This window comes from Citrobacter sp. CK181 (assembly GCF_030333595.1).
GTDB lineage: Bacteria > Pseudomonadota > Gammaproteobacteria > Enterobacterales > Enterobacteriaceae > Citrobacter_B > Citrobacter_B koseri.
Map to the genome: position 1 here is coordinate 1 of NZ_JAOWFN010000015.1, position 57,457 is coordinate 57,457.

Annotated in this window: 56 protein-coding genes, 1 other RNA gene, 1 pseudogene and 1 other annotated feature; of the genes and pseudogenes, 25 read left to right on the top strand and 33 right to left on the bottom strand. The window is 54.1% G+C overall.

From position 1 onward, the window contains the following. Positions 1-195 precede the first annotated feature (195 nt). The 3 genes from clpB to rluD all read right to left on the bottom strand — a co-directional run bounded on the left by clpB (position 196) and on the right by rluD (position 4,607). A complete protein-coding gene (clpB, locus tag OGW17_RS17240) occupies positions 196-2,769 on the bottom strand; it encodes an ATP-dependent chaperone ClpB (protein ID WP_024130844.1) in 2,574 nt (857 codons plus the stop codon). Between the two features lie 129 nt (positions 2,770-2,898). After that, on the bottom strand, positions 2,899-3,630 hold the full coding sequence (yfiH, locus tag OGW17_RS17245) for a purine nucleoside phosphorylase YfiH (RefSeq protein ID WP_071257984.1): 732 nt from the start codon (positions 3,628-3,630) through the stop codon (positions 2,899-2,901). Next, a complete protein-coding gene (rluD, locus tag OGW17_RS17250; RefSeq protein ID WP_047461899.1) occupies positions 3,627-4,607 on the bottom strand; it encodes a 23S rRNA pseudouridine(1911/1915/1917) synthase RluD in 981 nt (326 codons plus the stop codon). The genes yfiH and rluD overlap by 4 nt, the downstream gene beginning before the upstream one ends. Before the next feature lie 131 nt (positions 4,608-4,738). Here rluD and bamD point away from each other — a divergent pair, with 131 nt between their 5' ends. The 4 genes from bamD to pheA all read left to right on the top strand — a co-directional run bounded on the left by bamD (position 4,739) and on the right by pheA (position 7,495). Further along, positions 4,739-5,476: an outer membrane protein assembly factor BamD gene (bamD, locus tag OGW17_RS17255; RefSeq protein WP_012134683.1), complete on the top strand. Its 738-nt coding sequence runs from the start codon at positions 4,739-4,741 to the stop codon at positions 5,474-5,476. A gap of 270 nt (positions 5,477-5,746) precedes the next feature. Next, positions 5,747-6,085 carry a ribosome-associated translation inhibitor RaiA gene (raiA, locus tag OGW17_RS17260; RefSeq protein ID WP_024130845.1) on the top strand — a complete coding sequence of 113 codons (339 nt, stop codon included), beginning with the start codon at positions 5,747-5,749 and terminating at the stop codon, positions 6,083-6,085. Positions 6,086-6,187: 102 nt separating this feature from the next. After that, positions 6,188-6,312 (top strand) — a sequence feature (Phe leader region). Further along, positions 6,189-6,236: a pheA operon leader peptide PheL gene (gene pheL, locus OGW17_RS17265; RefSeq protein ID WP_101706155.1), complete on the top strand. Its 48-nt coding sequence runs from the start codon at positions 6,189-6,191 to the stop codon at positions 6,234-6,236. It overlaps the preceding feature by 48 nt. A gap of 22 nt (positions 6,313-6,334) precedes the next feature. Then, on the top strand, positions 6,335-7,495 hold the full coding sequence (gene pheA, locus OGW17_RS17270) for a bifunctional chorismate mutase/prephenate dehydratase (RefSeq protein ID WP_071257983.1): 1,161 nt from the start codon (positions 6,335-6,337) through the stop codon (positions 7,493-7,495). A gap of 101 nt (positions 7,496-7,596) precedes the next feature. On the opposite strand, the gene tyrA is transcribed toward pheA, so the two are convergent. Further along, positions 7,597-8,718, bottom strand: coding sequence for a bifunctional chorismate mutase/prephenate dehydrogenase (gene tyrA, locus OGW17_RS17275; RefSeq protein ID WP_049011863.1), 1,122 nt, complete (start codon positions 8,716-8,718; stop codon positions 7,597-7,599). Between the two features lie 10 nt (positions 8,719-8,728). Next, complete coding sequence (gene aroF / locus OGW17_RS17280) at positions 8,729-9,799, bottom strand: 3-deoxy-7-phosphoheptulonate synthase AroF (protein WP_047461890.1); 1,071 nt, start codon at positions 9,797-9,799, stop codon at positions 8,729-8,731. Positions 9,800-10,014: 215 nt separating this feature from the next. On the opposite strand from aroF, the gene OGW17_RS17285 reads away from it, so the two are divergent. The 4 genes from OGW17_RS17285 to OGW17_RS17300 all read left to right on the top strand — a co-directional run bounded on the left by OGW17_RS17285 (position 10,015) and on the right by OGW17_RS17300 (position 12,777). Continuing rightward, positions 10,015-10,389, top strand: coding sequence for a DUF2799 domain-containing protein (locus OGW17_RS17285; protein ID WP_047461887.1), 375 nt, complete (start codon positions 10,015-10,017; stop codon positions 10,387-10,389). 157 nt (positions 10,390-10,546) lie between these two features. After that, on the top strand, positions 10,547-11,065 hold the full coding sequence (gene yfiR, locus OGW17_RS17290; protein ID WP_047461885.1) for a regulatory sequestration protein YfiR: 519 nt from the start codon (positions 10,547-10,549) through the stop codon (positions 11,063-11,065). Then, a complete protein-coding gene (gene dgcN, locus OGW17_RS17295) occupies positions 11,058-12,281 on the top strand; it encodes a diguanylate cyclase DgcN/YfiN (protein ID WP_012134690.1) in 1,224 nt (407 codons plus the stop codon). The genes yfiR and dgcN overlap by 8 nt, the downstream gene beginning before the upstream one ends. A gap of 13 nt (positions 12,282-12,294) precedes the next feature. Continuing rightward, positions 12,295-12,777: an OmpA family protein gene (locus OGW17_RS17300; protein ID WP_058667979.1), complete on the top strand. Its 483-nt coding sequence runs from the start codon at positions 12,295-12,297 to the stop codon at positions 12,775-12,777. 2 nt (positions 12,778-12,779) lie between these two features. Here the strand turns inward: OGW17_RS17300 and OGW17_RS17305 are convergent, their stop codons facing one another. From OGW17_RS17305 to ffh, 7 genes are all read right to left on the bottom strand, one after another. Then, positions 12,780-14,138: a PepSY-associated TM helix domain-containing protein gene (locus OGW17_RS17305; RefSeq protein ID WP_071257981.1), complete on the bottom strand. Its 1,359-nt coding sequence runs from the start codon at positions 14,136-14,138 to the stop codon at positions 12,780-12,782. A gap of 63 nt (positions 14,139-14,201) precedes the next feature. Then, the gene (locus OGW17_RS17310) at positions 14,202-14,555 is read right to left on the bottom strand and encodes a DUF2946 domain-containing protein (protein ID WP_071258001.1); all 354 of its coding nucleotides are present in this window, start codon (positions 14,553-14,555) and stop codon (positions 14,202-14,204) included. Positions 14,556-14,745: 190 nt separating this feature from the next. Continuing rightward, positions 14,746-15,093, bottom strand: coding sequence for a 50S ribosomal protein L19 (gene rplS / locus OGW17_RS17315; RefSeq protein ID WP_012134695.1), 348 nt, complete (start codon positions 15,091-15,093; stop codon positions 14,746-14,748). Positions 15,094-15,134: 41 nt separating this feature from the next. Then, positions 15,135-15,902, bottom strand: coding sequence for a tRNA (guanosine(37)-N1)-methyltransferase TrmD (gene trmD / locus OGW17_RS17320; RefSeq protein WP_024130850.1), 768 nt, complete (start codon positions 15,900-15,902; stop codon positions 15,135-15,137). Between the two features lie 44 nt (positions 15,903-15,946). Further along, the gene (rimM, locus tag OGW17_RS17325) at positions 15,947-16,495 is read right to left on the bottom strand and encodes a ribosome maturation factor RimM (protein WP_024130851.1); all 549 of its coding nucleotides are present in this window, start codon (positions 16,493-16,495) and stop codon (positions 15,947-15,949) included. An 18-nt stretch (positions 16,496-16,513) separates the two neighbouring features. After that, positions 16,514-16,762 carry a 30S ribosomal protein S16 gene (rpsP, locus tag OGW17_RS17330; RefSeq protein ID WP_012134698.1) on the bottom strand — a complete coding sequence of 83 codons (249 nt, stop codon included), beginning with the start codon at positions 16,760-16,762 and terminating at the stop codon, positions 16,514-16,516. 249 nt (positions 16,763-17,011) lie between these two features. Continuing rightward, on the bottom strand, positions 17,012-18,373 hold the full coding sequence (gene ffh / locus OGW17_RS17335) for a signal recognition particle protein (RefSeq protein ID WP_012134699.1): 1,362 nt from the start codon (positions 18,371-18,373) through the stop codon (positions 17,012-17,014). Between the two features lie 163 nt (positions 18,374-18,536). Between ffh and OGW17_RS17340 the strand changes: the two genes are divergently transcribed. Further along, positions 18,537-19,328 (top strand): cytochrome C assembly family protein, encoded by a 792-nt coding sequence (locus OGW17_RS17340; RefSeq protein WP_012134700.1) that lies wholly within the window; start codon positions 18,537-18,539, stop codon positions 19,326-19,328. Positions 19,329-19,346: 18 nt separating this feature from the next. Further along, positions 19,347-20,633, top strand: coding sequence for an HlyC/CorC family transporter (locus OGW17_RS17345; protein ID WP_047461874.1), 1,287 nt, complete (start codon positions 19,347-19,349; stop codon positions 20,631-20,633). Positions 20,634-20,685: 52 nt separating this feature from the next. Here OGW17_RS17345 and grpE read toward each other — a convergent pair whose 3' ends face one another. Then, complete coding sequence (gene grpE, locus OGW17_RS17350) at positions 20,686-21,279, bottom strand: nucleotide exchange factor GrpE (RefSeq protein WP_024130852.1); 594 nt, start codon at positions 21,277-21,279, stop codon at positions 20,686-20,688. A 123-nt stretch (positions 21,280-21,402) separates the two neighbouring features. Between grpE and nadK the strand changes: the two genes are divergently transcribed. From nadK to bamE, 3 genes are all read left to right on the top strand, one after another. Continuing rightward, entirely contained in the window at positions 21,403-22,281 is an 879-nt protein-coding gene (gene nadK, locus OGW17_RS17355; RefSeq protein ID WP_024130853.1) for an NAD(+) kinase, read from the top strand. An 85-nt stretch (positions 22,282-22,366) separates the two neighbouring features. Then, positions 22,367-24,028: a DNA repair protein RecN gene (gene recN, locus OGW17_RS17360; protein ID WP_047461871.1), complete on the top strand. Its 1,662-nt coding sequence runs from the start codon at positions 22,367-22,369 to the stop codon at positions 24,026-24,028. A 149-nt stretch (positions 24,029-24,177) separates the two neighbouring features. Then, complete coding sequence (gene bamE / locus OGW17_RS17365; RefSeq protein WP_012134705.1) at positions 24,178-24,522, top strand: outer membrane protein assembly factor BamE; 345 nt, start codon at positions 24,178-24,180, stop codon at positions 24,520-24,522. Positions 24,523-24,635: 113 nt separating this feature from the next. Here bamE and OGW17_RS17370 read toward each other — a convergent pair whose 3' ends face one another. Further along, positions 24,636-24,926 (bottom strand): RnfH family protein, encoded by a 291-nt coding sequence (locus tag OGW17_RS17370; protein WP_012134706.1) that lies wholly within the window; start codon positions 24,924-24,926, stop codon positions 24,636-24,638. Continuing rightward, positions 24,916-25,353: a type II toxin-antitoxin system toxin RatA gene (gene ratA / locus OGW17_RS17375; RefSeq protein WP_024130854.1), complete on the bottom strand. Its 438-nt coding sequence runs from the start codon at positions 25,351-25,353 to the stop codon at positions 24,916-24,918. Before ratA ends, OGW17_RS17370 begins: the two co-directional genes overlap by 11 nt. A gap of 169 nt (positions 25,354-25,522) precedes the next feature. On the opposite strand from ratA, the gene smpB reads away from it, so the two are divergent. Both smpB and ssrA read left to right on the top strand, forming a co-directional pair. Further along, positions 25,523-26,005: an SsrA-binding protein SmpB gene (smpB, locus tag OGW17_RS17380; protein ID WP_012134708.1), complete on the top strand. Its 483-nt coding sequence runs from the start codon at positions 25,523-25,525 to the stop codon at positions 26,003-26,005. 145 nt (positions 26,006-26,150) lie between these two features. Then, positions 26,151-26,513: a transfer-messenger RNA gene (gene ssrA / locus OGW17_RS17385) on the top strand. Positions 26,514-26,604: 91 nt separating this feature from the next. Here ssrA and OGW17_RS17390 read toward each other — a convergent pair. Next, positions 26,605-27,366, bottom strand: coding sequence for a BRO-N domain-containing protein (locus OGW17_RS17390; RefSeq protein WP_049011875.1), 762 nt, complete (start codon positions 27,364-27,366; stop codon positions 26,605-26,607). A gap of 174 nt (positions 27,367-27,540) precedes the next feature. On the opposite strand from OGW17_RS17390, the pseudogene OGW17_RS17395 reads away from it, so the two are divergent. The 6 genes and pseudogenes from OGW17_RS17395 to OGW17_RS17420 form a co-directional block, all read left to right on the top strand. After that, a pseudogene (locus tag OGW17_RS17395) lies at positions 27,541-27,741 on the top strand (DinI family protein); the annotation flags it as partial. Continuing rightward, positions 27,738-27,974, top strand: a complete 237-nt coding sequence (locus tag OGW17_RS17400) for a hypothetical protein (protein WP_071257978.1) — start codon at positions 27,738-27,740, stop codon at positions 27,972-27,974. The pseudogene OGW17_RS17395 and the gene OGW17_RS17400, both read left to right, overlap by 4 nt. A gap of 345 nt (positions 27,975-28,319) precedes the next feature. Continuing rightward, complete coding sequence (locus OGW17_RS17405) at positions 28,320-28,934, top strand: YagU family protein (RefSeq protein WP_071257976.1); 615 nt, start codon at positions 28,320-28,322, stop codon at positions 28,932-28,934. Positions 28,935-29,528: 594 nt separating this feature from the next. Beyond that, positions 29,529-30,143 carry a methylthioribulose 1-phosphate dehydratase gene (locus OGW17_RS17410; protein WP_286452253.1) on the top strand — a complete coding sequence of 205 codons (615 nt, stop codon included), beginning with the start codon at positions 29,529-29,531 and terminating at the stop codon, positions 30,141-30,143. After that, entirely contained in the window at positions 30,140-30,829 is a 690-nt protein-coding gene (gene mtnC, locus OGW17_RS17415; protein WP_071257972.1) for an acireductone synthase, read from the top strand. Before OGW17_RS17410 ends, mtnC begins: the two co-directional genes overlap by 4 nt. Beyond that, positions 30,826-31,368 carry a 1,2-dihydroxy-3-keto-5-methylthiopentene dioxygenase gene (locus tag OGW17_RS17420; RefSeq protein WP_071257970.1) on the top strand — a complete coding sequence of 181 codons (543 nt, stop codon included), beginning with the start codon at positions 30,826-30,828 and terminating at the stop codon, positions 31,366-31,368. Before mtnC ends, OGW17_RS17420 begins: the two co-directional genes overlap by 4 nt. Before the next feature lie 44 nt (positions 31,369-31,412). Here OGW17_RS17420 and mtnA read toward each other — a convergent pair whose 3' ends face one another. After that, positions 31,413-32,441 carry an S-methyl-5-thioribose-1-phosphate isomerase gene (gene mtnA, locus OGW17_RS17425; RefSeq protein ID WP_071257968.1) on the bottom strand — a complete coding sequence of 343 codons (1,029 nt, stop codon included), beginning with the start codon at positions 32,439-32,441 and terminating at the stop codon, positions 31,413-31,415. 105 nt (positions 32,442-32,546) lie between these two features. On the opposite strand from mtnA, the gene mtnK reads away from it, so the two are divergent. Beyond that, the gene (gene mtnK / locus OGW17_RS17430; RefSeq protein ID WP_024130868.1) at positions 32,547-33,746 is read left to right on the top strand and encodes an S-methyl-5-thioribose kinase; all 1,200 of its coding nucleotides are present in this window, start codon (positions 32,547-32,549) and stop codon (positions 33,744-33,746) included. Between the two features lie 90 nt (positions 33,747-33,836). Here mtnK and OGW17_RS17435 read toward each other — a convergent pair whose 3' ends face one another. The 4 genes from OGW17_RS17435 to OGW17_RS17450 all read right to left on the bottom strand — a co-directional run bounded on the left by OGW17_RS17435 (position 33,837) and on the right by OGW17_RS17450 (position 38,911). After that, positions 33,837-35,078, bottom strand: coding sequence for an LVIVD repeat-containing protein (locus OGW17_RS17435; protein WP_071257967.1), 1,242 nt, complete (start codon positions 35,076-35,078; stop codon positions 33,837-33,839). Between the two features lie 253 nt (positions 35,079-35,331). Further along, entirely contained in the window at positions 35,332-36,396 is a 1,065-nt protein-coding gene (locus OGW17_RS17440; protein WP_060815943.1) for a sugar ABC transporter substrate-binding protein, read from the bottom strand. 20 nt (positions 36,397-36,416) lie between these two features. Then, a complete protein-coding gene (locus OGW17_RS17445; RefSeq protein ID WP_047461798.1) occupies positions 36,417-37,412 on the bottom strand; it encodes an ABC transporter permease in 996 nt (331 codons plus the stop codon). After that, positions 37,409-38,911, bottom strand: a complete 1,503-nt coding sequence (locus tag OGW17_RS17450) for a sugar ABC transporter ATP-binding protein (protein WP_024130870.1) — start codon at positions 38,909-38,911, stop codon at positions 37,409-37,411. The genes OGW17_RS17445 and OGW17_RS17450 overlap by 4 nt, the downstream gene beginning before the upstream one ends. A 160-nt stretch (positions 38,912-39,071) precedes the next feature. Here OGW17_RS17450 and OGW17_RS17455 point away from each other — a divergent pair, with 160 nt between their 5' ends. Together OGW17_RS17455 and OGW17_RS17460 are read left to right on the top strand one after the other, a co-directional pair. Beyond that, the gene (locus tag OGW17_RS17455; RefSeq protein WP_258554946.1) at positions 39,072-39,197 is read left to right on the top strand and encodes a hypothetical protein; all 126 of its coding nucleotides are present in this window, start codon (positions 39,072-39,074) and stop codon (positions 39,195-39,197) included. A gap of 220 nt (positions 39,198-39,417) precedes the next feature. Beyond that, positions 39,418-40,959: a methyl-accepting chemotaxis protein gene (locus OGW17_RS17460; RefSeq protein ID WP_071257965.1), complete on the top strand. Its 1,542-nt coding sequence runs from the start codon at positions 39,418-39,420 to the stop codon at positions 40,957-40,959. Between the two features lie 57 nt (positions 40,960-41,016). On the opposite strand, the gene iolB is transcribed toward OGW17_RS17460, so the two are convergent. From iolB to OGW17_RS17510, 10 genes are all read right to left on the bottom strand, one after another. Beyond that, complete coding sequence (iolB, locus tag OGW17_RS17465) at positions 41,017-41,832, bottom strand: 5-deoxy-glucuronate isomerase (protein WP_012134748.1); 816 nt, start codon at positions 41,830-41,832, stop codon at positions 41,017-41,019. A 9-nt stretch (positions 41,833-41,841) separates the two neighbouring features. Then, the gene (iolE, locus tag OGW17_RS17470; protein ID WP_071257963.1) at positions 41,842-42,732 is read right to left on the bottom strand and encodes a myo-inosose-2 dehydratase; all 891 of its coding nucleotides are present in this window, start codon (positions 42,730-42,732) and stop codon (positions 41,842-41,844) included. A gap of 15 nt (positions 42,733-42,747) precedes the next feature. After that, positions 42,748-44,652: a bifunctional 5-dehydro-2-deoxygluconokinase/5-dehydro-2-deoxyphosphogluconate aldolase gene (locus OGW17_RS17475; RefSeq protein ID WP_047461790.1), complete on the bottom strand. Its 1,905-nt coding sequence runs from the start codon at positions 44,650-44,652 to the stop codon at positions 42,748-42,750. Positions 44,653-44,664: 12 nt separating this feature from the next. Further along, a complete protein-coding gene (locus OGW17_RS17480; protein ID WP_047461787.1) occupies positions 44,665-45,798 on the bottom strand; it encodes a Gfo/Idh/MocA family protein in 1,134 nt (377 codons plus the stop codon). A 10-nt stretch (positions 45,799-45,808) separates the two neighbouring features. After that, the gene (locus tag OGW17_RS17485; protein ID WP_012134752.1) at positions 45,809-46,837 is read right to left on the bottom strand and encodes an ABC transporter permease; all 1,029 of its coding nucleotides are present in this window, start codon (positions 46,835-46,837) and stop codon (positions 45,809-45,811) included. A gap of 11 nt (positions 46,838-46,848) precedes the next feature. Next, positions 46,849-48,396 (bottom strand): sugar ABC transporter ATP-binding protein, encoded by a 1,548-nt coding sequence (locus tag OGW17_RS17490; RefSeq protein WP_071257962.1) that lies wholly within the window; start codon positions 48,394-48,396, stop codon positions 46,849-46,851. Positions 48,397-48,450: 54 nt separating this feature from the next. Then, positions 48,451-49,380, bottom strand: coding sequence for a substrate-binding domain-containing protein (locus tag OGW17_RS17495; protein WP_012134754.1), 930 nt, complete (start codon positions 49,378-49,380; stop codon positions 48,451-48,453). A gap of 39 nt (positions 49,381-49,419) precedes the next feature. Further along, a complete protein-coding gene (iolG, locus tag OGW17_RS17500; protein ID WP_012134755.1) occupies positions 49,420-50,406 on the bottom strand; it encodes an inositol 2-dehydrogenase in 987 nt (328 codons plus the stop codon). Positions 50,407-50,721: 315 nt separating this feature from the next. Continuing rightward, complete coding sequence (iolD, locus tag OGW17_RS17505) at positions 50,722-52,647, bottom strand: 3D-(3,5/4)-trihydroxycyclohexane-1,2-dione acylhydrolase (decyclizing) (RefSeq protein ID WP_071257960.1); 1,926 nt, start codon at positions 52,645-52,647, stop codon at positions 50,722-50,724. Between the two features lie 11 nt (positions 52,648-52,658). After that, positions 52,659-54,164 (bottom strand): CoA-acylating methylmalonate-semialdehyde dehydrogenase, encoded by a 1,506-nt coding sequence (locus tag OGW17_RS17510; protein ID WP_071257958.1) that lies wholly within the window; start codon positions 54,162-54,164, stop codon positions 52,659-52,661. A 213-nt stretch (positions 54,165-54,377) separates the two neighbouring features. On the opposite strand from OGW17_RS17510, the gene OGW17_RS17515 reads away from it, so the two are divergent. Beyond that, positions 54,378-55,211 (top strand): MurR/RpiR family transcriptional regulator, encoded by an 834-nt coding sequence (locus OGW17_RS17515; protein ID WP_047463948.1) that lies wholly within the window; start codon positions 54,378-54,380, stop codon positions 55,209-55,211. 126 nt (positions 55,212-55,337) lie between these two features. On the opposite strand, the gene OGW17_RS17520 is transcribed toward OGW17_RS17515, so the two are convergent. After that, positions 55,338-56,024, bottom strand: coding sequence for an RloB family protein (locus OGW17_RS17520; protein ID WP_047461777.1), 687 nt, complete (start codon positions 56,022-56,024; stop codon positions 55,338-55,340). 15 nt (positions 56,025-56,039) lie between these two features. Next, on the bottom strand, positions 56,040-57,341 hold the full coding sequence (locus tag OGW17_RS17525) for an AAA family ATPase (RefSeq protein WP_012134761.1): 1,302 nt from the start codon (positions 57,339-57,341) through the stop codon (positions 56,040-56,042). Positions 57,342-57,457: the final 116 nt, after the last annotated feature.

Below are 57,457 nucleotides of genomic sequence, written 5' to 3' on the forward strand. Positions count from 1 at the left end.
ACCCGGCGGCCTGTGTGCCGTTGTTCCGTGTCAGTGGAGGCGCATTATAGGGAGTTATTCCGGCCTGACAAGGGGAAATTAGAAAAAACTTATCAACCGTTCGTTTTTTGGACGTTTTGCATATCACCCTTTTATTTTTGCCTGGTTTTTAAACAAAAACGAGCCCGAATGGGCCCGTTTTTTATTATTTGTGACTTACTGCACTGCCACAATGCGATCGTCATTCGCCTCCAGACGAATCGCTTTACCCGGAATCAGCTCACCAGACAAGATTTGCTGCGCCAGCGGGTTTTCAATCTGCTGCTGAATTGCACGTTTCAATGGACGCGCCCCGTAAACCGGATCGTAACCATTCGCACTCAGCAATTTCAGCGCATCATCAGAGATATGGATTTCATACCCGCGCTCTTCCAGACGTTTGTACAGACGCTGCAACTGGATCTGTGCAATAGAAGCGATATGTTTTTCACCCAACGGATGGAATACCACGACCTCATCTATACGGTTAATGAATTCCGGGCGGAAGTTGTGGCTGACCACACCAAGCACCAGTTCTTTCATATGGCCGTAATCCAGCTCACCGAAACGCTCCTGGATCAGATCGGAACCGAGGTTTGAGGTCATAATGACAACCGTGTTGCGGAAGTCGACCGTTCTCCCTTGCCCGTCCGTCAGACGGCCATCATCCAACACCTGCAACAGAATGTTGAATACATCAGGATGCGCTTTCTCAACTTCGTCCAGCAGTATGACGGAATAAGGACGACGACGTACCGCTTCCGTCAGATAACCGCCCTCTTCATAACCCACATATCCCGGAGGCGCGCCAACCAGACGAGACACGGAGTGTTTTTCCATGAACTCAGACATGTCGATACGCACCATCGCGTCATCGCTATCAAACATAAAGTTTGCCAGCGCCTTGCACAGTTCAGTTTTACCTACCCCGGTCGGCCCAAGGAACAGGAACGAACCAATTGGACGATTCGGGTCAGCCAGTCCCGCACGGCTACGGCGAATGGCATTCGATACCGCTTCAACGGCCTCATTCTGCCCAATCACGCGGCTGTGTAATTCCTGCTCCATACGCAGCAGTTTTTCACGTTCGCCTTCAAGCATTCTGGCAACCGGAATCCCCGTCCACCGCGCCAGCACTTCAGCAATTTCCGCATCCGTCACTTTATTGCGTAACAGACGCATGGTTTTACCTTCAGATTGAGTCGCCGCTTCCAGCTGTTTTTCCAGCTCGGGGATTTTGCCGTACTGAAGTTCAGACATCCGCGCCAGATCGCCCACACGACGCGCCTGTTCGATGGCGATTTTCGCCTGCTCCAGCTCGGCCTTAATGGTCTGCGTACCGGACAGAGAGGCTTTCTCTGCTTTCCACTCTTCTTCTAATTCAGAGTACTGGCGTTCTTTATCATCCAGTTCCTCGTTGAGCATATCGAGGCGTTTTTTGCTCGCCTCATCAGACTCTTTCATTAACGCCTGCTGTTCCAGCTTGAGCTGAATAATACGGCGGTCGAGCCTGTCCAGTTCTTCCGGCTTGGAGTCAATCTGCATACGGATGCTGGATGCAGCTTCATCGATCAGGTCGATGGCTTTATCCGGCAACTGGCGATCGGAAATGTAGCGGTGAGATAAGGTTGCCGCCGCCACAATCGCCGGGTCAGTAATCTGCACATGGTGGTGCAGCTCATAACGTTCTTTAAGACCACGCAGAATAGCGATGGTATCTTCCACAGACGGTTCCGCAACGAACACTTTCTGGAAACGACGTTCCAGCGCCGCATCTTTTTCGATGTACTGGCGATATTCGTCCAGCGTCGTGGCGCCCACACAGTGCAGTTCCCCACGCGCCAGCGCCGGTTTCAGCATGTTCCCGGCATCCATTGCGCCATCGGCTTTACCCGCGCCGACCATCGTGTGTAATTCATCGATAAACAGGATGACGTTGCCTTCCTGTTTGGCGAGATCGTTCAGCACGCCTTTCAGACGCTCTTCAAACTCACCGCGATACTTCGCCCCGGCCACCAGCGCGCCCATATCCAGCGCCAGTACGCGGCGGCCTTTCAGCCCTTCCGGCACTTCGCCATTAATGATTCGCTGCGCCAGCCCTTCGACAATCGCCGTTTTACCGACCCCCGGTTCACCAATTAATACCGGGTTGTTTTTAGTACGGCGTTGCAGTACCTGAATGGTACGGCGAATTTCTTCATCACGACCAATCACCGGATCGAGCTTGCCCTGCTCCGCGCGCTCGGTCAGGTCGACGGTATATTTTTGCAAGGCCTGACGTTGGTCTTCAGCCCCTTGATCGTTCACGCTTTCACCTCCGCGCATTTGTTCAACTGCCTGAGTGATATTGGCGGTGGTCGCCCCGGCCGATTTCAGTAGGTCGGTCAGCGTGCCGCGAGACTCAAGCGCAGCCAGAACGAACAGTTCCGACGAAATAAAGTTGTCCCCACGTTTTTGCGCCAGCTTGTCGCAAAGATTCAGTACACGCACCAGATCCTGAGACGGCTGTACGTCGCCGCCGGTACCTTCCACCTGCGGTAAACGGCTCAGCGCCTGATCAATACTCGTGCGTAACTGGCCAGCATTAATGCCAGCGGACGTTAATAAAGGACGTACCGATCCCCCTTCCTGATTCAGTAAGGCGCTCATTAAATGAAGAGGTTCGATGAATTGGTTGTCGTGCCCCAGTGCGAGCGACTGGGCATCGGCAAGAGCAAGCTGGAATTTATTAGTAAGACGATCCAGACGCATAACTCCTCCCATAACAGGTCAAAATTGCTACTGGAGATTAAATGAGGTCATCCCTCAATTATTCAAGGTGAATGACCTGAATTATGTGAAAAGAAAATTACACGTACCGGATCGTCTTGATTCTTTAGGTTATATCAGCCAAATAAAACTTGCCATACGACCTGTGATCTTGTCGCGACGATAAGAGAAGAAAGTCTCACTTTCGCTGTAAGTACAGCGATCGCCGCCATAGACGCTTTCAACTCCCACATTCGCCAGACGTTGACGCGCAAGCTGATAAATATCCGCCAGATATTTTTCACCGCGCGCCTGAAATGCGCTGCTCGCCTTCGCATCTTTTGCGATAAACGCTTCACGCACTTCAGCCCCCACTTCAAAAGCAGCAGGGCCAATAGCCGGACCCAGCCAGGCGATAATGTTTTCAGGTTTATCGGCAAAGCAGGCGACCGTCTCTTCCAGCACACCTTCACATAATCCGCGCCAGCCCGCATGAGCCGCCGCCACTTCCGTTCCCGCGCGATTACAAAACAACACGGGCAAACAGTCCGCCGTCATCACCGCGCAAACGGTGCCGGGGGTATTGCTGTACGACGCATCCGCACGTTTGGATGCATAAGGCTCGCCGGTGAGTTTCAGCACGTCCTTGCCATGCACCTGTTCAAGCCAGACGGATTTTGACGGCAAATTGCCCGCAGCAAAGAGTCTCTTGCGATTCTCTTCCACATGTTCCGGGTTATCGCCGCAATGGGCGCCCAGGTTCAGAGAATCGTAAGGCGGTAAGCTGACACCGCCTGTACGTACAGAACTACAGGCTGCAACCCCTTCCGGGATTGGCCACTGCGGAACAATTAGCTTACTCATAACCAGTCTACATCATCCTTATGTTCTTCGAAGTCAGCGCGCATCACGTCAATCAGCTCCACCATATCCTGCGGAATCGGCGCATGCCACTCCATTTCAATACCGGAAATCGGATGGTAAAGACGCAGCATCGTCGCGTGCAGCGCCTGGCGATCAAACTGACGCAACGTGGAGATAAACGCTTCCGATGCCCCCTTCGGTGGACGCGGACGACCGCCATACACCTGATCGCCCACCAGCGGATGCGTGATATGCGCCATGTGCACGCGGATCTGGTGCGTACGTCCGGTTTCCAGACGCAACCGCAGACGCGTATGCACACGGAAATGTTCCATGATGCGGTAGTGAGTCACCGCAGGTTTCCCCATTGGATGCACTGACATATGGGTTCGTTTGGTCGGGTGACGGCTGATCGGTTCATCTACCGTACCGCCCGCCGTCATATGTCCGATCGCGACCGCTTCATACTCACGGGTAATTTCACGCAGCTGCAAAGACTCCACCAGTCGCGTTTGCGCCGGAACCGTTTTCGCCACCACCATCAGACCTGTGGTGTCTTTATCCAGACGATGCACAATACCCGCGCGCGGTACGTCAGCAATCGGCGGGTAGTAATGCAACAGCGCGTTCAGTACCGTACCATCAGGATTACCAGCGCCAGGGTGAACCACTAAATCGCGCGGTTTGTTGATGACAAGGATATCGTCATCTTCGTAGACGATATCCAGCGGGATATCCTGCGGCTCAAAGCGGATCTCTTCGTCGATTTCCGCGTTAATGGAAACCTGTTCGCCACCCAATACTTTTTCTTTCGGTTTATCGCAAAGTTTACCGTTGACCAGCACGCGCCGATCGAGAATCCATTCTTTTATGCGCGAACGTGAATAATCCGGGAACATTTCGGCCAAAGCCTGATCTAAGCGTTGACCGAGTTGGTTTTCGGATACCGTTGCGGTGAGTTGTACTCGTTGTGCCATATACAGCTTCTTCGTTTAACGTTGGGTTTTACGGCTTTGCCGTTTAATATAGTGTGCTATTGTAGCTGGTCTTAACCGGGAGCAGGAACAGAGAATCTCCCGTAAAACATTTTGAGGAAAGTCAAAACGTCATGACGCGCATGAAATATCTGGTGGCAGCAGCCACGTTGAGCCTGTTTTTGGCGGGTTGCTCTGGTTCAAAGGAAGAGGTGCCCGATAATCCGCCTAACGAAATCTACGCGACTGCCCAGCAAAAGCTGCAGGACGGTAACTGGAAACAGGCAATAACGCAATTGGAAGCGTTGGATAACCGTTATCCATTTGGACCGTATTCTCAGCAGGTGCAGTTGGATCTGATCTACGCCTACTACAAAAACGCCGATCTGCCGTTAGCTCAGGCCGCCATCGATCGTTTTATTCGCCTCAATCCGACGCACCCGAATATTGATTATGTCATGTATATGCGCGGTCTGACCAATATGGCGCTGGATGACAGCGCGCTACAAGGTTTCTTCGGCGTCGATCGTAGCGATCGCGATCCGCAGCACGCCCGAGCTGCATTCAATGATTTCTCAAAGCTAGTGCGTAGCTATCCGAACAGCCAGTACACGACCGACGCCACCAAACGTCTGGTCTTCCTGAAAGATCGTCTGGCGAAGTATGAATACTCCGTTGCCGACTACTACACCGCTCGCGGCGCATGGGTTGCCGTGGTAAACCGTGTGGAAGGTATGCTGCGCGACTTCCCGGATACGCAGGCGACGCGCGACGCTCTGCCGCTGATGGAAAACGCTTATCGTCAGATGCAGATGACGACTCAGGCTGACAAAGTGGCGAAAATTATCGCCGCCAATGGTCGCAACACCTGATTGCGTACTGAACGCAAAACGGCAGCCCGAAGGCTGCCGTTTTTTTATCCATTTTACGCTGTTGCTGAAGCGGTTTCAGTACAACGCATCCCGTCAAATATGGCTCCCTTTCGGCTATTCCTCAAGTAAAAAATCCGTTGTTCCTGCGATAACTCACAAAAAGGCTTCCTTGACAAAAAGTGACAAAATAATGTGATTTAAATCACGCTTTTTGACATTGGGAACGGTATGCTGGAATCACCAAGACGGGAAAGACAAGAGGTAAAATTTATGACAATGAACATTACCAGTAAACAAATGGAAATTACTCCGGCAATACGCCAGCATGTCGCAGACCGTCTCGCCAAACTAGAAAAATGGCAAACTCACCTGATTAATCCACATATCATTCTGTCTAAGGAGCCACAGGGTTTCATCGCTGATGCCACCATCAATACCCCGAACGGACATCTGGTCGCCAGCGCAAAACACGAAGATATGTACGCCGCCATTAACGATTTGATCAACAAGCTGGAACGGCAGCTCAATAAAGTGCAGCACAAAGGCGAAGCCCGTCGTGCCACAACTTCAGTAAAAGACGCCAACTTCGTCGAAGCAGAAGAAGAGTAGTCCCTTACATTGAGTGTATCGCCAACGCGCCTTCGGGCGCGTTTTTTGTTGACAGGATTAAAACAGTACGGGTACTTTACTGAAGTCGCTCAAGGAAACTGACATGAAACTTATCCCGTTCTTCTTCGCATTCTTTTTTACCTTCCCCTGAATGGGAGGCGTTTCGTCGTGTGAAAAAGAATGCGAAGACGAACAATAAGGCCTCCCACACGGGAGGCCTTTTTTATTGATAACAAGAAAGGCAACACTATGACATCGGAAAACCCGTTACTGGCGCTGCGAGAGAAAATAAGCGCTCTGGATGTAAAATTACTGGCCTTACTGGCGGAGCGTCGTGAGCTGGCCGTTGAAGTCGGGAAAGCGAAGCTGCTTTCTCATCGCCCGGTGCGTGATATCGATCGCGAGCGCGACCTGCTGGACAGGCTAATCGCGCTTGGCAAAGCCCATCATCTGGACGCGCACTATATTACTCGCCTGTTCCAGCTCATCATTGAAGACTCCGTCCTTACCCAGCAGGCGCTGTTGCAGCAACATCTGAACAAAATTAACCCGCATTCAGCGCGTATTGCCTTTCTTGGACCAAAAGGGTCGTACTCGCACCTCGCTGCGCGTCAGTATGCCGCCCGCCACTTTGAACAGTTTATTGAAAGCGGCTGCGCAAAATTCGCTGATATCTTTAATCAGGTCGAAACCGGGCAAGCGGACTACGCCGTCGTGCCGATTGAGAACACCAGTTCAGGCGCGATCAACGACGTCTACGATCTGTTGCAGCACACCAGCCTCTCTATCGTGGGCGAGATGACCATTACCATCGACCATTGCGTGCTGGTTTCAGGGACGACCGATTTAAACACCATTGAGACGGTCTACAGCCACCCGCAGCCGTTCCAGCAGTGCAGTAAATTCCTTAACCGCTATCCGCACTGGAAGATTGAGTACACTGAAAGCACCTCTGCGGCGATGGAAAAAGTGGCGCAGGCGAACTCTCCACGCGTGGCGGCGCTGGGTAGCGAAGCCGGTGGCGTGCTGCATGGGCTACAGGTGCTGGAACGAATCGAAGCCAACCAGACGCAGAATATTACCCGTTTCGTGGTGCTGGCGCGCAAAGCCGTCAATGTTTCCGACCAGGTCCCGGCGAAAACCACGCTGCTGATCGCCACGGGTCAACAGGCTGGTGCGCTGGTTGAGGCGCTGCTGGTGCTGCGCAATCACAACCTGATCATGACCAAACTGGAGTCCCGTCCGATTCACGGCAACCCGTGGGAAGAGATGTTTTATCTCGATATCCAGGCCAACCTGGAATCACCGGAGATGAAAAAAGCGCTGAAAGAGTTGGGGGAAATTACCCGCTCAATGAAGGTACTGGGCTGCTACCCCAGCGAGAACGTTGTGCCTGTCGATCCGAACTAACTGTTTGATAATGCCGGATGGCGCTACGCTTATCCGGCCTACGATTCATACAATTTTGTAGGCCGGATAAGACGCACCTGCGTCGCCATCAGGCATCTCACTTATTGTCGGCTATCGTTCGCCTGGCGTAACAGCGTACGACTTTCGTTCTGGAAGCGTTTGGCGTAATCACCAAACCAATGCTCAACCTTGCGGAAACTGTCGATAAAGGCCTGCTTATCGCCCTGCTCCAGCAAACCAATCGCATCGCCAAAACGTTTATAGTAGCGTTTGATCAGCGCCAGGTTATTTTCCGACGACATAATAATATCGGCATACAGCTGCGGGTCCTGCGCAAACAGTCGCCCAACCATCGCCAGTTCGAGACGGTAAATCGGTGACGACAGCGCCAGCAGTTGTTCCAGCTGGACATTCTCTTCCGCCAGGTGCAAACCGTAAGCGAACGTCGCAAAGTGACGCAGCGCCTGAATAAACGCCATATTCTGATCGTGCTCAACGGCGCTAATCCGATGCAGCCGCGCGCCCCACACCTGAATTTGCTCAAGGAACCACTGATACGCCTCCGGCTGACGGCCATCGCACCAGACAACCACCTGCTTTGCCAGACTGCCGCTGTCCGGGCCAAACATCGGGTGTAAGCCCAGTACCGGACCATCGTGCGCCGCCATCATCGCCTGTAGCGGTCCGTTTTTAATCGATGCAAGATCGACCAGAATACAGTCCGCAGGCAAACGCGGTAATTTCGCGATCACCTGCTCCGTGATATGAATCGGCACACTTACGATCACCATCCCGGCATCGGCCACGATCTCCTGCGCCCGTCCCCAGTCCTGTTGCTCAAGTATGCGTACCTGGTATCCCGACAGCGTGAGCATTTTTTCAAACAAACGGCCCATCTGACCGCCGCCGCCGACGATAACCACCGGGCGCAGAGAAGGACAAAGCGTCTTAAACCCTTTGTCATTCTCACTGGAGTAAGACTCACGCATCACCCGACGCAAGACGTCTTCAATCAGATCGGGAGGAACGCCAAGCGCTTCCGCCTCCGCACGGCGCGAAGCCAGCATAGACGCTTCACGCTCAGGCACGTAAATCGGCAGCCCAAAGCGGCTTTTCACTTCACCGACTTCGGCCACCAGCTCCAGGCGCTTAGCCAGTAAATCCAGCAGCGCCTTATCCACTTCATCTATTTGATCGCGTAACGCGGTCAACTCAGCAACCATAACCAACCTCTTATGCTACACGCGCCACCAGTTGGCCGTTCAGGTCCTGATGAATTTCACGCAGCAGTGCATCCGTGGCTTCCCAACTGATACACGCATCCGTAACAGACACGCCGTATTTCATTTCACTGCGCGGTTGCTCGGAGGACTGGTTGCCTTCGTGAATATTACTTTCAATCATCAAGCCAATAATGGAACGGTTGCCGTCTTTGATCTGCGCGACCACAGACTCTGCCACGGCAGGCTGGCGACGGTAATCTTTATTCGAGTTACCATGGCTGCAATCTACCATCAGAGACGGGCGGAGTCCTGCCTGTTCCATCTCTTTTTCACACTGCGCGACATCTGCCGGGCTGTAGTTTGGCGCTTTCCCACCGCGCAGAATGACATGGCCATCCGGGTTGCCCTGCGTTTGCAGCAGAGCGACCTGCCCCGCCTGGTTGATACCGACAAAACGGTGTGACTGAGCAGCGGCACGCATGGCGTTAATCGCCGTCGCCAGGCTGCCATCCGTCCCGTTTTTAAAGCCAACGGGCATGGAAAGGCCAGAGGCCATTTCACGGTGGGTTTGGGATTCGGTCGTACGCGCGCCGATTGCCGACCAGCTAAACAGATCGCCCAGGTATTGCGGGCTGTTTGGATCTAACGCTTCCGTCGCCAGCGGCAAGCCCATGTTCACCAGTTCCACCAGAAGTTGACGCGCAATCTTCAGGCCGGTTTCCACATCAAACGAGCCATCCATATGAGGATCGTTAATCAACCCTTTCCAGCCGACAGTGGTACGGGGCTTTTCAAAATAGACGCGCATTACCAGGTAGAGGCTATCGCTGACCTCTGCGGCAAGAGTTTTAAATCGACGAGCGTATTCCAGAGCGGTTTCAGGATCGTGGATAGAACAAGGGCCGCACACCACCAGCAGGCGCGGATCGCGACCGGCGATGATGTCAGAAATCGTTTTACGTGACTGGGCGATTTGCGCCTCTTGCGACAAACTCAGCGGGAACGCCGCTTTGAGTTGTTCCGGGGTCATCAGAACCTGTTCGTCGGTAATGTGTACGTTGTTCAGCGCGTCTTTTTGCATGATGGCGATCCTGTTTAGCTCGTTTGCGATAAATGATCCTCACAGAGGATGGCGTAACGATAACATAATCGGTAAAGATTTCAATCCACATTACGTAAATTTTACTTTACATAAACCATTTATCTCGCAATTAACGCCATTCAAATCGTACATAAAAATTTACACCATTATATTTGCGAATCCACTATGCTTTGAAAAACACAGGAGAACAGGCAATGAAGCGTTTCGCAGGCGCCTTATTTGTTTTATTCATCAGCGGATGTCAGATCGATCCTTACACGCATGCTCCCACCTGGACCGCGACCGACTGGTATAGCGCCGGTATCGAAGATGCGATTTCAGGCGTTGCCGTCAAAGATAACGAAACACTGGCTGACGCCTGGAACGATCCTGACGTGGAGCGAACGCAATATCTTAAGGGCTACGCCGAAGGCCAGCGAAAAACCTGCCAGTTAAACTTTGTCCACGCCAGAGGACTGGCCGGGAAAACATTTCCCGCCAGTTGCGACACGGTTGAAAACGCCCGTCAATTGCATGATGCCTGGCAAAAAGGCGCAGACGAAGGTGTTCGCTCAATGCGGCTAAATTAATTAAGACCTTACCAATAAATAAGTATGGGATTTAACTTAAGGAAATACCATTAATCGGCATGGTGTAATGACTGACAGGCAAAATAATGTTATTTTGCTGCAAACAATCACGGATGTATTTTGATGCTTTTTGACTGACGCTGGTGGGCACCTGTTTATGAGCTTTTCTCACCGACTCATACTCCTGCTAACGCTATTACTGGCAGGATTACCACTGTATGCTCAGGGCATCACAGAAGAAGCGAAATCTGTACGCTCAATCGTTTCCGGTATCGTCAGCTATACACGCTGGCCTGCATTATCTGGCCCTCCACGGCTATGTATTTTCGCCTCGTCTCGTTTTGCCGATGTGCTGAACGACAACAGCGCCAGGTCATTACCTTATCTGCCCGTCATCATCCGCACGGAGCAGGAAGCTCTGACAGCCCGTTGTGATGGCTTTTATTTCGGCAGTGAATCTCCGGCGTATCAGGTAGAATTAACGAATAAATATCCGTCTAAGGCATTGTTATTAATTGCCGAACAAAATACTGAATGCATTATTGGCAGCGCATTTTGTCTGATCATAAACAATGATGAAGTCAGATTTTCCGTAAATCTGGATTCCCTGTCACGCAGTGGCGTAAGAGTGAACCCCGACGTATTGATGCTTGCACGGAATCAAAAGCATGGATAAGGATTTTTTCCCTACAACGCGCCCGACCTTTAAGCGTACATTACGCCGGATCAACATGATCAGCGTACTGGTCACCATGTTGCTGATCTGGCTGCTGCTTTGCGTCGCCTCTGTCCTGACGCTGAAACAATATGCGCAAAAAAATCTGGATCTGACTGCCGCGACAATGACCCATAGTCTTGAGGCCGCATTGGTGTTTTCCGATGGCGTCGCCGCGACAGAAACGCTGGCCGCGCTGGGGCGCCAGGGGCAGTTCTCGGCCGCAGAGGTTCGCGATAAAAACCAGAAGGTGATCGCCTCCTGGTACTATGACGCACAAGCATCGGACGATAAGCTCAATGGCCTGATCAGCCAGTGGCTTTTCCCGCTGCCGGTGACTCAGCCCGTCTGGCACAATGGCAAAATTATCGGCGAGGTCTGCCTGACCGCGCGCGACAGCTTGATTGGTCATTTTATCTGGCTCTCGCTGGCGGTTCTTACCGGGTGTATTTTGCTCGCATCCGGCATTGCGTTAATGCTCACGCGTTATTTGCATAATGGCGTGGTGGACGCGCTGCAAAACATCACCGATGTGGTACATGATGTACGCACGAACCGTAACTTTTCACGTCGCGTTTCTGAGGAACGCATTGAAGAGTTCCATCTTTTTGCCCAGGATTTCAACAGCCTGCTGGATGAGATGGAAGAGTGGCAACTGCGGCTACAGGCTAAAAACGCCCAGCTTTTGCGTACCGCGCTGCACGACCCCCTTACTGGTCTTGCTAATCGTGCCGCCTTTCGTAACAGCATAACCGAGTTGATGAACGACAGCTCCGCCCGTAGCTGTTCGGCGCTGCTATTTCTGGACGGCGATAACTTCAAATTCATTAACGATACATGGGGGCATGCCGCAGGAGATCGCGTTTTGATCGAGGTCGCCCGGCGACTGGCGGAGTTTGGCGGCAATCACCACCAGCCATATCGACTTGGCGGAGATGAATTCGCCATGGTGCTTTACAACGTGCATTCGGAGTACGAAGTTAAACGCATTTGTTCGGCATTATCGCAAGAATTTAATCGCCCTTTTGATCTGCATAACGGGCATCTGGCGAGTATGACGCTGAGTATTGGTTTCGCGCTGACGTGGGAACATGCTTCCGCAGAAAAATTACAAGAGTTGGCCGATCGTAATATGTATCAGGCCAAACATCAGCGTTCTGAACGTTCAATTAAATAACAGGAATAGATATATGCTAAAGCGACTTTTCTCCCCGATCATTCTGATAGCGTTGATTCTGGCGGGTTGCCAGACGCCGCAGGGGAAATTTACACCCGAACAAGTTGCGGCAATGAAATCCTATGGGTTTACTGAATCAGCAGGCGACTGGTCTCTGGGGCTGTCTGACAACATTTTATTTGATAAAAACGACTATAAGTTACGCCCGGAAAGCCAGCAGCAAATCCGCGAGATGGCCTCCAGGCTGGCAGCCACCGGGCTGAAACATGCCCGTATGGATGGCCATACTGACAACTACGGCGAAGACAGTTATAACGAGGCATTGTCGCTCAAGCGCGCCAATGTGGTTGCTGACGCCTGGGCCGAAGGCGCCAACATCCCTCGCAGCAATCTGACGACGCAGGGTTTAGGTAAAAAGCACCCGGTCGCCAGCAATCAGAGCGCGAAAGGTCGTGCTGAAAACCGCCGCGTTGCCGTCGTCATCAGCACGCCGTAATGTTAGTCAACTGGCTGTGCAAGGGCGGCGCAAGACGTGCTGAACCAGCGCAGCCAGTCGATAACGATAAATACCAGCAGGCTGCCTCCCAGCACCGGCATCGCCATCCCCAGGGCGACAGCCAGCACCAGAACCCCGCACCTTCCCGGCCAACCTAACGTAAGCCAACACTGCATCAGCGTTTGTGCCGGGTTGACGCCTGACCTGGCCGGTCGGCGAATCCACCACAGACGGTAGCCAATAATAATCATCAGGCAAAGCCCGATGCCGAAGGCAATCAGCAGTAACTGATTTGGCAGACCAAACAGTATGCCCATATGGAAATCGACGCCCCAGCGCGTCAGCTTTGCCATAAGCGGAAAGTCAGCAAAATGCGTCCGGTCGATAACATGCAGGGTTACGGCGTCTACTGATACCGCATCAACCTGTGTCGGCCAACGGCGATCAATTTCAGTTACCGTCCAGCCATGTTGCGCATCTTTGGCCGGACGAATCTCCAGCTTTTTAGCATCAATTCCCGCCGCCTGCGCCGTATGCAGAACCGCATCAAACTGGCTGACATCCATATGCATAACCGGCATTTCCTGCCCGGCATGATGATCGGCATGTTCATCAGCAGGGTGTTCGTCGCCATAAAGCTGCGTATTCACCTGCGGCGTCAGCCAACCAAAAGCCGCACGCATTTTATCCACGTTGCCTCCGGCCCACTGGGACCAGGTTAAACCGGTTGCCGAGAACAGCAGCATCCCCGCCAGCAGTAACCACCCCAGCATTACGTGTAAACGCCGGTTATTTTGCACCCGATTATTCAGCCGACGTTTTGGTCGGGTGAAATACCAGAGCATAATGCCGCCAGTCGCCGCAACCCACATCCAGGAGGCCGCCAGCTCGCTGTAAATTCGCCCGATATCCCCCAATAACAAAGAGCGGTGAGCATAATCAATCCACTGACGCAGGGGCAAAATGCCACTGGTGCCATAGACCGTCATATCGCCTTTCACCGCCAGCGTCACTGGATCGATGAAAATCGCCCGGTTCTCAGAAGAGGCAAGTCCGGGGTCGGCAAACATCACCCGCGTTGTTGCGCCCTCTTCAAGAGCGGGACGAACGGCATGCAGTCGTAAATGCCCTCCCGTCACCTGTTGGGCAACGGCGATTTGCGCCGCCAGCGGTTGCCGCTCTCCTTGCTCTGTGCCCTGTAGCGCCGGTGCATAGAGCGCCTCTTCCAGTTGCGGCGTCGCAACGTAGAGCGTACCGGTTAAGGCCGCCACAAAGATAAATGGCCCGACAAACAGACCTGTGTAGAAATGAAAACGTCGCAGCAGGGTTATCCATGCCGCGCGCGGAGTGCAGGTTGTCATACTTTTCCTCAGAGAAAGCACACATGTGTCGTGACGCTTATGCGCACAAACGTATTGTTAGATTCAGGAAACAGCAGACCAACGCGGCGGCGCGCGCGTATCGGGATAAAGCCAGGGGAAGAAATGCCAGTGTTTAACAACCGGGCGTGGCGGCGTCAGCTTTTGTCTGAGCAGCATCCCGGACAACAGGATGACCAGCGCCAGCATCAGGCCAGGAACATGGGTCAGGAGGACGCAATACCCGCACGCTTCACCGTGATCGACAGGCATCGGCATTGATGAAGACTGCCCATGATGTCCAACATGTTCAGCCATCATGCTCATGTCATGATGCATACCAGGCATGGCGCTCATGGGATCTTTTTGCAACGAGACGGAGATAAGCGGCGCCACCACGATCAGCAGGATCGCAAACATCGCGAGCCATGTCGCGTTGCGTTGATACGCAGGCTGACGAAATGTACCGATAACCACTGCCCCTCCCGTAACGAACGGGCATTGTAAATGATTTATGAACTAATGGTTAACGTTGTGAGCTTCACGAAGATAAAAAAAGGGCCAGCCAACTGGCCAGCCCTTTCTTACAGGATGTCGCCTGAGCGATATCTTAGTTAAGACGCTCTTTAATACGAGCAGCCTTACCAGTACGCTCACGCAGGTAGTACAGTTTAGCTTTACGAACGGCACCACGACGTTTAACAGCAATGCTGTCAACTACCGGAGAGTGAGTCTGGAAGACACGCTCAACGCCTTCGCCGTTGGAAATTTTACGAACAGTGAATGCAGAGTGCAGACCGCGGTTACGAATAGCGATAACCACGCCCTCGAATGCCTGCAGACGTTTTTTGGAACCTTCAACAACCCATACTTTCACTTCCACGGTATCACCCGGACGGAAGGAAGGTACGTCCTGCTTCATCTGCTCTTGTTCAAGTTGCTTAATAATGTTGCTCATAATTTAATCTCTTATCCTGGGTAAACTGATATTTGGGGGTCTCAGACCAGCCCATCATGTTTATGTTGCTGTTGTGCGTGTTCCGTTTTGAACTCCGCCAGCAACCTTGCTTGCTCTTCAGTCAGAGCCAGGTTTTCCAGAAGTTCAGGTCTTCTAAGCCAGGTTCGGCCCAGCGACTGTTTCAAACGCCAGCGACGTATCTCAGCATGGTTTCCTGACAGCAATACTGCCGGTACTTCCATCCCTTCCAACACTTCAGGTCGAGTATAGTGTGGACAGTCCAGTAATCCGTCGGCAAAGGAATCTTCGATTGCCGATGCCTCATGACCCAGAACCCCCGGAATGAACCGGGAAACGGAGTCAATCAGCGTCATTGCTGGTAACTCACCCCCACTGAGTACGTAATCGCCGATTGACCATTCTTCGTCAATTTCGGTTTGAATCACGCGCTCATCTATTCCTTCGTAGCGACCGCACACCAGAATCAGTTTCTGATTCGTTGCCAGTTCGCTGACGCCCGCTTGATCAAGCTTGCGTCCCTGAGGTGACAGATAGATCACCTTAGCGCCTTCACCCGCCGCGCTTTTTGCTGCATGAATAGCGTCCCGCAAGGGTTGCACCATCATTAACATCCCCGGTCCGCCGCCGTAAGGACGATCGTCCACGGTACGGTGCCGGTCATGCGTGAAGTCACGAGGACTCCAGCTCTGGATGCTCAGCAGGCCATTTTTTACTGCCCGGCCAGTTACCCCGTAATCGGTAATTGCGCGGAACATTTCAGGAAACAGGCTAACGATACCTATAAACACAAGCCAATCCCCATAACGCCGACTTTTACCGTTTATCCGGTGGTTTAAAAACCAGGATCCCAATCTACTTCGATAGTACGAGTAGCGAGATCGACTTTCTTGATAACCTGCCCATCGAGGAACGGCACAAGACGTTCCTTGATACCAAACGCATCTTTCAGGTTTGCCTTGATGACGATGACGTCATTCGAACCGGTTTCCATCATATCGACGACTTTACCGAGATCGTAGCCTTCAGTGGTCACTACCTGGCAGCCCATAAGGTCTTTCCAGTAGTAGGAACCATCTTCCAGCGCTGGCAACTGCGAGGAATCCACGACAATTTCGCAATTGGTCAGTAGATTCGCCGAATCACGATCGTCAACGCCTTTCAGCTTGATGATCAGATCCTGATTGTGGTGCTTCCAGCTTTCCAGCTGTACTTGCTGCCACTGACCCGCCTTCTGGATAAACCAGGGCTGATAGTCAAAAATGCTTTCGGCGTCTTCGGTGGAAGAAAACACTCTGAGCCACCCACGAATACCGTAAGACGACCCCATTTTCCCCAAAACGATGGGTTCAACGGGCGCTTGCGCAGTGAGTTGCTTGCTCATCATGACCACCGTGACAGATTAAGCTGCTTTGTTTGCTGCTTTGATCAGCGCTGCAACGCGATCAGAAATAGTCGCGCCCTGGCCAACCCAGTGAGCGATGCGATCCAGATCCAGGCGGGTGCCTTCTTCTTTTTCGCTGGCGATCGGGTTGAAGAAGCCAACGCGCTCAATGAAGCGACCGTTGCGTGCATTACGGCTGTCGGTAACAACAACCTGGTAGAACGGACGCTTTTTAGCGCCGTGACGAGCTAAACGAATAGTAACCATAACATCCTCTTGTGTGAATAAAACACCCAGGCCCCATCGAGGAACGGAGCCCGGGTGTCATATTAAAAGCCCGAAAATTTTACTGATTTCTGGGGAAAATGCAATCAGCAGTTGATAACTCTGCTATAAAAGGCCGTCGGCGGTGCAGACAGTTCGGTGCCGGCGTGCGCGCAGTCACCGGAGCGTACACGCAGTACGTGAGGATGGCGAGCACACCCCGGTGCCGAAATGGCAAACAAGCCAGGCTGATTAACGACCAGGGAAGCCAGGCGGCATCATCCCTTTCATGCCACGCATCATCTTCGCCATCCCGCCTTTCTTCATTTTCTTCATCATGCGCTGCATGTCGTCGAACTGTTTCAGAAGACGGTTAACGTCCTGTACCTGCATGCCACAACCGGCTGCGATACGGCGTTTACGGGAACCTTTGATGATTTCTGGCTTCGCGCGCTCTTTCAGCGTCATCGAGTTGATGATCGCCTCCATCCGCACCAGCACCTTGTCATCCATCTGCGATTTCACGTTGTCAGGAATCTGGCCCATGCCCGGCAGCTTGCCCATCAGACTCGCCATACCGCCCATGTTTTTCATCTGGTTGAGCTGTTCGAGGAAATCGTTCAGATCAAAGCCGTCGCCTTTTTTCAGTTTGCTGGCTAATTTCTCAGCCTGCGCGCGGTCAACTTTGCTTTCAATATCTTCGATCAGCGACAGCACGTCGCCCATGCCGAGAATACGGGACGCGATACGATCCGGGTGGAACGGCTCCAGCGCTTCGGTTTTCTCGCCAACGCCGAGGAATTTAATCGGCTTGCCGGTGATATGACGAATAGAGAGCGCGGCACCGCCACGGGCGTCACCGTCGACTTTCGTCAGCACCACGCCGGTCAACGGCAGCGCTTCGTTAAACGCTTTCGCGGTATTCGCGGCATCCTGACCGGTCATCGCATCGACGACAAACAGGGTCTCTACCGGATTAATAGAAGCGTGGACCTGTTTGATTTCGTCCATCATCGCTTCATCGACGTGCAGGCGACCGGCGGTATCCACCAGCAGCACGTCGTAGAATTTGAGTTTCGCTTCTTTCAGCGCGGCATTGACGATATCAACCGGCTTCTGACCGACGTCAGACGGGAAGAAATCGACGTCAACCTGCTGCGCCAGGGTTTCCAGCTGTTTGATCGCCGCCGGGCGATAAACGTCGGCAGAGACGACCAGCACTTTCTTCTTGTGCTTCTCGCGCAGAAATTTACCCAGCTTACCGACGCTGGTGGTTTTACCGGCGCCCTGCAAGCCCGCCATCAGCACGACGGCTGGCGGCTGCGCGGCCAGATTCAGGGTCTGGTTCTCTTCGCCCATCGCCGCAACCAGTTCGTTGCGCACAATCTTGACGAACTCCTGCCCCGGCGTCAGGCTCTTGTTAACTTCATGACCAACCGCTTTCTCTTTTACGCGATTGATAAACTCTCGCACTACAGGAAGCGCAACGTCAGCCTCCAGCAGCGCCATGCGCACTTCGCGCAGCGTCTCTTTAACGTTGTCTTCAGTAAGGCGTCCACGGCCACTGATATTGCGCAGCGTGCGCGACAAACGATCGGTTAAATTATCAAACATTGTCTCTCGCCTGGGGTGGAAACGGTTGGTCGCTAGCGCGACACATATACAGAATTTTGTCGCAGTATAACATGAAGCCGCCTTTGTTGTTATGCAACGGTTGGAGCAGCGGTCACGTAACGCTATACTGCTTCTCTCTCACTGGCCAACTGTCGACACTCCTATGCCCGTTTTTGCTTTACTCGCTCTTGTCGCCTATTCCATCAGCCTCGCGCTGATCGTTCCTGCTTTGCTGCAAAAAAACAGCGGCTGGCGGCGTATGGCTATCCTTTCTGCGGTCATCGCGCTGGTGTGCCATGCTTTTGCGCTGGAAGCCCGAATCCTGCCCGGCGGCGAAAGCGGTCAAAACCTGAGCCTGCTGAACGTCGGTTCGCTGGTCAGCCTGATGATTTGTACCGTCATGACAATTGTCGCTTCACGTAATCGCGGCTGGCTGCTGCTGCCTGTTGTCTACGCCTTTGCGTTGATTAACCTGGCCTTCGCCACGTTCATGCCGAACGAGTACATCACCCACCTCGAAGCCACGCCAGGTATGATGATACACATCGGCCTGTCGCTGTTCGCTTACGCCACATTGATCATTGCCGCGTTGTATGCGTTGCAGCTGGCATGGATCGACTATCAGCTCAAAAACAAAAAGCTGGCGTTCAATAATGAAATGCCCCCGCTGATGAGCATTGAGCGCAAAATGTTTCACATCACGCAGATTGGCGTGGTGCTGCTGACGCTCACGCTGTGTACTGGCCTGTTTTACATGCATAACCTGTTCAGCATGGAAAATATCGACAAAGCCGTTCTCTCTATCGTGGCATGGTTTGTCTATATTGTTCTGTTGTGGGGACATTACCACGAAGGCTGGCGCGGACGTCGGGTCGTATGGTTTAACGTCGCGGGCGCAGGCATTCTGACGCTGGCCTATTTCGGCAGCCGCGTATTGCAGCAGTTTGTAAGCTAAGTCTTAAAGGAGCCCCCCCTGGAACATATCTCCACTACCACGCTGATCGTCACACTGATCATCATGGTGGTTATTTCAGCCTATTTTTCCGGTTCCGAAACCGGCATGATGACGCTGAACCGCTATCGTCTTCGCCACCTGGCAAAACAGGGCAACCGTCCGGCAAAGCGCGTGGAAAAACTACTGCGCAAGCCGGACCGACTGATAAGCCTGGTTCTGATTGGTAATAACCTGGTCAATATTCTCGCCTCAGCCATCGGCACCATCGTCGGTATGCGTCTGTACGGCGATGCGGGCGTGGCGATTGCCACCGGCGTACTGACGTTTGTCGTCCTCGTATTTGCGGAAGTGCTGCCGAAAACCATCGCCGCGCTGTACCCGGAAAAAGTGGCCTACCCCAGCAGTTTTCTGCTGGCGCCTTTGCAGGTGCTGATGATGCCGCTGGTCTGGTTGCTTAACACCATTACCCGGCTGCTGATGCGCATGATGGGCATTAAAACGGATATCGTCATCAGCGGCTCTCTGAGTAAAGACGAACTGCGCACGCTCGTGAATGAATCCCGCTCGCAAATCTCCCGCCGCAACCAGGACATGCTGCTCTCAGTGCTGGATCTGGAAAAGGTCAGCGTGGATGACATCATGGTGCCGCGCAACGAAATTATCGGCATTGATATCAATGACGACTGGAAATCGATCGTCCGCCAGCTTTCTCACTCGCCGCACGGGCGCATTGTGCTTTACCGCGACTCGCTGGATGATGCCATCAGCATGCTGCGCGTACGCGAAGCCTGGCGGTTAATGTCCGAGAAAAAAGAGTTCACTAAAGAGACCATGCTGCGCGCTGCCGATGAGATCTACTTCATCCCGGAAGGCACACCGCTCAGCACGCAGCTGGTAAAATTTCAGCGTAATAAAAAGAAAGTCGGGCTGGTGGTCAACGAATACGGGGATATTCAGGGGCTGGTGACGGTCGAAGATATTCTGGAAGAGATTGTCGGCGACTTCACTACCTCTATGTCGCCGACGCTGGCGGAAGAAGTCACGCCGCAGAATGACGGTTCAGTGATTATCGACGGCAGCGCCAACGTGCGGGAAATCAACAAAGCCTTTAACTGGCACCTGCCGGAAGACGATGCGCGAACGGTAAACGGCGTGATTCTGGAAGCGCTGGAAGAGATCCCCATCGCCGGAACGCGCGTGCGCATTGGCCAGTACGATATCGATATTCTCGACGTCCAGGACAATATGATTAAGCAGGTTAAAGTCTTGCCGGTGAAACCGTTGCGGGAGAGTATCTCAGAATAATGTTGTAGGCCGGGTACGGCGAATGCCGCCACCCGGCGCTACGGATGGCAAATTACGCTTTCGCCTTCGCCACCGTCACCATCGCCGCGCGAATAGTACGACCGTTCAGCGTATAGCCTTTCTGCATAATGCCCAGCACGTTACCCGGGGTAACATCCTCAGACTCCACCATCGCAATCGCCTGATGCACGTTCGGATCCAGCGGTACGTTGGTGTCAGCAATCACCTCTACGCCGAACTTACGCACGACATCCAGCATGGATTTCAGCGTCAGCTCAATGCCTTCGACCATTGACGCCATATCTGGATTCGCTTTATCCGCCACTTCCAGCGCACGATCCAGGCTATCGATAACCGGCAACAGCTCATTGACGAATTTTTCCAGCGCGAACTTATGCGCCTTTTCTACGTCCAGCTCGGTACGACGGCGCAGGTTTTCCATTTCCGCTTTGATACGTAACACGCTGTCACGTTCGCGATTCTGGGCTTCAGCAAGCTGTGCTTCCAGATTCGCAATTTTTTCATCGCGCGGATCCACCTGCTCAGCAGAAGCGTCTGATTCAACCGCCTCAACTTCTTCGTGCTGATCCATGATAATTTCTTCCGGGGCTTGCCCCTCAGGCGTTTTCTGTTCTTTACTACTCATGAATTTCTCCGCGTTTTTTTTCGCATTCATCTCGCTAACTTCGCTTATTATGGGGATCAGATTCAGGGTTTCAAGGGAAGCACTCACATTGTCATCAATCTTCGCTACAAGGACCTCGAGAAAATGAACAATCATTTCAAGTGTATTGGCATTGTGGGACATCCACGTCACCCCACTGCACTGACGACACATGAAATGCTCTACCGCTGGCTATGCACAAAAGGTTACGAGGTCATCGTGGAGCAGCAGATCGCCCACGAATTACAGCTGAAAAATGTAAAAACCGGCACGCTGGCGGAAATTGGTCAACTGGCGGATCTCGCCGTCGTTGTCGGCGGGGATGGCAATATGCTCGGCGCGGCGCGCACGCTGGCGCGCTATGATATCAAAGTGATCGGCATTAACCGTGGCAATCTCGGCTTCCTGACCGACCTTGACCCGGACAACGCCCTGCAACAACTCGCGGACGTACTGGAAGGCCATTATATCGCCGAGAAACGCTTTTTACTGGAAGCTCAGGTCTGCCAGCAAAACTGCCAGAAACGCATCAGTACCGCCATCAATGAAGTCGTGCTGCACCCGGGAAAAGTGGCGCACATGATTGAATTTGAAGTGTATATCGACGAAACCTTCGCCTTTTCTCAGCGTTCCGATGGCCTGATCATCTCCACGCCGACCGGTTCCACCGCCTATTCACTCTCGGCGGGCGGCCCCATTCTGACGCCGTCGCTGGACGCCATCACGCTGGTGCCGATGTTCCCGCACACCCTATCCGCACGCCCGTTAGTCATTAACGGCAGCAGCACGATTCGTTTGCGTTTCTCACACCGCCGTAGCGACCTTGAAATCAGTTGCGACAGTCAGATTGCCCTGCCCATACAGGAAGGCGAAGATGTATTGATCCGCCGCTGTGACTACCATCTGAACCTGATACACCCTAAAGATTACAGTTATTTCAACACATTAAGCACAAAACTAGGCTGGTCAAAAAAATTATTCTAATTTAACGCCGCCCTCTTTACTGTATAAAAAACCAGTTTATACTGTATGTAATCACAGTCATGGTTTTTCATACAGGAAAACAGCTATGTTGGCACAACTGACCATCAGCAATTTTGCTATCGTTCGTGAACTTGAGATCGATTTCCAGAGCGGAATGACCGTCATTACCGGTGAAACCGGCGCGGGTAAGTCTATTGCGATTGATGCGCTCGGCTTGTGTCTGGGTGGCCGTGCAGACGCCGACATGGTGCGGGTGGGAGCAACCCGCGCAGACCTGTGCGCCCGCTTCTCACTGAAAGATACGCCAGCAGCGCTGCGCTGGCTGGAAGGAAACCAACTGGAAGAAGGGCGTGAGTGCTTACTTCGCCGCGTCATTAGCAGCGACGGTCGCTCCCGCGGCTTCATCAACGGCACCGCCGTGCCTCTCTCCCAGTTACGGGAACTGGGCCAGTTGCTCATTCAAATTCACGGCCAGCATGCGCATCAGCTACTGACCAAGTCTGAACATCAAAAATCCCTGCTCGACGGCTACGCCAACGAAGCGCTTCTGATTCAGGAAATGTCCTCACGCTATCAACTGTGGCATCAAAGCTGCCGCGATCTGGCGCATCATCAACAGCAAAGCCAGGAACGCGCCGCACGTATGGAGCTGCTGCAATATCAGTTGAAAGAACTGAACGAATTTAACCCGCAGCCCGGTGAGTTTGAGCAAATTGATGAAGAATATAAACGACTGGCAAACAGCGGCCAGTTGCTGACGACCAGCCAGAATGCGCTGACGTTGCTTGCTGATGGCGAAGACGTCAATCTGCAAAGCCAGCTGTACACGGCAAAACAGTTAGTCACCGAACTGACGGGCATGGACAGCAAACTGTCTGGCATTCTGGATATGCTGGAGGAGGCCACAATCCAGATAACTGAGGCCAGCGACGAGCTGCGTCACTATTGCGACCGTCTGGATTTAGACCCCAATCGCCTGTTCGAACTTGAGCAGCGCATTTCTAAGCAGATTTCACTGGCGCGTAAACATCACGTCAGCCCGGAAGCGCTGCCGCAGTTTTATCAGTCACTGCTCGAAGAACAGCAGCAGCTTGACGATCAGGCCGACTCACTGGAAACCCTGACGCTGGCGGTGAACAAACATCGCCAGCAGGCGCTGGAAACGGCAAAAGCGCTGCATACTCAGCGTCAGCATGACGCGCAGGAACTGGGGCAGTTGATCACCGAAAGCATGCATGCGCTGTCGATGCCACATGGCCGGTTCACTATTGATGTAAAATTTGATGAGCATCATCTGAGCAGCGACGGTGCCGACCGCGTAGAGTTTAAAGTCACCACAAACCCGGGTCAGCCATTGCAGCCAATCGCAAAGGTCGCTTCCGGGGGCGAACTGTCCCGTATCGCGCTGGCAATCCAGGTCATCACTGCCCGTAAAATGGAAACCCCGGCGCTCATTTTCGATGAAGTCGATGTCGGTATCAGCGGCCCTACTGCGGCCGTTGTCGGCAAACTGCTGCGCCAGTTAGGTGAGTCAACTCAGGTAATGTGCGTCACCCACCTTCCGCAAGTTGCCGGTTGTGGTCATCAGCACTTCTTTGTCAGCAAAGAAACGGACGGCGCCATGACCGAAACGCATATGCAGTCGCTGGATAAACGCTCGCGGTTACAGGAGCTGGCTCGTTTACTTGGCGGCAGCGAAGTGACGCGTAATACCCTCGCAAATGCGAAAGAACTGTTGGCTGCGTAAACTTTTTTGACCCTTTAAGGTCTGAGTACAAAACAAAATCGCCGTAAGACCCGACACCAAAAGGTTTTAAAGTGGTGAAAGGTCTATTATCATCGGCATATTACATATGAGCCGCGTACTGCTCGGGCCCGAAAAGGAATCAAATCACTATGCGCTGTAAAACGCTGACTGCTGCCGCAGCAGTACTACTGATGTTGACCGCAGGCTGTTCCACTCTGGAGCGAGTGGTTTACCGCCCTGACATCAACCAGGGGAACTATCTGACCGCTAACGATGTCGCCAAAGTGCGCGTCGGTATGACGCAACAGCAGGTTGCTTATGCTTTGGGTACACCGATGATGTCCGATCCTTTTGGCACTAACACATGGTTCTATGTGTTCCGTCAGCAACCGGGTCATGAAGGCGTAACGCAACAAACCTTAACGCTGACCTTTAACAGCAACGGCGTGTTGACCAACATCGACAATAAGCCAGCGTTGACCGACAACAAGTAAGATTGTTTTCTGGTGTTAAAAAAGGTGCCATTGGCACCTTTTTTAATTATTGACGAACCTGAACCCGCTTTGCCGAAAGAATGCAGGCCTGATAAGCGTTCAGGCATCCATGATTATTTATTTGCCGATTTCTCCGCTCGCTGTCTGCGCAACTCTTTCGGATCGGCAATCAGCGGTCGATAGATCTCTACCCGATCGCCGTCATGAACCACGTCGGCAAGTTTTGTCGGGCGGCTATATATACCGACTTTGTTTTTAGCGAGATCGATATCGGTGCGCAGTTCCAGCAAACCGGAAGCACGAATCGCCTCTTCAACCGTCGCGCCTTCCTGCAACGTCACACGCTGTAAATACTGTTTCTCGGGCAGCGCATACGCCACTTCGACGACAATTTTAGCCGACACTGTAAACCTCTTTGGCCCGAACGGTGAACGCCTGCACCATATTAGAAGCCAGCTCTTTAAAGACGCGGCCAAACGCCAGTTCAATTAACTTGTTGGTGAACTCAAAATCGAGGTGGAACTCGATGCGGCACGCTTCCTGGCTGAGCGGCGTAAATTTCCACCCGCCAATCAACTTTTTGAAAGGGCCATCGACCAGATGCATCAGGATGCTCTGGTTATTCGTCAACTGGTTACGTGTCGTGAATGTTTTGCTGATCCCTGCCTTAGACACATCCACGGCCGCCGTCATCTGACCCGGCGTCGATTCCAGCACACGGCTGCCGACACATCCCGGCAAAAACTGAGGGTAGGACTGAACATCATTCACTAACTTATACATCTGTTCCGCGCTATAAGGGACTAAAGCGGTCCGGCTAATCTGAGGCATAGCAATTTCCATCAACATAAATCGAACAAATAATACCATTTATCCCCAGGTAAAAAAAACGCTATACCTCAACAGGGCCTACGCAGGTTCATGCTAAGATAACGCCTTATCCCCCGCAGGATGAAATGGGGTGTTTTTCGATTTCAGATTACCTATACTGAGCGGCATTATGACGAAGAAAAAAGCACACAAACCTGGCTCAGCCACTATTGCGTTGAATAAGCGCGCCCGACACGAATACTTTATTGAAGAAGAGTTCGAAGCTGGACTCGCCCTGCAAGGTTGGGAAGTTAAATCCCTGCGCGCGGGCAAAGCGAATATTAGCGATAGCTATGTCCTTCTCAGGGATGGCGAAGCATACTTGTTCGGCGCAAACTTTACGCCAATGGCAGTCGCCTCAACGCACGTCGTGTGTGACCCCACTCGCACCCGTAAACTGCTACTGAACCAGCGCGAACTCGACTCCCTGTACGGACGCGTCAATCGTGAAGGTTATACCGTCGTCGCACTTTCACTGTACTGGAAGAACGCCTGGTGCAAAGTGAAAATTGGCGTTGCAAAAGGTAAGAAACAGCATGATAAACGCTCAGACCTGAAAGAGCGTGAGTGGCAACTGGATAAAGCCCGCATCATGAAGAATGCAGGCCGCTAAACGTTCCCTGATAACACCGCTTTCGTTGCTGGCTATTTAAGCAAATCGTTCCATCACGCGAAATGAGCGGTAAATCCTTGAAGATAAGGAAAATCGGGGGCTGGTCACACGTGTCACAACTCTGTTATACTTAACGTAACACATTGGGGCTGATTCTGGATTCGACGGGATTTGCGAAACCCAAGGTGCATGCCGAGGGGCGGTTGGCCTCGTAAAAAGCCGCAAAAAATAGTCGCAAACGACGAAAACTACGCTTTAGCAGCTTAATAACCTGCTCTGAGCCCTCTCTCCCTAGCTTCCGCTCTTAAGACGGGGATCAAAGAGAGGTCAAACCCAAAAGAGATCGCGTGGATGCCCTGCCTGGGGTTGAAGCGTTAAAACTAATCAGGCTAGTTTGGTAGTGGCGTGTCCGTCCGCAGGTGCCAGGCGAATGTAAAGACTGACTAAGCATGTAGTACCGAGGATGTAGGAATTTCGGACGCGGGTTCAACTCCCGCCAGCTCCACCAAAATTCTCCATCGGTGATTACCAGAGTCATCCGATGAAGTCCTAAGAGCCCGCACGGCGCAAGCCCTGCGGGCTTTTTTGTTCTCGTTAGCTCAAGGCCGAATTCTTGCCTCAATGACTTTTTGGTACAGTGTGATTGCTTCATCAACCAGAGCCAATGGATAGCAGGTGTTGATATTAATCCCAGAAGGACATTTAATCTTCTCGGCACCAGTTTCACTACGGAGTTTCTCACACCACTGCCAAATCTCCTCGACAGAATATCCCTCAAGCTCAAGTTCTAACAGGCGTTGCGGAACACTTCTGAATTTTGATAAATCCCTTAAACTTTCTAACGAGTTAACTTTTAGTTCAACCTGGTTAACCCGGCTCTCGAGTTCTTCGCGCCTTTCAATCTCTATCACTAAAGCTTGAACTGTTTGCTGAAGACTATTTGCGAAAGCACTCAGTTCCGAACGTTCCTGCTTAGGAGGAGGCGGATAAACACCAAACTCACGAATTGAGGGCAGAACACTATGAAAGAGCCAGCGTTGAAATTTTTTCCCTGCTGCTGTCGTATCTTGAGCAAGGACCCTGTATAAACCAGGCTCAGTCAGGAAAGTTTCAGAAATCGTCTCGCCATCTACAATAAGAGGAAGGTTTCTGAATTCATCTGGATCCAGCGTCTTAATTACTGCTTTAAGAACAGTTATAAGGCTTTGGGATGTTTTACCATCAAGCTTTCTGTTTTCTGCTGAAAGTGTCTTCAAAACGTCCGAGAGTGAAACAAAAAGTTGTCCTTTTTCGTTCATACTACGAATGTAATTTTCGCCACATTCCCCTTCGTAGCAAAGTTGTAACAAGTTTTTCTGCACGCCCCCCTCCTTAGTTTTTTTGAATATACCGTCGGCAGCAATATTGTCATGGGTATAGTAATAAGTCACATTTTCCTACAAAACTGAGAAATCGTACACTTGGAATGAATTACTCCCCATCCCCACGCAGTTCAAAAAACAACCAACCCCACATCACCAACCCCTTCATTCCCCTTACCGGGCGCAAGAAACATCATTCTTAACGAGCTGACAAAGCGCGTACACCGGATCTTCCCCGACGCCGACGTGAGAGTTAAGCCAATGCAGGCTAACGCATTAAACAGCGACTGCACAAAGACCGAAAAAGAGCGGCTAAACAGAATGCTGGAAGAGATGTTTGAAGAAGCCGATATGTGGCTGGTGAACGAATTATGAGCATGGACAACATGATTATTGCCGGGATAAGAATATATTTCCCGCCAGGCACCGATCTCCCTGTTCCAACGCCTGAACTCAGGACATTTGCCATCGTCAGCAAAGACCTGCCTGAACATCTGGTGCTTGAGTACAAAAACAGGCAGTGGGTTCCTGTACTGACCCGGCTTTTTGATGATTCAGCACATGCTATTTCAGCTATAACAAGCCTGAGCAAAAAGACGTGGCATTAATACTTAAAACACATTGATCCATCATGCCGGGCAGATACAATCCGCGGCGGCTGGCAACCATTCTATATTCGCACGCCAGCTGTCCGCACCATGCTCTTCCATGCGACGTGATTGCTGCTCTATTAATTCTACTGATGAGAATCTTGCTGTAGATTGCATACGACCTTGCCGTTCTCACCACTTTCACAGCCTTCCTGTTACGCCATATAAAGCAACTCGATTGGGAATTTCCAGTTACTGACGCAAATACGGAACATACAATCACATACACATCTTTACATTTGGTGGTTTTCATGAATACTACTAAATGATTATGTTAACACGATGAAATTCAACGGATGAAATATGAATATATTTGAACAAACTCCACCAAACCGCAGGCGTTATGGCCTGGCTGCATTTATTGGGTTAATCGCTGGTATCGTATCAGCATTTGTTAAATGGGGCGCTGAAGTACCTTTGCCACCCCGCAGTCCGACTGATATGTTCACTGCTGCATGCGGGCCGGAATCATTAATCAGGGCTGCCGGGCAAATTGACTGTTCCCGCAATTTCCTGAATCCCCCTTATATTTTCCTTCGTGACTGGATGGGGCTTGCTGATCCTAACGCTGCCGTCTACACCTTTGCCGGGCATGTGTTTAACTGGGTTGGTGTAACACACATCATCTTTTCGATTGTCTTCGCAGTGGGTTACTGTGTTGTTGCTGAAGTTTTCCCCAAAATTAAACTCTGGCAGGGTTTGCTGGCTGGTGCGCTGGCACAGCTTTTCGTCCATATGATCTCCTTCCCTCTCATGGGGCTGACTCCACCTTTGGTTGACCTTCCATGGTATGAGAATGTATCCGAGATTTTTGGACATTTAATCTGGTTCTGGTCCATCGAAATTATCCGTCGGGATCTGCGTAACAGGATTACTCATCAACCAGACCCGGAGATCCCTTTGGGAACAAGCCAGTGACAAATTCTTAATATGGTAAAATGGCGCAAACACAGCGCCATTTTTTAGTATCCATTTACTGAACTCCTGAGTTGCCTGTTTTAATCTCTCGCTAATCCCCTCTTCCCGGCTCTGACATTCCTGTTCTGTGAAAAAGAGAATAAACCACTTTCCATCCGCGCCCCCGAATGTTCTTAATATCAAGGAGGAGATTTATGTCTGGTATCTGGGTCTGTTAAATAACATGATAAAAACCCGCGCACTTCCTGCATTGCCTTCCCTGAACATTTAAGCGGATCACCGGCACCTTGCCGATTAATACCTGTAGTGGATGTCCCCTCCTGGCAAAAAGCGGCCTGAACGAAGGGCTATCAGGTCTGCTATGGGCGACAAACCTACAGCTTCCATTGAAAGCATCAATCAATACGCAAAACTCCCGCTCCTGACAAACTCAACCACCTCCCCCACCAGTCACACTGCCACCAGGACAACGTTGTTGCTCCTGCCCGGAAGAGTTGTGTTGCTGCTGCCGTAACACGATGTTAGCATTTGGCAATCAAGACGCTTAGATGTCTAAAAACTCCATTCCTGACCCCGAGAGAGGCTAAAAGGAAGATGACAGATAACCTGCAACTCACACAACTGGTCGAGACCTGCCGCTGGATAGGGGCAAAAGGCTGGGCTCCTGCCACTGGCGGCAATATGTCTGTCCGCCAAAACGACGCATTTTGCTGGCTCAGCGAGTCGGGAAAAGATAAAGGCAACCTGACTACCGACGATTTTTTGCAGGTGGAAATCGCCACCAGTCACGCACCGTCCGGTCGCAAACCATCGGCGGAGACCGGGCTGCATACCCTGATTTATCGCCTCTTTCCCCAGGCAAACGCGGTGTTGCACGTCCACACCGTCAACGCCACGGTGCTCTCGCGCATCGTTAAAACGCCGGAGCTATATATCAGCGGTTTTGAAATGCAAAAGTCGCTTAGCGGGCAGACCACCCATCTTGATACCGTCTGCGTGCCAGTGTTCGACAACGACCAGGATATCGACGCGCTGGCGTCACGTATTGCGCATTACGCGCAAGAGCATTCTCTGAATTACGGTTTTCTTCTGCGCGGTCATGGCTTAACCTGCTGGGGACGCTCAGTGGAGGAGGCCCGCCGTCATCTGGAGGGGCTGGAATTTTTATTTGAATGCGAAATGTGTTTGCGACAACTGGAGAGATTATGATTCGCGCGATTGTGACGGATATTGAAGGCACCACCAGCGATATCCGTTTTGTTCACAATGTTCTGTTCCCCTATGCGCGCGAGCGGCTGGCGGCGTTTGTCACCGCCCGGCAGTATGCCGAACCGGTAAAATCAATTCTTGATAATCTGCGCAACGAGATTGCCCGGCCGGACGCCAGTACCGCAGAACTTATCGAAACGCTTTTCGCCTTTATGGATGAAGATCGCAAATCAACGGCGCTAAAAGCCCTGCAAGGCATTATCTGGCACGATGGTTACGTCAATGGCGACTTCACCGGTCATCTCTACCCGGACGTTCTGCCAGCGCTGGAGAAATGGAAAGCACAAGGCATTGATCTCTATGTTTATTCCTCCGGCTCCGTCGCGGCGCAGAAACTGTTATTTGGTTACAGCGACGAAGGTGATATTACTCATCTGTTCAGCGGCTATTTTGATACCCATATCGGCGCAAAGCGAGAAACGCAGTCATACCGCAATATCGCGTCGTATATCGGCGTCGCGCCGTCGCAAATCCTGTTCCTCTCCGATGTATATCAGGAGCTGGACGCCGCTGAAGAGGCAGGTCTTCGTACCCTGCAACTGATTCGTGGCGAGGGTGATGGCGCCAGCCGCCACCACCAGGTACATCAATTCGACGACATTAACCCGGAGCAGATCCTTTCATGAGCGCATTGACTATTTATTCCGATAAAGACGCCAGCCAGCCCCAATGGCACAGTACCGACGCCGCAGAGATCGCCCAACAGCTCAACGCGAAAGGCGTCCGCTTCGAACGCTGGGTTGCAGACCGCGACTTAGGCCAGGCTCCCGCGCCAGAAACGGTGCTCACCGCCTATCAACATGCGATTGATAAGCTGGTTGCCGAGAAAGGCTATCAGAGCTGGGATGTGATCAGCCTGCGCGCCGACAATCCACAAAAAGAGGCGCTGCGTGCAAAGTTTCTCAATGAACACACCCACGGCGAAGATGAAGTGCGCTTCTTCGTTGAAGGCGCAGGACTGTTTTGCCTGCACATTGGCGACCAGGTTTACCAGGTGCTGTGTGAGAAAAACGATCTGATTTCAGTGCCCGCCGGTACGCCGCACTGGTTTGATATGGGCTCAGAGCCAAACTTTACCGCGATCCGTATTTTCGATAACCCGGAAGGCTGGGTGGCGCAGTTTACCGGCGACGCCATTGCGGATGCCTATCCGCGCCTGCTTTAACGATCTGGCCGGGCGACGCTATCGTACGCCAGGCCTGCTCTGCATCAGGCCGCCTCCGTCCTGAAAACCCCCTTCGCCACGTCTTCTGGCGTCACCACACCGCTATCCAGCACCCAGCCGCTAATCAGCGCTGCTGGCGTCACGTCAAACGCCGGGTTATAGACCTGCGCATTTTCCGGCGCCCACTGTACCGCGCCAAAACTGCCCGCCACGCCGGTGACTTCTCCTGCTGCGCGCTGCTCAATCGGGATCGCGTCGCCATTCGGGCAGTGGGGGTCCAGCGTGGTTTGCGGCGCGGCAACGTAAAACGGAATACCGTGGAATTTCGCCAGCACCGCCAGCGAATAGGTGCCGATTTTATTCGCCACATCGCCATTTGCGGCGATACGATCGGCCCCTACCCACACCGCGTCCACCAGCCCTTTCGCCATCAGGCTGGCAGCCATTGAGTCGGTAATCAGTTGATAGGGGACCCCCAGTTCACCCAGTTCCCAGGCGGTGAGCCTGCCGCCCTGCAATAACGGGCGCGTTTCATCCACCCAGACATTTTGCACGTTGCCCTGTGCATACGCGCGGGCAATCACCCCCAGCGCCGTCCCCGTGCCCGCTGTCGCCAGCCCGCCGGTGTTGCAGTGGGTCAGCAGACGGCTGCGCGGCTTCACCAGTGCACTTCCCGCACGCGCGATATCGTCACAGAGTTGTTTGTCTTCATCGATCAGACGCAGCGCTTCCGCCGCCAGCGCCGGGACAAAGTCTTCTTGCCTCAGCGCCTGCTTCATGCGATCGAGATTGTTCATCAGATTGACCGCCGTCGGGCGCGCAGCGCGCAGCGTTTCCAGCGCTATCGCCAGTTCATCCCGGCGATGGCCTGACTCCGCCAGCAGCGCCAGTAGCAGACTGGCGGAAAGACCAATCAGCGGCGCACCGCGCACGCGCAGCGCGTGAATATGCCCCACCAGCGCTTCTACCGTTGAGGCATCCAGCCAGCGTTTCTCCTGCGGAAGCGCCTGCTGATCGAGAATAAATAATTGATTATCCGCCACTCGCAGGCTGGTCGTCTGTAATGTCTGCATGTCGTTAATTCTCTGTTGCGTTGTTGTATCACATTGTGTCAGGATGAATTACAGATGTATAGACGTCTACATGTCTTTATTAGTGAAATGAGTGAGGAACAGGCAATGTCGCAATACCGTACCTTTACCGCCCAGGATGCCGTGGAATACGCCCGAACGTTTGGCGGCATCGATGATCCATCCACACTGGTAGAGGCGCAGGAGGTGGGCGACGGCAACCTTAATCTGGTGTTTAAGATTTTCGATACCACAGGCGTAAGCCGCATCGTCGTCAAACAGGCGCTGCCTTACGTGCGCTGCGTCGGCGAATCCTGGCCGCTGACGCTGGATCGCGCTCGTCTTGAAGCGCAAACGCTGGTGGCGCATTACCAGCACTGCCCGCAGCATACGGTGAAAATCCACCATTTCGACCCTGAACTGGCGGTGATGGTGATGGAAGATCTCTCCGACCATAACATCTGGCGCGGCGAACTGATTAAAGGCGCCTGGTATCCGCAGGCGGCACGCCAGCTCGGCGAATATCTGGCGCAAACGCTGTTTCATACCAGCGATTTTTATCTCCACCCGCATGACAAAAAAGCGCAGGTGGCGACATTTATTAACCCGGAGATGTGTGAGATCACCGAAGATCTGTTCTTCAACGATCCCTACCAGATCCACGAGCGCAACAGCTATCCTGCGGAGATCGAAGGCGACGTCGCCGCGTTGCGCAGTGATGCTCAGCTTAAGCTGGCGGTGGCGGCGCTCAAACATCGTTTCTTCTCCCATGCCGAAGCGCTGCTGCACGGCGATATCCACAGCGGCTCGATCTTTGTCGCTGACGGTCGCCTGAAAGCCATCGACGCCGAGTTCGGCTACTTTGGGCCGATAGGCTTTGATGTGGGCACCGCCATCGGCAATCTGCTGCTGAACTTCTGCGGCCTGCCGGGTCATCTGGGTATTCGCGACGCCGCCGCCGCGCGCGAGCAGCGCCTGACGGATATTCAGGAGCTGTGGAACACCTTTGCTGAACGTTTTCAGGTGCTGGCGACGGAGAAAACCCGCGACGCGGCGCTACGCGCGCCGGGCTACGCGTCGGAATTTCTGAAAAAAGTCTGGGCGGACGCCATCGGCTTTTGCGGCACCGAGCTGATTCGCCGCAGCGTCGGGCTGTCGCACGTAGCGGATATCGATACCATTCAGGATGCGGAAATGCGCCATGAATGCCTGCGCCATGCCATTACCCTCGGAAAAGCGCTGATTGTGATTGCCGACCGGATTGAGAGCGTGGAAGCGCTGATCGCGCGGGTGCGGCAGTACAGCTAAGTGCGGGCCGTTTGCCCGGTGGCGCTGCGCTTACCGGGCCTACGATCCGAATGCAGGCCGGGTAAGGCGAAGCCGCCACCCGGCAAATACTTACCCCAGATACTCAATCACTGATAACCCGCCGTTGTAATCCGTGCTGTAGATAATCTCCCGCGCATCGACAAACACATCGCAGGACTGGATCACCTGCGGGCGATTTGGCCGCGTATCCATCATCGTCTCAGGTGCCGCAGGCACCAGCGCGCCGGTCTCTACCGGACGATAAGGATTGGAAATATCATAAGCGCGCACCCCTGCGTTCTGGTAAGTGGCGAAAATCAGCGTCGAGCTAATAAAGCTGCCAGGGCGGTTTTCGTGCAGGTTATGCGGCCCGAAGTGCGCCCCTTTCGCCACGTAATCAGCCTCATCCGGCTGCGGGAAGGTGGCGATGCTCACCGGATTCGACGGCTCGCGGATATCAAACAGCCAGATCAGCTTTTCGCCGTCTTCCTGATTGTCGAGCACCGCTTCGTCCAGCACCACCAGCAGATCGCGGTCCGGCAGCGGCAGCGCAGTGTGTGTGCCGCCGCCAAACGGCGGGCTCCAGTTGCGATGGCTAATCAGTTTCGGCTGCGTGCGATCTTGCACATCCAGCAGCGTCAGACCACCGTCACGCCAGCTACCGTAGGCGGTATCGCCAGCGATAATCGCGTGATGCAGCGCATAGCGTTTGCCCTCCGGCCAGTCTGGCGTCTCTCCCGCCGCCTGATTCATCCCTGGCAACCACCAGCGCCCGGCCACCTCTGGCTTACGCGGATCGGCCAGATCGATAGTCAGGAAGATGTAGTCAGTGAAACCGTCGATCAGCGCCGAGACGTAGGCCCAGCGTCCGCCGACGTACCAGATGCGGTGAATGCCGATCCCATTCAGGGAGAGAAAACCGATTTCACGCGGTTTATCCGGCGTGGAAATATCAAACACGCGCAGCCCTGCGCTCCAGCCCCGGTCCTGCACGTCGCTGACCGTCTCACCGACCTGCCGCGTGTAGTAGACCTTTTCATCGGCAAAGCGGGCATCGGCGAACAAATCGCGGGCGTTAATCACCAGCAGCAGATCGTCATGCGCCTGCAAATGCACGTTCCAGGTGCCTGGCGGTGCAGGCACATAGCCCGCCGCCCGTGGATTTTTCGGGTCACGCACGTCAACAATCGAAAACCCCTGCGACACCATATGGCCAATATAGGCAAAACCGCGATGTACCATTAGCTGTACGCCGTCCGGGCGACCGCCCTGGTCGCTATGGCCAATCAGCCGCATATTGCGGCTATAGTCGGGGCGCGGTAATTCAGTCACCTTAATCTCCTTTTGCCAAACGGCGTCACCGCCTTATCCGGCCTACAGGGAGCACATTGTAGGCCCGGTAAGCGCAGCGCCACCGGGCTCTGCGCCGGATGGCGGCGTAACCGCCTTATCCGGCCTACAGGAAGCACATTGTAGGCCCGGTAAGCGCAGCGCCACCGGGCATTACGCCGGATGGCGGCGTAACCGCCTTATCCGGCCTACAGGGAGCGCATTGTAGGCCCGGTAAGCGCAGCGCCACCGGGCATTATTTATTCTTCGCTTCAAGCGTCGCAAACCACGGCGCGATAAAGTCTTCCGTCTGGCCCCAGCCCGGAATGATTTTGCCTAATGAGGCGACGTTAACCGCCCCCGGCTGCGCTGCCAGCAGCGCCTGCGGAATGGCTGCGGCTTTAAAATCGTAAGTGGCAGGCGTAGGTTCACCGGCAATCTTATTGGCAATCAGCCGCACGTTAGTGGCGCCAATCAATTTCGGGTCAACGGCCACGCTCACCTTCCACGGGCTGCCCGCCTCGCGCATCAGTTGCAAATCCTGGTTGGAGATGTCGATGCTGTAGAGCTTAATCTCAGTGCGGCCGTTCTCTTTCAGCGCTTTGTACGCCCCCTGGCTAAAGGCGTCCCAGGTTCCCCAGATAGCGTCGATTTTCCCTTTCGGGTATTTCGCCAGCACCGCGCCCACTTTGTTGGCGGTATCGCCCTGCACGTCGGAAGAGACCGCGCCGATAGACTCCAGCTCTTTAATCCCCGGATTGTCCTTCAGCATTTGCTGATAAGCCGCCTGGCGACGCTCCATCGGCGGGAAACCGGCGACCCACAGCTTGATAATATTGGCTTTACCGTTGAAATCTTTTACCAGTTGCCCGAAGGAGAGATGGGTCAGCGAGGCGTCATCCTGCTGAGTTACCGTCACGCCCGGGATCTCACCGTTGACGGCGGTATCAAACACCGCCACTTTGATCCCGGCATCTACCGCTTTCTTCACCAGCGCGGTGGAGTACGGATCGCGCCCCTGAGAGAGAATAATGCCGTCATACTTCTGGCTGATCGCCTGGTTAACGAAATCCTGGAATTTCGCGTCGTCGCCATTGCTTAAAAAGGTGCTGACCTTAAAGCCGAGCTTTTTCCCCTCCTGAATCGCGCCCGCAACGAACTGGGTCGTGTTGTCATCAGAGCCAAGGTTGCGGATCACCGCAATGCGAACCGGGCCATTATGCCCGGCAATGGCCGCTGGCACCGGCGCAGGCGTTGCCGCATAGCCCGGCAACGAACTCAGTAATCCCAGCGCCAACAAAGAAAGTGCAGTTTTTTTCATTATCGTTTCCCGTTGTGTTGTTAACGTTTTTGTATGTAGGTGATCGCCAGCGCCGCCGCCAGCACCAGCCCTTTTATAATGTCCATTGCGTAATAGGGTACCGAGAGCATCACCAGCCCGTTGGAGAGCACGCCAAGGATCACCGCCCCCACCAGCGTGCCGAGCGCATTCGGTTTGCCGGAACCGGCCAGCGAAAAGCCGATCCACGCCGCCGCGACGGCATCCATCAAATAGCCGCCCCCGGCGTTAACCTGTGAAGAGCCAATACGCGAAGCCAGCAGGATGCCCCCTAACCCCGCCAGCAGCGAGGCAATAACGTAGGCCGCCACTTTATAGCGGGTGGTACGAATACCGGAGAGGCGCGCCGCTTCCGGGTTGCCGCCAATGGCGTACATCCGTCGCCCGTGGGTGGTCAGCGACAGCGCGAGCTGCGCCGCCAGCGTCACGACCAGCATCACGACAACAATAGTCGGCACCTGCCCCAGCGCGCCGAATGCCGCCGGAATAAGCCCCTCAGCCATTTCACCGCTCGGCAGCACCATGTTTTCAGTAATAGAACCGCCGTAGCTGTAGGTCATCGCCACCCCCTGAATCACAAACAGGCTGGCAAGCGTGGCGAGCATGTCGGGAATACGCAGCACCACAATCAGAAAAGCGTTGAACAGCCCCACCAGCGTACAGAGCGCCAGGGTAATGACAATCGCCCCGGTGGTGCCAAAGCCGTGCCAGACGAATAGCGAAATCACCAGTGCGTTCGCCAGCGACGCGGTTGAGCCAACGGAAAGATCAAAGCCGCCGACGGTAAGCGAGATGGAGACGCCAATCGCAATCACCGTGACGATCGCAATAGAGCGCAGGATGTTGATGATATTGAAGGGATCGAGGAAGTTATCCGACGCGACGCCAAAAATGGCGATCAGCGCGACAACCGTCAGCAGCATGCCCCACTTATAGAGAAAATCGAAAATCTGCTGGCGGCCAGACGCCGCTGCATTGACTGAAAGGGCCTTACTCACAACGCCGTTCCTCCGGTTGAATAATAAAGTAGTGTCTCTTCGCGGGCCTGCGCGCCTTCCACTTCCGCCACGATGCGCCCGTCCCACAACACGCAGATGCGGTCGCACAGCCCCACCAGTTCGGCGAACTCACCGGAGGCGTAAATCACCCCTTTGCCTTCCCGCGCCAGGCCGTCGATCAGCGCAAACAGGTCAGTTTTGGCTTTCACGTCCACGCCTTTGGTCGGCTCGTCGAAAATCAGCACGCGGGCGTCGCCGCGCAGCCATTTGCCGATCGCCACTTTCTGCTGGTTGCCGCCGGAAAGCCGACGCAACACTTGCCCCGGCCCGCGAGCGCGCACGCCGACGCGGGCAATCACCGCTTCCGCCCAGCGCCATGCCTGACGATGACCAAACAAGCTCCAGCGCGAGAAACGGTTATCGGCGGCGACCGCCAGGTTCATGGCGACGGACTCATCAATAAAAATGCCCTCTTTGCGCCGCTCCTCCGGCACCAGCGCCAGCCCGCGCGTCACCGAATCAACCGGGTCGCGCGGCGTCCACGGCTGATGATTGAGTTCGCCGCGTTCAACGCGGCTTTTCGACGCGCCGAACAGCGCCTTGCACAGCTCGGTTTTCCCGGCACCCGCCAGCCCGGCGATGCCGAGAATTTCACCTTTACGCAGGTGCAAACTGATATTTTTCAGCAGCCGTTCATCGTGTAGCCCTTCCACGCGCAGCAGCGTTTCATCAGCATGCGGCGGGCGTTTTGGCGGATAGATATCGTTTAACTCATGACCCAGCATCTTCTCGACGATGGCGTCAGCGCTCAGTTCCGCCATCGGCCCGGACTCAATCAACTTGCCATCGCGCAGTACGGTTAAGGTGTCGCAAATGGCCTTTAGCTCATGAATGCGATGGGAGATAAACACCACGCCGATCCCCTGTTGTTGCAGGCGTTTCACCACGGCAAACAGCCGTTCGCTTTCATGCTGATCGAGCGGCGCGGTGGGTTCATCGAGGATCAGAAAACGACAGTGGTGCGAGAGCGCGCGGGCCAGCAGGATCTGCTGCTTTTCGGCGAGCGTGCAACCATCGATGACCCGGCGCACGTCCAGATGAACATCAAGCTGGGCCAGCGCGTCACGCGCCTGCTGGCGAATAGCGCGCCAGCGGTAGCGGTGTCCCGGCTGCGCCAGCTGATCGAGCATAATATTTTCCGCAATACTCAACCCTGGGATCAGCGCAACATCCACCTCCTGCTGCACCAGATGAATGCCCAGCCGTTTGGCGTCCAGCGGTTCGCGTATCGGCACCGGCTGGTTATTAATTGCAATTTCCCCTTCGTAATGGTCGTGCGTGCCGCAGAGCACCGCCATCAGCGTGGATTTCCCCGCACCGTTCGCCCCCGTCAGCGCGTGCACGGAACCGCCCGTCAGGGTGAAATCAACGCGGGAGAGCGCCTGAAAGCCGGAAAAGGCCAGGCTGATACCGCGCATGTCGAGGCGACTGGAGAGCATCCGCTGTAAATCCTTTCTGATAATCATTTGATTTACGAAATTTTTCACAGCTCTCCCTGACTGACAACGACATAAAAAGCATAAGATAAAGCAAAATATTATTAGCCATCCAGATGTCTATAAATGACATCGGGTTAGCTCATCACAAAGGGATCGCATCATGAATAAGAATACTGACCGCAACGCGGCAACGGGCTTCGCGGAGGGGGCTAAAACCCATCAAGGAAAGCGGGCATTTATCAGCCCTAATAAATCAGCTCTTTTTTATCTTTTAGATTTAGCTTAAGTCGATATATATCAATTCCAGATTATCAACCTGCATTTATGTGTTTCATATTTATGACACGCCAGGTTTATTAAAAATAAAAATTCATTTGAAGTGCTTTCATATAAATGATGATTAGTAGAGAATGTAACACCTCAGATAAAACCGCCATTTACTATTATTTACCTGATGCACAATAGGTGAAATTTGCATTTTATATAAATAGCGTCATGGAGTTTTCATGAAAAACAACACAGCTGTCACGCAAAAAGAATATTTGCTTAACAATAAAACAACGTTATTATCAACCACAGATAAAGACAGTCATATTACCTATGCTAACTCTGCATTTATCGACGCCAGCGGATTTAATGAAACGCAGTTAATGGGTAAACCACATAATATTATTCGCCACCCGGACATGCCCTCTGCCGCTTTCGCTGACATGTGGCACACGATACTGCAAGGCGATAGCTGGACCGGGCTGGTCAAAAACCGGCGACAAAACGGCGATCATTACTGGGTACGCGCAAATGTTACCCCTGTCTGGCAAAATGAAAAATTAACGGGGTATATTTCAGTACGCACCGTGCCTTCCCGGGATGAGGTTTCGCACAGCGAACAGCTTTATCAGAAAATAAATAATAATGGAATTAAAGGGTTTCGACTTTTTAAAGGCATAATTATCCGTCGCGGAGCGCTGTCCTGGCTTTCGATGTTTAAATGGCTGTCTGTTAGCCAACGCGTCAATTATGCTTTAGCCATCACCAGTCTGGCAGCCCTGTTATTTATTTTCTTACCTGTTCCTCCTGCTATTCAGGGGGGCAGCATCGTCGTATTATTTTTGCTCCTGGCTATTTACCTTAAGGTTCAAATTTGTCAGCCGGTTAATACGCTGCTGGTGCAGATGCAAAAAGTGGTTTCGGGCCGTAAACCTGATAATTGCCATTTGCAGCGCGTAGACGAAATAGGGATGCTCATGCGACTGGTGAATCAATCGGGGCTTAATCTACGCTCCCTGGTTGATGATGTCAGCACGCAAATATCCGGTATTCAGGCTATCAGCCAGCGCGTGTCTCAGGAAGGCACGGCATTGCAGAGCCGCTCAGAAGAGACATCTGCCGACCTGCAACAAACCGCCGCAGCCATTGAAGAGATCGGCAGCGCTGTGCAACAAACCGCGGATACCGCGGCCCAGACAATGACGATGGCCGACAGTACCAGCGCCAATGCGACTGAAGGCGGCCATATCATGAAGCAAACCATCACCATGATGCAGGCTATCTCACGCGATAACAGTCAAATCGTGGACATTATCGGCGTCATTGACAGTATTGCTTTTCAGACCAACATCCTGGCGCTGAATGCAGCGGTCGAAGCGGCTCGCGCCGGTGAATCCGGGCGCGGATTTGCGGTCGTTGCCGCAGAGGTGCGTAACCTCGCCCAGCATTCTGCGTCTGCGGCAAAAGAGATCAAACAGCTTATCGAGAAAAACGTCACCAACGTCAATACGGGAGTGCAAATGGTCGAGCAGACGGAAACACACCTTACCGGGATGATCGATGACGTGTTGCAGATGTCTACCATGATCAAAGAGATAAGCCTGGCGACGCGGGAACAAACTTTAGCGCTCGAACAGATCAACAATTCAATTTCACGAATTGGTTCCATGACGGACAACAATGCGGAAATGGTGGAACAGGTAACGGATGCCGCAGGGGATTTAACGGGACGCGCGTCACGGCTGCAACAGGCCGTACAGGTTTTTGGCGCCTCACGATAGCAGCGAAAAGTAAAAAGCCCTCAGCATATGCCAGGGGCTTTTCTATTTATCGCGTTCTCAACGCGCAGGGTAATCGCGGTTAATCCACGCGTGATCGTCTTCCCAGGTGAAAATCCATTTGCGCACCGGGCCTGCCATCACATTCAGGTAATAACTGTCATACCCGGCCATTGTCGCCACCGGGTGATAGCCTTTCGGCACCATCACGACGTCACGGTTGTAGACCGCCATACACTCATCAAGCGAGCGATCGTCGGTGTATACCCGCTGCATACAAAATCCCTGTTCCGGGTTGAGGCGATGGTAATACGTCTCCTCAAGAAGGGTCTCGTAAGGCGGATTGTCAGTGTCGTGCTTGTGGCTCGGGTACGAACTGGTACAGCCTTCGTGAGTCCACACTTCCACCACCAGCAGACTATCGGCGGGTTTATCTTCCGGCAGAATGTTGTGTACATAACGCTGGTTATGCCCCTTGCCCCTTGCCTCGCCGTCGATATCCTGCGGTGCAATCAGGCGGGTAGGATACGTTCCCTTGCCCGGCGCGGCGCATACCGCCAGCTCCAGCTTTGTTAACGCCTGTACCCGTACCGTTTCTCCGGGCGTAACGTATACCGCCCACGGCTTAATACGCTCGAACGGGCTCATCCGCTCGCCAATCTCTGAAAACTGCGCGGTTGGTGTGGTGACAGACGCCCTCCCCGCCACCAGCACCAGACAGCGCTCTTCAGCAACGGCGGGAAGATGCAACTGCTGCCCTTCTTCAAGCTCAAACGCGTCAAAACCGACATAGCCCCAGCCTGCCCGCTCCGGGGTGACGGACTGGGTACGTCCCTGCGCGTCAGGCTGTTGCCAGCGTGACAGTAAACGTGACATAGCGCCTCCTCAGATAAGACCGGCATCCCGCGCCAGGCGGCTCAGGTTGTTATATCCCAGCCGCGCGTAAGTCAGCGGATGGGCAATCGCCGGGTCCTGCTCCGCCTCCACCACCAGCCAGCCGTGATAATCGTGCGCTTTCAGCAGTCGCATAATCGGCGGGTAATCCACGCAGCCGTCGCCCGGTACGGTAAAGACGCCGCTGAGCACCGCATCCAGAAAGCTGGTTTTACGGTTTTTCACATCCGCCAGCACGTCGGCGCGCACGTCTTTACAGTGCACATGATTAATACGGCTTGCCCAGCGTTGCGCCACCGCCAACGGGTCGGCGCCAGCGAAGGTCAAATGTCCGGTGTCGAGCAGCAATCCGACCTCATCGCCGGTATGGGTCATCAGATTGTCCACATCCTCTGCGGACTCAATCACCGTCCCCATATGGTGATGATAAGCAATCTGCACCCCCTGCTGCTGTGTATAGCGGGCGAACGCGGTGAGCTTCTCGCCATACTCCGCCCAGCGCGCCTGCGGGAATCGAGGACGCAGGTGAACCGGCGTCTGCTGTTCGCCGTGAATGCAATGGCTCACCTCAGCGAAAACCATCACTTTCGCCCCCAGCTCGCGCAATAACGTCAAATGCGCCTGCGCCGCCGCAATCTCTTCTTCTACGCTCCGCTCCAGCAGGCGACCGGAATACCACCCGGACACCAGCTTCAGATCGTGGCGTTGCAGGATTGGCCCCAGCAGACGCACCTCGCGAGGGAATTTATTACCGAGTTCAAAGCCCGCAAAACCAGCCTCTTTACCTTCGCTCAGACAGGTATCCAGCGGCGTTTCCGCGCCAAGAGAGGGCAAATCATCATTGGTCCATGTCAGCGGATTAATGCCTAATTGCACAGCCATAATGTTCTCCTAAAGTTATGCCTGCCCGCGCTCGCGCCACCAGGCGATCAGTTGCAGATAGTTATCCCGAATGCGCGTCACCAGTTGCGCATCGTCAATGTCATGTTTCAGCCATGCGCGGGAAGCCTCGCCAAACAGCGTGCGCCCCACCGCAAACCCCTTCACCAGCTCATGTCCGGCAGCGGCTCTGAACCCTGCGCGTAACTGTTCGGCTGGCGCATCCAGCCCAAGAATCACCACGCCACGGCAGTGCGGGTCGCGGCGTTCGATAATGTCACTCAGCGCCGTCCAGCCGTCAGAGGAGAGCGGCGGCAGTTTCCACCAGTCGGGATAAATACCCAGGTTGTAGAAGCGGGAGATAGCCCGCAGGTAAAGCTCATCGCTGCGCGGCATACCCACAGGTAAAATCACTTCCAGCAGCAGCTCATGCCCCGACTGACAGCAGGCGTGATACACCTCGGCGATTTTCTGCTCCTGCTCCAGGCGCAGGCCGTGGGCATCTTCCGGGTGGAAAAAGACCAGGCACTTCACCACATGCTCCTGTGGCCAACTGATAAGCTGAGTGCCAATGTTGCCGTGCTCCATCTCCAGCGGCCGTGAACCGGGAAGCTCAATCGGGCGGCCAATCCACCACCCTTCGCCGGTTATCGCATTCAGCGCGTCCTGGCCAAACGTTCCGTCGCACAGCAGACCGGCTTTTCCTTCCAGCCCCGCGCTGTTCGCTGCATCGCGGCTGGCCTGTAAGATCAGCGTTTTCAGCGCCGGAATGCGCTTCAGGGAGGCGCCGCACTGTAGCGCCATCTCTTCAAGCTGACTGCGGTGATCAAACGCCATCACGCACAATTCCGGCCAGTTACGCCGACGCGTCGTGACGCGATGCAGATGATTAAGCCGTGGATCAAGATCCGGGCGCGGCACCTGATGCTCGCGGGAGAGGTAGTCATCCAGCTCCACCTTACTCGGCATCGCGGGCGCGCAACCGTGGCGCGAAACCACCAGCGCGCCGCAGGCGTTGGCGTAGCGGCAGGCCTGCTCCCAGCCTTCATCATTGAGATAACCGCGCAGCAGCCCCGACATAAACGCATCGCCCGCGCCGAGCACATTGAGCACCTCGACGCGCACGCCAGTCACCGTCAGCCCGTCATCCAGCGATGGCGGAATCGCGTCGGTATACACCGAGCAGCCTAGCGCGCCGCGTTTACAAACCAGCGTCGCCGCGCTTACCTCACGCACCTGCGCCAGCGCCTGCACGGTATCGGTAGCGCCGCCCGCAATATGAAACTCCTCCTCGGTGCCGACGATCACATCAAACAGGTGCAACACCGCCTGCAACTGGCGAGTGACCTGCTCTGCGGCAATAAAGCGCGTTTCGCCGTCGCCCAGCGAGGTCAGCCCCCACAGCACCGGACGATAGTCGATATCCAGTACCGTGCGCACGCCGTGACGGCGGGCACAGGTCAGCGCGGTCAGCACCGCGTCGCGGGTTTGCGGATGAGAAAGATGGGTCCCGGTGATGGCGAGGCAGCGGGATGAAGCGATGTACTGCTCGTCAACATCGCTGGCGGTAATCGCCATATCCGCGCAGTTATCGCGATAAAAAATCAGTGGAAAGGTGTCCCGGTCTTTAATGCCGAGTAGCACCAGCGCCGTCAGGCGTTCTTTATCCGTTATCAGATGGCTGGTATCGCAGCCAACATGGTTAAGCTCTTCGCGCAAAAAGCGCCCCATATGTTCGTCGCCCACTCTTGCCAGCATCGACGAACGCAGCCCCTGACGCGCGGCGCCGTAGGCGACATTCCCTGAGGAACCGCCGAGGTATTTGGCAAAACTTGAGACATCCTCCAGCCGTGCGCCAATCTGCTGGCTGTAGAGGTCAACCGCCACGCGGCCCATGCATATCACATCAAACTGCTTTTCCACGTTGATACCTCGTCAGACAATATCGTTCACATTCAGCCAGCGGCCTTCCTGATGCGAGAGCGCGATGGCGTCCAGCACGCGCGACACTTTCCAGCCCTCTTCAAAATCCGGCCACATCGGCGCATCGGCGGCAACGCCGTTCACCAGGTCGCGGATTTCCACCGTTTTCTGATCGTTAAAGCCGATGCCGTGCCCCGCCCCCATGCAAAACGCGGCATAGTCCGGGTGCGCGGGCCCCACCAGCAGGGTGCGAAATCCCTGGCGGTTAACCGGATCGTCATGCAGATAGAGCTTCAGCTCGGCCATTCGCTCCTGGGTAAAACTGATGGCGCCTTTGGTGCCAGTAATCACGTATGACAGCCCCATTTTGCGCCCGCAGGCCACGCGGGAGGTTTCGATCACCCCCTGCGCGCCGCTGGCGAATCGCACCATCGCGTGCGCCTGATCTTCATTTTCCACGGCCACCTTCTGCGCCGATCCCGCGCTGGCCGGGCGCTCCGGCACCACAATTTTCAGGTCGCCGCAGACTTCGCGAATATCGCCGACCAGGTAGTGCGCCATATTGACGATATGCGCCGCCAGATCGCCCAGCGCCCCTAACCCCGCCGTCTCCTTAAAGCAGTGCCAGTGAATAGGGGAAAGCGGGTCAGCCATATAGTCCTCGTTGTGGGTGCCGTAGAAGTGGATCACATCGCCTATCTCCCCTCGCGCGATGATCTCTTTCGCCAGCGCCGCCGTCGGGTTCTTCATATAGTTAAAACCCACCAGCGTTTTCACCCCGGCCTGTTTTGCGGCCTCAACCATTTCGCGGGCATCGTGAGCGTTCAGCGCCAGCGGCTTTTCCGAATAGACGTGCTTACCGTGGCGAATGGCCGCCAGCGCCATCTCTTTATGCAGATGGTTGGGCGAACAGATATCCACCACATCGATATTCGGGTCTGCCACCAGCTCGCGCCAGTCGCCGGTCGAACGACGAAACCCGAATGCCTGTGCCCGTTCCGCCGCCAGCTCCGGCGTCACTTCCGCCACCATTTCGCGCACCAGCTGGCCTTGCAGGTTGAACACCGTCGGCGCCTGGGCATAGGCAATGGCGTGCGCCTTGCCGATGTATCCCGTCCCAATCAATCCAATTCGCACTTGTTTCATTATTTATCCCTCACAGCGCGCCACGGCGGCTCTTGGCATAGGTATCAAACGCCACCGCCAGCACAATAATCAGCCCGGTAATAATTTGTTGGTAGTAGGCGGAGACGTTCATCAGCACCAGACCGTTTATCAGAATGCCCATAATGATCGAGCCGATAACGGTGCCGCCGATGCGACCATAGCCGCCCATCAGCGATGTCCCGCCAATGACCACCGAGGCGATAACGCGCAGCTCAAAGGAGATCCCGGCCACCGCCTCCGCGCTGCCCAGACGGGCGCTCAGCACAAACCCCGCCAGCCCGGCCAGACAGCCAATCACGACATACACGCTGACCAGCACACGTTTGACGTTGACCCCGGCAAGACGCGCCGCCTCCGGGTTGCCGCCAATGGCGTAGACGAAACGGCCCCAGCGCGTTTTGTGCAACGCCAGATAACCGCCGATCGCCACCAGCGCAAAAATCCAGATCGGGATGGAGATACCGAGCAGTTCGCCACGTCCCCACCAGCGGTAGCCCTGGTCAAAACCGGCAATGGGCGCGCCGTCGTTAATCACCAGCGTCAGGCCGCGCCAGATGGTCATCCCGCCGAGGGTGACAATGAACGGCGGCAGGCGCAGGCGGGTCACGCCCAGGCCATGCAGGAAGCCAATCGCCGTCCCCATCGCCAGGCAGATGCCGAGGCCAATCAGCCAGCTCATCCCACCCCAGGCGCTCGGGTCTACCGTGGTGAAGTTGTCGCCTTTAATCACGTATGCTGCCGTCATGGCGCATACCGCCAGAATGGAACCGACAGACAGATCGATTCCGGCCGTCAGAATGACGAACGTCATTCCCACGGCCATGATCCCGTAGATCGACACCTCGGTCAGGATGTTGAAAATATTGCGTTCTGACAGGAAGTTACTGTTCTGCGTCTGGAAAAAAATCAGCAGCAGGAACATAAAAATCAGTACCCCAAAGCGCTCGAAAAAAGCGATCGGATCGATACGTCCGCTACGTTTGGCAGGGGGTTGCGTTTTGGTCACTATCTGCGTCATGTGAAACTCCGTTATGCCGCGTTCAGGGCGTTATGGTTGATGGCCATCATCATCATGAGCCGCTCTTCGGTGGCGTCATCGCCGTGGATTTCACCGGTTACCCGGCCTTCGCTTAAGGTGATGATCCGGTCGGAAACCGCCATCACTTCGGGCAGATCGGAAGAGATCACAATCACCGCCACGCCCTGTTTCGCCATATCAAACAGCACCTGGTGCACCTCGGATTTGGTGCCCACATCAATGCCGCGCGTCGGTTCATCAACAATCAGCACCCGTGGATTGAGCGCCATGCAGCGCGCGAGGATCACTTTCTGCTGATTGCCGCCGGAAAGCTTGCGCACCTCCTGCTCGCTGTTGACCATCTTGATTTGCAGCGCCTGGCGGTAAGATTCGATCAGGTCATCTTCTTTGCGGGTGTTGACGAAAAAGCGCCAGCGCAGCAGCGAAGAGAGACTGGAGAGCGACAGGTTGTCGCGAATAGACAGTCCCAGCACCGCCCCCTCTTTTTTGCGATCTTCCGGCACCAGCGCCACGCCCTGATCCAGCGCGTACATCGGGTCACGGGGGTGATACGCCGCGCCGTCCAGCGCGAACGTCCCGGAAGTAAAGCCGTCAGCGCCAAAAAGACAGCGCGCCACTTCGGTACGCCCGGCGCCGACCAGCCCCGCAATCCCCAGCACCTCCCCGGCGTGAACGTGGAAGCTGATGTCGTGCAGCGCAATGCCGTGCGGGTCCAGCGGCGGCTTTTCGCGACACAGCCCCTTCACCGCAAGGCGAATCGGTTTGTCTTCATGATGGGTTTCGTTGGGGGGGCGGCGATTAAAAGCCACGTCTCGTCCCACCATCAGGCGGATCAGCTGTTCTACGTTGGTTTCCGCGACCGCGCCGCTGCCAGTAAAGCGGCCATCCTGAAACACGGTAAAGCGATCGCAGAGCTGGAAAACTTCATGCAGGCGATGGGTGACATAAATAATGCTCACGCCCCGACCTTTAAGTTCCCGCACGACGCGGTGCAGGCTTTCCACTTCGCTGTCGCTCAGCGCGGCGGAAGGTTCATCCATAATGATGAGCTTCGCGTTCAGGGTCAGCGCGCGGGCGATCTCCACCATTTGCTGCTGCGCCACGCTCAGGCGGGCGACCGGCGTGGTCGGCGCGACATTCAGTTGCAGATAGTCCAGCACCACCTGCGCCTCCTGGTTCACGGCCTTCGCATCGACAATCACATTACGTTTACGCGGCTCGCGCCCGAGAAACATATTTTCCGCAACGGTCATGTTGGGCAGCAGATTAAATTCCTGATAGATGGTAATGATGCCTTTGTTTTGCCGCTCAACCGGCGAGTCCTCCACCGGCAGCGTTTCGCCATTGAACCAGATGTCCCCACGGGTCTGCGGCTGCGCCCCTGCCAGCGCTTTCAGCAGCGTGGACTTCCCCGCGCCATTCTCGCCAAGCAGCGCGTGAATCTCCCCCGTCCCGACGGTCAGTTGTACGTTGCTCAACGCCCAGACGCCGGAAAAGCTCTTTGCCAGATCGGTAACGTTCAGTAAGGGTTGCAACATCGGTCTGCTCCTCCTTTAATGCGAGCCGCCGCAGCGACGGCGGCTCCGGGCAAATCAGTTACCGGCTTCGCCGATACGCTCGGCCTGTTGCAGGTTCTCTTTGGTGATTAACGTCGGCGGATAATCCGCACCGGTGATGGCTTTCTTCTCACGCACGTTCGCAACCAGCTGGCTCATCGCCGTCTGTACCGCGAAACCCGGACGCTGATCCGCCGTCGCCGCCATCCAGCCGTCGCGCACCCGCGCCAGCGCTTCCGGCACCGCGTCAAATCCTGTCACCAGAATTTCGCCCGGTTTCACCCCCTGCCCCTGCAACGCTTCAATCGCGCCCAGCGCCATATCATCGTTGGCGGAGAGGATGACCTGCGGACGTTTTTTCAACGACGGCAGCACGCTTTCAACAATGCGCATTCCTTCCGAACGCATCCAGTTACCGGTCTGGTCAGCAACAATGCGGTACGTATCGCCCCCCGCCTTCAGGCTGTCGCGAATGCCTTTGGTGCGTTCAATATTGGAAGAAGACCCCGGCTGGCCGGTCAGCAGCACAATGTCCGCGCCGTCAGGAAATTTGCTTTTGACAAAGTCGCCAATGGCCTGGCCGCCCTTGTAGTTGTTCGCGCCAAAATGCGGAACCTGCTTCTGGCTATCGACGGAGCGATCGAGCGTCACCACCGGCAGCTTAGCGTCCTGAATCTCATCCACCGCGCTGGAAACTGCGTTGACATCATTCGGGGAGACGATGAATCCCTGGGCGCCACGGGTGATAGCGTTTTCCAGATCGGCAACCTGCTTCGGCGAACTTCCCTGCCCGTCCAGAACCTGTAGGCTGACGCCCATCTCTTTCGCGGCTTTCACCGCCGTGCGCTGCATGTGAACTTCAAACGGCATTGCCAGATTCGGCGTGCTGAAAACAATTTGTTCGTTCTCGGCCATTGCCGCCCCGGCTGTCATGGCGATGAAGGCGGCTAAAATCAGCTTTTTCATTGTTATGTCTCTCTGTGTAGGGTGTGTTGTTATGGAAAATCAGAGGAGAACTTCACGCTGGCTGTGCAATGACTCCAGCGCTTTATCAGCCAGATACAGCGCACGCTCGCCGTCATCACCGCTGCACTCCGGCACTGCCTCGCCGCGTAAGATGGCGACAAAGTGCTCCCACTCGGCGGCATAGGCAGCCTGATAACGTTGCAGGAAGAAATGCTCAGGCAGCGCGCTGGTGCAGCCGTTCTGGCCAAAGTGCTGCACCTGGTTTTCGAGAATATTGCCCGCCGTAAGCAGACCTTCGGAACCGTGCAGCTCCAGACGCTGGTCATAGCCATAAGACGAGCGACGGCTGTTAACGATGGTCGCCAGCGCGCCGGAGGCATACTTGAGCACGATAAACGCGGTGTCGATATCGCCTGCCGCGCCAATTGCCGGATCGACCAGATTGCTTCCCTGGGCGTAGACCGAAACAGGCTCTTCCCCCATGATGAAACGCGCCATATCGAAATCGTGGATGGTCATATCGCGGAACATCCCGCCGGAGACGCGCACATATTCCGCAGGCGGCGGAGAAGGATCGCGGGAGATAATCAGCAATGATTCCGGCTTGCCGATGCGCCCGCTCTGCGCCTCGGTTTTAACGCGGCGGAACTGTGGGTCGAAACGACGGTTAAAGCCGATAAACAGCGGTACGTCGAACTCTTTGACCACTTTCAGGCAGTCGCGCACGCGGGCAAGATCAAGATGTACGGGCTTTTCACAGAAAATGGCTTTGCCGTGGCGGGCGGCCAGTTCAATCAAATCGGCGTGGGTATCCGTGGCGGAGGCAATCAGCACGGCATGAACATCAGGATCGGTCATCGCCTCATCAAGACTTTGCTGACGGGCCTGATATTGCGTAGCCAGGCGGGAGGCAAAGGTCTCATTCGGATCAACGACAGACCACAGGGTAGTCTCTTTGTGGGTTGCGATGTTAGCGGCATGTACCTGACCAATTCGGCCAGCTCCCAGTAAAGCAATGTTAAACATAACGGCTCCCGGTGTTGGTGAATGCGGTGAACTAACGACCCCTTAAATAAAACATTTATTTCATTTTTATAAATAGTGAAAATTATGTTTTTGCGCGCAAGTTAACATTCTTGTGATGATTGAGGTAAATTTTGTTATCAATCTCACAACACAACGATGGAGAAGATGCAGAGCCTGGCCCCCTTTCATTCAGAAAGAGGGCGAGGAATGAAAAAACAGGAAAAATGAAATGAAAATTTCGTTGTCGCAGGTTGCCGGATGGCGGCGCGAACGCCTTATCCGGCCTACGGGTTAGCGCCATCCGGCATTACTCACTCAATACTGACGCGCCTTTTTCACCTGATCGAACGTCTGCTCGGCGGCTTTTCGCACCGACGGTGAATCGGCCACCTGCGCATCGCCGGTACGCCACCATGAGGCGTAATCGTGAGTCATCGTTTTTGGCAGCACTTTAATATCCAGCAGCGTCGGCCCCGGATGCGCGCGCGCCGCCTCCAGCGCCGTCAGCAGGCTCTGCTCATCATGTACCCGCCACGCCCGGCAGCCGTAGCTTTGCGCATTTTGGGCGAAATCAACCGCCACCAGCGGGCCGTCCAGCTGACCGGATTGTGGTTGACGGGCGCGATTCTCAGTGCCAAAACTGCCCATCCCATGCCCCATTTGCAGGTTATTGATACAGCCAAACCCGCCGTTATCAAACAGCAGGATGATGATTTTTATCCCCTCCTGCACCGCCGTTTGCAGCTCAGAATGCAGCATCATGTACGAACCGTCGCCCACCATCGCATAGACCGGCTGCTGCGGCTTCGCGAGTTTCGCCCCAAGCGCGGCCGCAATTTCATACCCCATACAGGAATAGCCGTACTCCAGGTGGTAGCTGTCGGGCGTTTTCACCTGCCAGAGACGCTGCAAATCGCCCGGCAGCGATCCCGCCGCGCCGACCACAATGGCGTCATCCTCAATGTACTGGTTGATAATCCCCAGAACGCGAGTCTGAGTCAGCCGCGTGTTCAGCGCTTCACTGTATTCCGCCAGCTGCGCATCAAGGTGCCCGGCAATTTCCGGCGCGTCATCCGGGCGCCACTGGCGAGACCACAGCCGGCGGCACTCCTCGTCCCAGGCCGATTTCGCCTGCGCCACCTCGTCTCCCCAGCCGCTGCGATAATCCTGAAGCCCTTCCGTCAGCGCCGTCAGACCGGCGCGGGCATCGGCCACCAGCGCCGTGGCGTCCAGTTTGAGGGCGTCGAACTCGGCGACATTCAGCAGGAGAAATTCTACGTCCGGGTGTGCAAACAGCGCTTTCGAACCGGTAGTGAAATCGGTCAGACGCGTGCCGACGCCGATAACCAGATCGGCCTGTGGCGCAAGCTGGTTTGCCGCCAGCCCGCCGGTAACGCCAATACCGCCCAGATTCAGCGGATGGTCGCTGACCAGCGCGCCTTTCCCGGCCTGGGTTTCCGCAAACGGCAGGTGCAGGTTTTCCACAAACTGACGAAACGCGTCGTGCGCGCCGGAATAACGCACCCCGCCGCCGCAAACCACCAGCGGGCGCTGTTTACGGGCAATCAGCGCCCGCGCCTGCGCCAGCCGGTGTGGGTCCGGCGGTCGTCTTTCAATATGGTGAACGCGACGGACAAAGAAACTCTGCGGGTAATCCCAGGCTTCGCCCTGCACATCCTGCGGTAAACAGATCGTCACCGCGCCGGTATCAGCCGGATCGGTCAGGGTGCGCATGGCGTTAAGCATCGCGCTCATCAACTGTTCCGGGCGGTTGATACGATCCCAGTAGCGCGAAACCGGGCGAAAGCAGTCGTTGGTGCTGATACTGAGATCGTGGTACTGCTCGATTTGCTGTAATACCGGGTCCGGCTGGCGGCTGGCGTAGATATCGCCCGGCAACAGCAGCAGAGGAATACGGTTCGCCGTCGCCGTGGCCGCCGCCGTCACCATATTGGCCGCGCCGGGCCCTACCGAAGAGGTGACGGCGTAAATGCGCTGGCGACGGTGCTGTTTCGCGAACCCTGTCGCCATGTGCGCCATTCCCTGTTCATTACAGCCCTGATGCACCCGCAAGTGCCCGGCGTCCTGCTCCAGCGCCTGCCCGATGCCGAGTACGTTGCCGTGGCCGAAGATGGTCGCCACGCCTTCGATGAACGGCATCTCCTGCCCGTCTACATCGACGTACTGTTGGTTGAGAAACGTGACCAGCGCCTGCGCCATGGTCATACGTACGGTTGTCATAAGTCCCTCCGTCAGCCCAGCGTTGGCATGGAGAACGCGGCACCGCTATCCTGCTGCATCTCCGGCCAGCGGGCGGTAACGGTTTTCATGCGGGTATAAAAACGCACGCCGTCATTACCATGAACGTTAAGCGGACCAAAAATAGACCGTTTCCAGCCGCCGAAGCTGTGGAACGCCATCGGCACCGGAATCGGCACGTTAACGCCGACCATCCCGGCCTGCACCTCTTCACAGAAACGACGCGCGCAGCCGCCGTCGCGGGTAAAGATCGCCGTCCCGTTGCCATATTCGTGGCGATTAATCAGATCCACCGCGCTGGCGTAATCCTTCACCCGCACCACGGAGAGTACCGGGCCAAAGATCTCTTCTTTGTAAATCGTCATCTCAGGCGTGACGTTATCAAACAAGGTCGGCCCGACGAAAAAGCCCTGCTCGTGGCGCTTCACGCTAAAGCCGCGACCATCCACCCGCAGCCGCGCGCCCTGCGCCTCGCCGCTGTCGATATAGCCCAGCACTTTACTGCGATGTGCGGCGGAGATCAGCGGCCCCATCTCATTTTCCGGCGTTTGATCAAGCCCCGGCCCAACGCGTAACGCGGCGATCTGCGTTTCCAGCCGCGCGCAAAGTTCGTCCGCCGTGTTATCCCCCACCGCCAGCACCACGGAGAGCGCCATACAGCGCTCGCCCGCCGCACCGTACGCCGCGCCCATAATCGCATTGGTCGCCATATTCATGTCGGCGTCCGGCATCAGAATGCAGTGGTTTTTCGCCCCGCCCAACGCCTGACAGCGTTTGCCGTGCGCCGACGCCGTCTGATAAATATATTCTGCAATCGGCGTCGAGCCGACAAAGCTGACGGCCTGAACGCGCGGATCGGTCAGCAGAACATCCACCGCTTCTTTATCGCCCTGCACGACGTTAAAAACGCCATCCGGCAGACCAGCCTCTTTCAGCAGTTTTGCCAGCGCAAGCGACAGCGAGGGATCTTTTTCCGACGGCTTAAGCACAAAGGTATTGCCGGTAGCCAGCGCAATGGGGAACATCCACATCGGCACCATCGCCGGGAAGTTGAACGGGGTGATCCCGGCGCACACGCCCAGAGGCTGCATCAGTGAATGGCTGTCAACGCCGGTGCCGACATTCGCCGAATGTTCGCCTTTTTGCAGGTGTGGAATGCCGCAGGCAAACTCGACCACTTCCAGACCGCGCGTCAGTTCGCCCACCGCATCAGAATACACTTTGCCATGTTCTTCACTGACCAGCCGGGCAAGCGAATCCATGTTCTGCTCCAGCAGCGCTTTAAAACGAAACAGCACTCGCGCGCGTTTCAGCGGCGACTGCCTTGACCAGGCAGCAAACGCCTGCTGCGCAGCGGCAATGGCTCGCTCCGTTTCCTGCGCCGTGCTCATCACCACCTGACGAATTTGCTCGCCCGTGGCGGGGTTGAAGATCGCCTGAATGCGCTGGCCTGAGCCTGTAACACATTCGCCGTGAATAAAATTCGCTACCGTCTCCATCCTGAACCTCTCGCTGTTAATACGTGACTGTTACCCGAACACTGTATATGAAACAAACGTTCTATTTTAAGTTGAAATAAAATAAATATTGATTATTGTGATCAGGAATGGATTTTTATATTAACAGGCTGCATCGACGAGCCGGATGTATCGCTAACATTTAAAATGTACGGTTTTGCGTTTAGAATCAGAAAACTAAGTATGGGGGATAACATGACGACAGCATCCAGTCTGAGCGAGCTACAGCAGCAAATTCGCGACCGTTACGATAGTCTCAGTAAACGATTGCAGCAGGTGTCCCGCTATGTGCTGGATAACACTAACAGCGTAGCGTTCGATACCGTCGCCGTCATCGCCGAGCGGGCGGACGTGCCGCCATCGACGCTTATCCGTTTCGCCAACGCGTTTGACTTCACCGGTTTCAACGAAATGAAACAACTGTTTCGTATGAACCTGGTGGAAGAAACGGCCAGCTACAGCGATCGCGCGCGGCTGTTCAGAGAGATGGAGAGCGAATCCGTACCGGAAACGCCGTTAGACATCCTGCAAGAATTTGCCCGTTCGAATGCTCAGGCGCTGCAACAGCTGGCGTCGCGTACCGATCCCGACATGCTGCAACGCGCCGTTCAATTACTGGCGGAGGCCGATACGATTTATATCGCTGGCCTGCGGCGCTCTTTTAGCGTGGCCGCCTATCTGACTTACGCGCTCAGCCACCTTGAATGCCGCCCAATACTGCTTGATGGCATGGGGGGGATGCTGCGAGAGCAAATCAGCCGAATCAAGAGTCGCGATATCGTTATCTCCATCAGCTTTTCCCCTTACGCAGAAGAGACGGTCATGGTCAGCGAAACCGCAGCCAGCGTCGGCGCAAAGCAAATTGTCATTACCGACAGTCAGATAAGCCCACTGGCGACCTTCAGCGATCTCTGCTTTGTAGTCAAAGAAGCGCAGGTAGACGCTTTTCGCTCACAGTCCGCAACGCTTTGTCTGGTGCAGTCATTGGTTGTCGCTCTGGCTTACAGGCAGGGAAACAGTCATAAATAATCGTTAAGGCGTGGACGAAGATAATATTGCTTAAAATAGCGTTATTTTTTGATCATGCGTTAATTCAAAATGCCCCTTTACAGGGGCACAAACGCAATGCTTTTCGTGTGCAGTGTTACTCTTTATTTATCTTTTCGCTGGCGCGAAAACTTTTTCATGTAAATCCAGATATAACTCATCAATCTGCGTAAACGGATTGATACAATCGTTCTTCTCAAGCCATGCTCTGAGCCTGGCGCTTTCCTCACACGCCTTAAGACCATTTTGCTTTATTAGGCTATAGAGTCCATTATACTTTTCGCTATAATCTTTCAAATGCGTATTTTTAAGGTATTCCTTGCAGTTCTGTGCCGCGCTTTTATTTGCTTTAACAAATGGCCGTCTTAACACTTCATAATGGAGTAAAAACCAGACCTCGATGCAGGGATCAGAACGCAGGATCTTCGCCTGAGGATACCGGTCGCCACCAAGGGACTTTTTACGCCGTGAAAAAGTATGTTCTTTTAACATACTGGATGCCAGGTCAATATCTTTCCCAAACTCATCCGTATCAATTAGGCAATAAATCAGCTCAAATTCAAGATCCTGCTCATAAAGATCAATGGCGGTGCGTACAACGCTACTTGGGTTTGAATGGCGCCCAGGTTCAATATAAACGTCTGTATTCGCTATTTTAAGGTCTTTAACCATATCCTTAAAATAGGTTGGTTCGGTCTCCGTACCTTCGCAAACGATCAGGGTTTTCTTGCGCTCAGATTTAACTTTACCGCTGCCTCGTTTTTTCAATGCAGAAGGAGAAATTAACTCTTTCATTTTCCTGGCCATCATTCACCCCAAAAAAGGAACGCCACCAAATTTACCCAAATCCCAGCCTTTTATAATAGAGTCCTCAAACCTGGGGGCAAAATCGCTCAGTGGATAAAGCACGGTTTCAAGCTCGCTATTTTTCTCCAGGAACCATATTTGATCCCGTCTGACGAGTTTTTCCGTATCTAATAGAACGTTTGAATGCGTTGTGAGAATCAGCTGCAAAAGACGTTCAGAGTGTTTGACCATTAACTCAAAAATCGCTCTGACGATATAAGGGTGGAGCGATGATTCAAACTCATCAAGAACCAGTACGCTTTTTTCACCGGCCTCACAGCACAGTAAAAGAATGCCTGATAGATCGAATAACTTCTTCGTTCCCGAAGATAATCTTTCATAAGGGATGTTTTTCTTGATACCGCTGGACGTCGTATGTTCTAAAACAATTTGAAAACCGACATCGCTCAATATCATTTTTTTCATTTCTTCTGGCATCTCATCAGGTAACGTCACATTCTTTTTCGTTACCGAAATATCAGAAATAGAAAGATCAAACTTGTTTAAAAACTCAAGTATTTTATTTTTTTTCTGTTCATCGCCATCAGCCAGATCGTCTAAAAAAGAGTATCTGGATGCCATTCGGAAAACATCATCATTGCGATTACTGGATACAATTAAATCGCCTCTGAACCAGTTAATAAACTCATCCAGTTGTGAGACATCATAAGCATGCAGAATGGATACGAATGGCGAGCGTTTGCTGTTATTGGCTTTTTCTATCGCCACTTCATACGTTTTTTTATCTATCTGCAACGATGGGCAGTAGTATTCGAACTCATTGGTTTCAGCATTATATACTCTGGAGATAATCGTCTTTGGTCTTACCCCTTTTTTTGAGTAAACCCATAAACCTTCAGCTTCTATCGCGTCTGTACCGATAGATAACGTATACTGATACCGTTCACCGGTCGTGCCGATAAAACTGATCTCAAAATCAGTAGGCGCGGTTAACTGTTCCTCATCAAAAATAAATTTAGGTATTTCTCTGTCGATAAACCGCGTTCTTATTGAATCATTCTGTGAACTATCAGCAAACCCTCTAAGGATATAGGATTGCAGAAAATCTAAAGCTTCAACAAAACTACTTTTGCCCGCGCCGTTAGCACCATAAATTACTGCGACCTTATTAATCAACAGATCATCAAAATGCTCAGCTGTTGCCGTCGTCTCTGGATGCTCTTTATAAGATTTTTTAGCAGCCATCGATAAAGTTTGTTTTTGGCTAAAAACTTTAAAATTCTGCACTGAAAATTCAATAAGCATTTATAACTCCTTTTTTTGTGAAAAAAATCACAAATTTTCCGGTTAAAGCCTATCACGCAACCTTCCCGATTGCCAGATCAACGTTATCTGATTGTCAACCCATATGACCGCTTATC

Bases quoted from the DNA above. Each gene is read 5' to 3' on its own strand.
- dgcN (WP_012134690.1), top strand. From the start codon at position 11,058: ATGGATAAGGATTTTTTCCCTACAACGCGCCCGACCTTTAAGCGTACA.
- OGW17_RS17400 (WP_071257978.1), top strand. From the start codon at position 27,738: ATGAGCATGGACAACATGATTATTGCCGGGATAAGAATATATTTCCCG.
- rplS (WP_012134695.1), bottom strand. From the start codon at position 15,093: ATGAGCAACATTATTAAGCAACTTGAACAAGAGCAGATGAAGCAGGAC.
- OGW17_RS17495 (WP_012134754.1), bottom strand. From the start codon at position 49,380: ATGAAAAAGCTGATTTTAGCCGCCTTCATCGCCATGACAGCCGGGGCG.
- OGW17_RS17510 (WP_071257958.1), bottom strand. From the start codon at position 54,164: ATGGAGACGGTAGCGAATTTTATTCACGGCGAATGTGTTACAGGCTCA.
- mtnA (WP_071257968.1), bottom strand. From the start codon at position 32,441: ATGCAGACATTACAGACGACCAGCCTGCGAGTGGCGGATAATCAATTA.
- OGW17_RS17455 (WP_258554946.1), top strand. From the start codon at position 39,072: ATGAATAAGAATACTGACCGCAACGCGGCAACGGGCTTCGCGGAGGGG.
- rpsP (WP_012134698.1), bottom strand. From the start codon at position 16,762: ATGGTTACTATTCGTTTAGCTCGTCACGGCGCTAAAAAGCGTCCGTTC.
- iolE (WP_071257963.1), bottom strand. From the start codon at position 42,732: ATGGCTGTGCAATTAGGCATTAATCCGCTGACATGGACCAATGATGAT.
- grpE (WP_024130852.1), bottom strand. From the start codon at position 21,279: ATGAGTAGTAAAGAACAGAAAACGCCTGAGGGGCAAGCCCCGGAAGAA.
- iolB (WP_012134748.1), bottom strand. From the start codon at position 41,832: ATGTCACGTTTACTGTCACGCTGGCAACAGCCTGACGCGCAGGGACGT.
- iolG (WP_012134755.1), bottom strand. From the start codon at position 50,406: ATGTTTAACATTGCTTTACTGGGAGCTGGCCGAATTGGTCAGGTACAT.
- clpB (WP_024130844.1), bottom strand. From the start codon at position 2,769: ATGCGTCTGGATCGTCTTACTAATAAATTCCAGCTTGCTCTTGCCGAT.
- OGW17_RS17480 (WP_047461787.1), bottom strand. From the start codon at position 45,798: ATGAAACAAGTGCGAATTGGATTGATTGGGACGGGATACATCGGCAAG.
- mtnC (WP_071257972.1), top strand. From the start codon at position 30,140: ATGATTCGCGCGATTGTGACGGATATTGAAGGCACCACCAGCGATATC.
- mtnK (WP_024130868.1), top strand. From the start codon at position 32,547: ATGTCGCAATACCGTACCTTTACCGCCCAGGATGCCGTGGAATACGCC.
- ffh (WP_012134699.1), bottom strand. From the start codon at position 18,373: ATGTTTGATAATTTAACCGATCGTTTGTCGCGCACGCTGCGCAATATC.
- OGW17_RS17520 (WP_047461777.1), bottom strand. From the start codon at position 56,024: ATGAAAGAGTTAATTTCTCCTTCTGCATTGAAAAAACGAGGCAGCGGT.
- OGW17_RS17310 (WP_071258001.1), bottom strand. From the start codon at position 14,555: ATGTTTGCGATCCTGCTGATCGTGGTGGCGCCGCTTATCTCCGTCTCG.
- pheA (WP_071257983.1), top strand. From the start codon at position 6,335: ATGACATCGGAAAACCCGTTACTGGCGCTGCGAGAGAAAATAAGCGCT.
- OGW17_RS17340 (WP_012134700.1), top strand. From the start codon at position 18,537: ATGCCCGTTTTTGCTTTACTCGCTCTTGTCGCCTATTCCATCAGCCTC.
- ratA (WP_024130854.1), bottom strand. From the start codon at position 25,353: ATGCCTCAGATTAGCCGGACCGCTTTAGTCCCTTATAGCGCGGAACAG.
- iolD (WP_071257960.1), bottom strand. From the start codon at position 52,647: ATGACAACCGTACGTATGACCATGGCGCAGGCGCTGGTCACGTTTCTC.
- OGW17_RS17440 (WP_060815943.1), bottom strand. From the start codon at position 36,396: ATGAAAAAAACTGCACTTTCTTTGTTGGCGCTGGGATTACTGAGTTCG.
- OGW17_RS17300 (WP_058667979.1), top strand. From the start codon at position 12,295: ATGCTAAAGCGACTTTTCTCCCCGATCATTCTGATAGCGTTGATTCTG.
- OGW17_RS17410 (WP_286452253.1), top strand. From the start codon at position 29,529: ATGACAGATAACCTGCAACTCACACAACTGGTCGAGACCTGCCGCTGG.
- bamE (WP_012134705.1), top strand. From the start codon at position 24,178: ATGCGCTGTAAAACGCTGACTGCTGCCGCAGCAGTACTACTGATGTTG.
- OGW17_RS17525 (WP_012134761.1), bottom strand. From the start codon at position 57,341: ATGCTTATTGAATTTTCAGTGCAGAATTTTAAAGTTTTTAGCCAAAAA.
- bamD (WP_012134683.1), top strand. From the start codon at position 4,739: ATGACGCGCATGAAATATCTGGTGGCAGCAGCCACGTTGAGCCTGTTT.
- yfiH (WP_071257984.1), bottom strand. From the start codon at position 3,630: ATGAGTAAGCTAATTGTTCCGCAGTGGCCAATCCCGGAAGGGGTTGCA.
- raiA (WP_024130845.1), top strand. From the start codon at position 5,747: ATGACAATGAACATTACCAGTAAACAAATGGAAATTACTCCGGCAATA.
- rimM (WP_024130851.1), bottom strand. From the start codon at position 16,495: ATGAGCAAGCAACTCACTGCGCAAGCGCCCGTTGAACCCATCGTTTTG.
- OGW17_RS17515 (WP_047463948.1), top strand. From the start codon at position 54,378: ATGACGACAGCATCCAGTCTGAGCGAGCTACAGCAGCAAATTCGCGAC.
- smpB (WP_012134708.1), top strand. From the start codon at position 25,523: ATGACGAAGAAAAAAGCACACAAACCTGGCTCAGCCACTATTGCGTTG.
- OGW17_RS17490 (WP_071257962.1), bottom strand. From the start codon at position 48,396: ATGTTGCAACCCTTACTGAACGTTACCGATCTGGCAAAGAGCTTTTCC.
- recN (WP_047461871.1), top strand. From the start codon at position 22,367: ATGTTGGCACAACTGACCATCAGCAATTTTGCTATCGTTCGTGAACTT.
- OGW17_RS17285 (WP_047461887.1), top strand. From the start codon at position 10,015: ATGAAGCGTTTCGCAGGCGCCTTATTTGTTTTATTCATCAGCGGATGT.
- yfiR (WP_047461885.1), top strand. From the start codon at position 10,547: ATGAGCTTTTCTCACCGACTCATACTCCTGCTAACGCTATTACTGGCA.
- OGW17_RS17305 (WP_071257981.1), bottom strand. From the start codon at position 14,138: ATGACAACCTGCACTCCGCGCGCGGCATGGATAACCCTGCTGCGACGT.
- OGW17_RS17450 (WP_024130870.1), bottom strand. From the start codon at position 38,911: ATGCTCTCCAGTCGCCTCGACATGCGCGGTATCAGCCTGGCCTTTTCC.
- rluD (WP_047461899.1), bottom strand. From the start codon at position 4,607: ATGGCACAACGAGTACAACTCACCGCAACGGTATCCGAAAACCAACTC.
- OGW17_RS17405 (WP_071257976.1), top strand. From the start codon at position 28,320: ATGAATATATTTGAACAAACTCCACCAAACCGCAGGCGTTATGGCCTG.
- OGW17_RS17460 (WP_071257965.1), top strand. From the start codon at position 39,418: ATGAAAAACAACACAGCTGTCACGCAAAAAGAATATTTGCTTAACAAT.
- nadK (WP_024130853.1), top strand. From the start codon at position 21,403: ATGAACAATCATTTCAAGTGTATTGGCATTGTGGGACATCCACGTCAC.
- OGW17_RS17420 (WP_071257970.1), top strand. From the start codon at position 30,826: ATGAGCGCATTGACTATTTATTCCGATAAAGACGCCAGCCAGCCCCAA.
- OGW17_RS17485 (WP_012134752.1), bottom strand. From the start codon at position 46,837: ATGACGCAGATAGTGACCAAAACGCAACCCCCTGCCAAACGTAGCGGA.
- aroF (WP_047461890.1), bottom strand. From the start codon at position 9,799: ATGCAAAAAGACGCGCTGAACAACGTACACATTACCGACGAACAGGTT.
- tyrA (WP_049011863.1), bottom strand. From the start codon at position 8,718: ATGGTTGCTGAGTTGACCGCGTTACGCGATCAAATAGATGAAGTGGAT.